Raw genomic sequence first — 56,731 nt, forward strand, 5'->3', positions numbered from 1 at the left:
TGTTTTGTGCTGCCGCCAGCATGGCGCAGCTCATCCACAGAATCCAAAGCTGGCCGACGCAGGGTTGCGCCATCGTCCGACAGGCCCCCGCAGCCCGGCTGGGGATAATCAAGGCTCCCCGAATCTGATTCCATCGATTTCCATCGATGCCCACAGGAGCCGCAATGAAAAAGATGTCCTTCCTCATGCTGGCCGCCGGTTCGCTGGCCATGCTGGCCGCTGCCAAACCGGTACTGCGCCGCTATGACGATCTCAACCGCCGCCGTGCCGGCACCCCGCCCGCCGACACCGCCTCAGGCCAACCCGCCATCATCGGTGAAGAAGACATGCAGCCCGTCGCCCAGGAAAGCAGCATGGTGGCTGACGGCACGCAGCACCATGAGCCCGCCGGCGCGCCGCCCGTCCAGGCCGCTACGGTGGATGCCCCGCCGCGCAAGGATGGCGACTTCGCGCCGCCGGTCGGCGCCTGACTCAGCGCCGCTCGCCCTCGTCCTTGCCGCCCCATGAGGCCGGCAGCATGCGCACCAGCGTGGCATCCTTGCGCACGCGGTGATGGAAGAGAGCCGCCGCGATGTGCAGGAGCACCACCACCCACACCACCCAGTCCCCCAGGAATTTGTGGATGGCGAAAATGGGCGTCTCCACCTGCTCGGCCGTAAGCTGCCAGGTCGTGGCGATCCAGTGGAACAAGGCCGTCTCGCGGAATGCCGGAATGATGAAGAGACCGAAATTGGTCGGATCATAAGTGTTCAGGTAGCCCGTGAGCGGCATCACGATCATGAACAGGTACAGCGCCCAGTGCGCCAGTTTGGCCAGCAGATGCTCCAGCGCACTGCCCGGCACCGGTGACGGCTCGACATTGATCCAGCGCCAGATCAGGCGCGGGATCACCAGCACCCCGATGCTCACGCCCAGCACCCAGTGGATGTTGAGAATGGGGATGACCAGTTCACCATTCGGTTCGATACCGAACAGCGCAGGCTTGATGCTGGTCTCGGGATCGATGAACCAGATCACGTAATACACCACGATATAGGCCAGGATGAAGGCCACCGCCATGGTCCAGTGGAAGCATTTGGCGACCGCGCCGAAGCGCTCCGAAGTATTTTTCAGCATGAATTTCCCTGCCAGAAGAAAAAAGGTGCGTCAGTGTATTACACGCGCAAAAAGGCTATGCGTGCCGAAGCATCCGCCAGCGCCTGCGCTTTTTCGCTCTCACCCAGGGCCACGCCTTCGGCGCGGATCACGGTGACGTCGACGATGCCAAGGAAGCCCAGCAGATCCTGCAGATAGCGCTCCTGGTGATCCAGCGCCGCTTCCGGCGTGCCCTCCGCATACTGGCCGCCGCGTACCGAGGCGATGTAGGCGCGGCGTCCCTTGAGCAGCCCTTCCGGACCGGCCTCGCCATAGGCGAAGGTAGTCCCTGCCACTGCCACCCTGTCGATCCAGGCTTTCAGTGACGACGGCAGCGAGAAGTTGTACATCGGCGCGCCGATCACCAGCAGATCCGCCTGCAGCAGTTCATCCAGGCAGGCCTGTCCCAATGCCAGGTCCGCCTGCAGGGCAGGATCGCTGACCTCCGCGCCATTGAAGGCCGCCAGGTGCTGCGGCGACAGATGCGCAGGCGCGACGGCGGCGAGGTCGCGATAGACCACTTCCAGTGCCGGATGCAGCACGCGCAGGCGCGCCACGATTTGCGCCGAGAGCTGGCGGCTTACGGAATGTTCACCCAGGATACTGGCATCCAGATGCAGGAGTTTCATGGTCATGGATTCCTCATATTCTATAAATCATTTATTCAATTTACGAAAAAAACGGGGCGGTGATGCTCAGGGCTTGGCCGCACCGGGCTCCACCGGTTTGAGGACGCCTTCCTTGGAGAACGGCAGGACCTGCCCCAGCCGGTTCACCAGCAGCGTCGTGATGGCCTGCGGAGCAGTCGCGACGACCTGCCAGCTGAGGCCATCATCACGGCTCTGCAGCAGCTTGCCCTCCAGCGAGGAGGCCGTCAGCACACCCGAAGTGGCCTGCAGCGCCGTGATGGAGCCGCTGGTGGGCAAAGCCACGGCCTGCCACGTCGCCCCCTCATCCATACTGCGCAAGAGCTTGCCGCCCAGTCCTGCCACGATCAGCGTGCCCGAGGGCTGGGCCACCGCCCCGCTCCACAGCGAGGCCTTGCTGCCGGTACTCTGCAATTCCCAGTGCTGGCCACCATCGCGTGACCGGAACAGCGTGCCCTGCTCCGCCGCCAGGTAAAGCGCATCGCCCTGCCCTGCGAAGAGGTGCAGCAAATTCAGGTCGCTGCGCTTGCTGCCCGCAGCCACCGGCAAATGCAGCGGTGTCCAGGTCTTGCCGCCATCCTCGGTCTGCAGCAGCAGCGACCACAATCCGGCGGCCCAGCCATGGAGACGATCACGGAAGTAGACCGTGAACAGCGGCTGGTCGACCTCGGTGGCGCTGCGCTGCACCTGCCAGGTCTCGCCACCGTCGGCGGTGTGGATCACCACGCCGCCATGGCCGGCCGCCCAGCCCTCCTTGTCATCCACGAAGCTGACTGCCGTCAGCGTGAAATCCACCGGCACCTGGCGCGCCTGACGCCAGTGCTGCCCGCCATCATCAGACAGGATCACATTGCCGCGCGCACCCACCGCCACCACGCGCTCACCGGCCAGCGTCGCCGCCAGCATCATGGCGCGTTCGGCATGGGCATCGGCCACGGCGGCACGCAGCGGCACCGGCGCCATGCCCTGCGCGTGACCACTGCCGGCCGCCAGTGCAGACCACGCCAGCAGCGTCACGCACAGCCATCCCTTGACTGACTTGCTCACATCCATTCTCCCTTGCATCGCATTCTCTCCTGCGCTCTCAATGGCTCATCATGCTGTTGACCTTGATCTTGCCCTTGCGCGGGAACAGCCGTTCCAGCACCACCGCAAAGGCCGGCAAGGCGGTCATGGCCATGATCAGGTTGACGATGAACATGAAGGCCAGCAGCTTGCCCATATCCGCCTGGAACTTGAGCTGCGAGAAGGACCAGGTGGCCACGCCGATGGCCAGCGTGATGGCCGTGAAGATGGTGGCCACGCCGATTTCCTGTATCGATTTCTCCAGCGCCACCTCAATCGCCTCGCCCGCCGCCAGGTGCATCTGCAGGCGGCTGTAGATGTAGAAGGCATAGTCCACCCCGATGCCCACGGCCAGCACCATCACCGGCAAGGTCGCCACCGTCAGGCCGATCTGCAGCTGCTTCATGAAGGCATAGCCGATGAAGGTGGCCACCGTCAGCGGCAGGCAGCACGCCACCACGGCACGCAGGTCGCGATACACCGCAAACACCAGCACCACGATGGCGGCATAGACGTAGAGCATCATCGGCAGCTCCGATTTTTCCACCTCCTCATTGACGGCGGCGATCACCCCGGCATTGCCTGCGGCCAGGCGGATGCTCAGCCCCGGCAGCGGATGCGCGCTGCGGTACTGCTTGACGGCCGCGATCACGCCATTGATGGTGGAGGCCTTGTGATCGGTCAGGTAGAGATGCGTGGCCAGCATGCTGCAATCCTTGGAGAGGAAGCCGCGCACCCGCCCGATCTCCACCGCCAGCGCGGCGTAATTGGCCGGATCCAGCGGCACCGAATACATCGCCGGATTGCCCTCGTTGTAACCTTCGTTATAGATCTTCATCTGCTGCGCGAAGGAGCTCACCGACATCACCCCCGGCACCTGCGCCATGGCAGCATCGAACTGGTCCTGGTAACGTCCGAAGGCGACCTGGTCACAGGAATTTTCGGGGGTGGCCAGGATCACCGAGAGCCAGTCCAGTCCCGTGTCGTAGTTCTCCGCAATCGCCTTGGCATCCAGGTTGTAGCGCGAGTCGGCCCGCAGCTCGGGGGCCCCGGCCTGCAGGGTACCGACCAGGCGGTCGCTGCTGTACCACACCGAGGCCGCAAAGAGCAGCAGCGTGACCAGCACGATTCCCCTGGCATTGCGCGGATGGGCCGCACGCGCAAACACCTGCAGCCAGCGCGCACGCTTCTGCTGTGCCCGCATGGCGGCATCGGCATAGGCCTTGTCGACCTTGAGCAGGGAGGCCGCCAGCGGCAGCATGACCAGGTTGGTGATGATCTTGTAGCCCACGCCGATGGAAGCGGTGATGGCCAGCTCCTTGACCATGGGAATCGGAATGAGCGTGAGCGTGATGAAGGAGACGAAGGCCGTCACCAGCGCCAGCACGCCCGGCACCAGGAGGCCACGGAAGCTGGCGCGCGCCGCCTCGTCGCACCCCATGCCGGCCGCGATGCCGCGCACGATGTAGTTGATCTGCTGCACCCCGTGCGAGACGCCGATGGCAAACACCAGGAACGGCACCAGCACCGCCAGCGGGTCCAGTCCGTAGCCCAGCAGGTGCAAGGTCCCGAACTGCCACACCAGCGATACCAGCGAACAGACGATGGGCAGCAGCGTGAACGGCAGCGAGCGGCAATACCAGTACACCGCCAGTGCAGTCAGCAGCAAAGCCATCACGCAGAACTTGAGCACGCCCTGCGCGCCATCGGCAACATCGCCGATCTGCTTGGCGAAGCCGATGATCTGCACCTCGAAGTCGGCATTCTCGTACTTGGCGCGCAAGTCGTTGAGCAGCTTGTTGTAGGCGAGATAGTCGACCTTCTTGCCATTGGCATCGAACTCGTTGATCTCGGCGATGATCATCGCGCTGTCCTGGCTGCGCGAGACCAGCGTACCCACGAAGCCGCCATTGTTGGCGCTGTCGCGGATACCGGCGATCACCTCCGGCGTCAGGTTGTCAGGCGTGACGGTACCGGCGATGACCGGGTCGGCGCGGAACCCTTCCTCGGTGATTTCATTGACGAAGGTGTTGGGCGTCCACAGCGACTGCACCCCCAGCCGGTTGATGTTGGGCAGGAACATGACGGCCTGGGTCATGGCGTTCAGGCGCGTGAGGCCGTCCCTGGTCCAGATGCTGCCGTGCCGGGCGCGCAGCACGATGTTGAGGCGATTGGCACCGAACAGTTCATCGCGGTATTGGTGCAGCGTGGCCACGTATTCGTGGTCCGAAGGGATCTGCTTCTCGAAGCCGGCATCCATGCGCAGCTGCAGCGAGAACACGGCCATCAGCGCCGTGAAGCCCAGCAGTGCCAGCAGGATGGGCAGGCGCGCGCGAAAAGCCAGCGCCTCCAGGCGCGCCAGGCTGAGAAAGCCGTTGAGAAAACGCATAGTGATCTGAATCCAGCAGGCAAGACACGGTACGACCGGAACGGACTACGCCCGCCAGGGCGCAGTCCGACCGGGATCAGAAGTTGTAGGTCGCGGTGGCCCCGACGAAATTGCGGCCGCGCAGCGGCTGGTCGAAGATGGTGTCGCCGCCCCAGAACATGGCGTAGTTGAGCGAGAACTGCCACTTGGCCGGATTCTGGATGAAGCTGACGATGAAGTTGGCCGACTTCGCGCCCTGCATGAAGGTGCCCGCAAAGTTGGGCGTGCGTCCATGCAAGGCCTGGAAGTAGAAGATCTCCGGTACCACCTGCCAGCCCGGTATGAGCGAACCGTCATACACCCAGCTGAAGTCCAGGTTGTAGCCATACGAGAGCGCCGTGCCTACGCTGGGCGGCGACCCGGCGCCGGTGGCAATGGCATTGGCGGTGGTGTCGTAACCCCAGCCCCAGTTGCCGGCCGCGACGGGAATGCCCTGGTAGGACTTCTTCATGTTGGGATAGTAGATGCCCACGGCCTCGGCCATCAGGGTGGCGGTATCGGCCCCGCCCAGCATCTTGAGGATGGTGGGATTGTCGCTCGGGGTCATGCTCAACAGGCCCGTGACCGCCAGCTGGTACTTGGCTGTCTCGACGTAGCAGTTGCCGTTGGCCAGGCAGCCGCTGCCATTGGTGGTCGGGCTGTTGCCGGCGGTGGAGGTATTGAGCGTGATCGGATCCTTGGGACGGTAAGACAATTCGGTGCCCACTGCCCAGTTGCCGACCGGGAAGTTCATGCTGGCACCGATCATCTTGCGGTCCTGCAGATAGGAGTAGCCGAAGCCCGAAACCGAACTGGTGGAGGTCGACATCACCGGCGACTTGTCGTGGTAGTTCATCAGGTACAGCCCGAAATTCATCTCGGTGTCCTTGGGGCTGTAGCGCAGCGCCACGCCGTACTGGCCGCTGGAACGCGGCGTACTGGTGGTGGGCACGCCCAGCTCGGTGGCACCGTTGCCGATGGTGCCGATGGACCAGTAGCTGCCCACCGGCGGGAAGTAGTTGCGCTGCCAGCCTTGCTGCACATAAGTCTCGACGCTCAGGCCATGGCCCAGTCCGGTGGCGAAGTTCACCATCGGGGCCGGCAGCACCGCTTCCTTCATCTGCGTGCCCGGTTGCGACAGGCGCATCAGGTCCAGCGCGTTGGTCTGGTTGATGCCTCCGGGGATGAACAGGCTCTCGCCCCAGTTCACCACCTGGTTACCAACACGCAGGCGGCCGCGCTGCTCGCCGATGGAGAATTCCTTGCTCACCCACAGATCCAGCAGGCGCGTCTTGTTGCGCACCTGGCTGGCCGCATTGCCGGGGAAGGAACTGCCGCCGCCCCCGCTGACGTAGCCGGTGGCGCTGTCGGCTGCAAAGTCGCGCAGCCAGCTGACGCGGCCGAGGAATTTCACGTCCGAAGGCAACTTGAGCATCAGCTCATGGGTGCCTTTGATGTAGGTGGTGAAAGCGCTGCCACGGTCGTAGTTCAGGTTGCCCTGGTCGTTGTATTGCGAGAGCGAATCGGCACAGCCATCCGGTGCGCCCGCACCGGTCGGCCCCGAGGGCTGGCCGCCGTTGACCGAACCGATGATGCCGGCACAGACCGGCTTGCTGGCGCGGATCCCGACGCCCACCGTGACGGTGGAGTCAAAGTTGCCCGAGACCGATTCCCCCTCGAAGGTAAAGGCCTGGGCACTGCCCGTGTAGAGACAGGCGCCCATCAGCGGTACGACGATGGGCAACATCCGTGGCAGCGCCGAACCTGCACGCCGCGTCTTGCGCATTGGCTTCTTCATGGTTTTCCCTTCCCCGTCAAAGTCTTGTCAGAGTGGCGTAGCGCTCAGCGGTCGCTGATGGCACGCAGGTTGTCGGCGCTGTAGAAACTGTCGCGCAGACGCGGGTTGTCCTTGACCTCGGTCTCCCAGCGGATGTCCTTGCCGGTGCCGGCCGAGTGCGAATCCATCAGGTAGCGGCCTTCGGCCAGGTTGTACTGGGCGAAGCCGGCGAGATCGCAGGCACCGGTTTCATAGACCGGAATGATGTAACCCTCGCGGTGCTTCCACAGCTTGTTCTGGGCGTCGTAGTCGTCGGAGAGCACCAGATTCCAGCTGTCTTCATCGACATAGAAGGTCCGCTTGGGGGCCAGGTGGCGCACGCCCGGCTTGACGGTGGCTTCCACCACCCAGACCCGGTGCAGCTCGTAGCGGCGCGCATTCTCGGCCACGAAATCAGGCTTGGCGATGTCGTCGAAATTGGCCTTGAAGTTGTTGGCCCCGAAGCTGTTGTAAGCGACGTAGATTTCCTTCTTGCCGACCAGCTTCCAGTCGAAGCGGTCCATGGTGCCGTTGAAGACGGTCGGCTCATCCATGGTGTACTGGTTTTCCATGCCGATCTGCGGCGCATCGTAGGCATAGGACGGCATGCGGCGCACGCGGCGCTGGCCGGGGAAGTAGTAGAAGGTCTCCGCGCCCGGACGATTGAGATAGGTCGCCACCGTCAGCGCCTGCCCGGCCAGTGCGGTCGGCGAGGCATAAGCAACGTAGGTGTAGAACTCGACCCCGCCCAGCGTGGACAGCTTGGTGCTGCCCTTGACGCTGGAGGGATAGAACAGCGTCAGTTGCTGGCTGGCCTTGATCCACTCATTGCTGCCCTTGCGCGGCGAGACGGCGGTGATGGTGTTGGGGAAGTCCACGCCCACGCCGCGATAGCGCATCTTGCTGTTGTACATCACCTCCAGGCCGGTCTTGGGCAGCGGGAAGGGAATGCCGGGCACGTTGGCTTCGGCCAGGCTCCAGCCGTCGGCACCGATCTTGCCGTCGGCCACATTCTTCCTGGTGTTCTCGACCACGAAGTCGGGCGCGGCACAGTAGCGGTGGGTGGGATAGATATCCATCTTGTAGCCCTTGACCTGCTTGATCAGGGCCACCTGTCCCGGCGTAAGGTGATCGGCGTACTTGTCCACGTTGGAGGCGTCGATGACCTCGGTGGGCTTTTCATCCTTGTACTTGAAATAGTCCTTGCGCAGCTTGCCGTAGGACCAGCCGGGCAATTCCACGTTTTCCGCCTTCCATTCCGGGACGCCCTGGCCGGCGGCCTTGTCGCCGCCCAGCGGGGTCAGGGTGGTGCCCAGATCTTGCACCGAGGCCGCGTGCGCCAGCGTCGCGCCCATTGCCAGCAGGGACAAACCGAGGATCGTTCTCTTCATGACCACTTTCTCCAATTGACTCAAACCTGTTGCGATTGATGAGGAATCAGGCAGGCGGCCGGGATGCGTCCCGGCCACCGGGTTGTCCCGTTCAGAGGGAGGCCAGGCCGGCGCCGAAGATGTCCAGTCCCTTGAACAGCAGCGAACGCGGAATGGTCAACGAAGGCATCACGCGCATGACGTTGGTGTAGCGGCCACACGGAATCATCAGCACGCCATGGCCGACCACGTAGTCCATGAGCTTGCCCAGCTTCTCGCGCGAGAGCGGCTCGCGGGTCTCGCGGTTCTCGACCAGCTCGATGCCGATCATCAGGCCGCGTCCGCGCACCTCGCCGATCCAGGGGCTGTTGAAACTGCGGATACGTTCCTGCGCTTCCAGGCCCAGGGCATGGGCGCGGTTGACCAGGTCCAGGCGCGGGTCTTGCAGGATGCTGATGTTGGTCAGCGCCACCGCTGCCGAGATCGAATTGGCGGCGAAGGTATTGGGCTGCGAACCATCAGGGATCTTGGCCGCGAGATCGGAACGCATCACCAGGCCGGCCATCGGCATGTCGCCGCCGATGCCCTTGCCGAAGGTCAGCATGTCGGGCTTCACGCCCGAATGTTCCACTGCCCACATCTTGCCGGTGCGGCCGGCACCGGCCTGCACTTCATCGACGATCAGCAGCGCGCCGCTGCGGTCGCAGGCCTTGCGCAGGATCTGCAGGAACTCCGGCGACGGCGGCACATAGCCGCCCTCGCCCTGCACCGGTTCGACGATCACGGCCGCCACGTCATCGGCGGCGGTGTAGGGGGTGTTGAGCAGGTAATCGACATATTCACCGGCGATCTGCTCGGCGCTCTTGTTGCTGGTGTCGAAGGGGAAACGGTAGGCGTAGGGATACGGTGCGTGGATCACGCCGCCCATGAAGGGACCGAAGCCCTTGCGGTAGGCGGTGCCGGTGGTGAGCGCATTGGACGCATTCCAGATGCCGTGATAGCCGCCGTGGAAGGCGATGATCTGGTGGCGGCCGGTGACGCGCTTGGCGAACTTCACGGCGGCTTCCAGCGCATCGCTGCCGCCCTGGGTGAAGAAGGTGATGCAGTCGCCGCGCAGGCCCTCGGGCATGATCTCCGAAATCTTGGCGGCCAGCTCGGTACGCTTGGAGCTGTTGACTTCCATCGAGTGCATCAGCGATCCGGATTGCTCACGGATCGCTTCGACCACGCGCGGATTGCAGCGCCCGACGCTGCTCACGCCGACGCCGGCGGAGAGGTCGATGAAGGTATTGCCGTCCGGGTCCTTGAAGGTCACGCCGAAGGCCTGGTCCATGGCGATGGGCATGCGGCCGCCGCCACGTGCCATCGACTCGGTGCGTGCCGACAGTTCCAGCGCCGCTGCCGTCTTGGGGCCGGGATAGGTGGACGACACCATCTTGGGAGCGTCAGCAAAGTTGAGCGACTCCAGTTCTGCTTCAATCATAAACTTACCTTTCAAGACCGTTTTCAAGAGAGTGTTCGCTGCGCAGCGGCAAGCGAAGGACCGGGAACAGCGCCGCCCGCAACGCCTTGCTGGCGAGCTTGCGGCATGACACGATTAAAACCCTTGCACCGGGCAAGCCATTAGCCCAAATGAGCAAGTCATCGCGCAGCGTGATGCGGGGACGGAAATAATTTGCACAGGCGCGCTCCCGCCTTGCGGGAGGCTGACGGACGACTGACGAACGAATGAAAAAAATGGCGGCCGAAGCCGCCATCAAGAGTGCTGCCAGGCACCAGAACACACAACGATGTACAGAAAGACGTACCGGATTACGGGCAGAAAAACGTACGGAAAACACGCCCGAAAAAAGAAGGAGAACCCGTCACCCCAGCGGCAAGGCCAGCGACGGAGGCGACTGCGATGCGTGAAGCAACTGCGCGCCCTCCGCAATCCTGAACACCGACACCGTCCCCAGCAGGTTGCCCGCCTGCTGGCGCAGGCTCTCGCTGGCGGCCGCGCTTTGTTCGACCAGGGCGGCGTTCTGCTGCAGGGCATCGTCCAGTTGCCGGATGGCACCCTCGACTTCGGCGATGTCCGCACTCTGCGTCACGCTGGCCTCGCTGATCTGGGCCACGATGGCCGAGACGCTGCGCACCGCCGCCACGATGTCCTGCATGGTCTGCCCGGCACGGTCCACCAGGCGCGCGCCGGTCCGGATGCGCGCTACCGATTCATGAATCAGGACCTTGGTTTCGCGCGCAGCCAATGAACTGCGCTGGGCCAGTGAGCGCACCTCGGTGGCCACCACCGCAAAGCCGCGCCCCTGCTCCCCGGCGCGCGCCGCTTCCACGGCTGCATTCAAGGCCAGAATATTGGTCTGGAAGGCGATGCCATCGATGGTGCCGACGATCTCCGAGATGCGCTGAGAACTGTCCTCGATGCCGCGCATGGTCTGCACCACTTCCTGCACCACCTCTCCTCCCTGCAGCGCCACGGTACTGGCCTGCCGCGCAGTGCCGCTGGCCTGGCGGGCGTCCTCGGCATTCTTCTGCACCGTGGCACTGAGTTCATTCATGGTGGCTGCCGTCTCTTCCAGCGCGGCGGCCTGGGCTTCGGTGCGGGTGGAGAGATCGGCATTGCCGGCGGCGATCTGCACGCTGGCCGTGGCCACGTGTTCGGCTTCGCGCCGCACCCCGGCCACGATGCCGACCAGCGCCTGCTGCATGCGCTGCATGGCCGTGAGCAACTGGCTGATCTCGTCGCGGCCGCTGACGGTGATCTCCTGGTCCAGCGCGCCTTCGGCAATCCGATGCGCAGCCTGTACCGCACGCCGCAGCGGTCCGGCAATTCCACCAATGAGCAAGCGTGCCAGTACCAGCGTGCCCAGCAGCGCGGCCACACTGACTGCGATGAGCGCGTGCCGGGCTGAGACGAAGGCCTGCTGGCCATCGGCTACCGAGGCCGCCGATTCCTGCGCCACCGAATCGCTGATGAACTTGAGGATGCCGGCCATCTGCTCGTAAGGCGCGGCACTGTCGGCCGCCAGCAGCAGCGCCTCGGCCGACTGCCCGGCGGCAGCCAGCGCCACCGCCTTCTCGGCCAGGGCGCGATAGGCCTGCCAGCTGGCGCTCAGTTGGCGGCTGGTGGCACGTTCGTCATCATTGCTGGCGAAGTCGACCAGGATCTTGAGATACCTCTCTGCATAGGCCAGGCCCTCGCGCCGCGCCTGGGCGGCCGCCGTGCCGCCACTGCCATCATCGGCCAGCAGGGCCAGCGTCACGCCCATGCGGTATTGCGCCATGCCGATGCGTATGCCCGAGACCGATTCCATGGCCGGCACGTTGATGCTGCCGAGCTGCTCGACCTGCCGGTTGATATGGCTCATGCGGCCATAGGAAAACAGCGCCATGCCGACCAGCATCAGCAACAGCAGCACGAAGGCCAGCCGCAGCCGGGCCGCAATGCTCAATGCAGCGAGCGCCTGCCTCATCGTTACTCCCCCTGGGTGGTGGATGGCTCAGCCGGGTACGTGGCTGATCTGGCTGATCATCTTGGTGACCAGGAAGCTGTCGAAGCTCTCGGTGCCGCCTTCGCTGCCGAAGCCGCTTTCACCGATGCCGCCGAAGGGCAGCTCGGGATGCGCCATGCCGGAATGGTTGATGTTGACCATGCCGGCCTGCAAGCCGCTGGCCACCTCGTGCGCCGTGGCCAGCGACTGCGTGAAGACGTAGGAGGCCAGGCCCAGGGGCAGCGCATTGGCCATGGCCAGGGCCTGCGCGGTATGGGCGAAGGGCGTGACGGCAGCCACCGGGCCGAAGGGTTCTTCCTGCATCACGCGGGCCGTCGGTGGCACATCGGCCAGCAGCGTGGGCGCATGGAAGTGGCCGCGCTCGCCGATGCGCCGGCCCCCCGTGACCAGCTGCGCGCCCTGGCTCACGGCGTCTTCGATCAGGCCATGTACCGCGTCGAAGCGGCGGCCATGGATCAGCGGCCCCATCTGCACACCGGCTTCAAGACCGGAACCGACTTTCACCTGCTGCAGGGCATCGGCCAGGGCCACCACGAAGCGGTCGTAAATGCGCTGGTGAACAAAAAAGCGCGACGGCGATACGCAGACCTGGCCGGCGTTACGAATCTTCAGTCGCGCCAGCAGGCGCGCGGCCGCGTCCACCTCGGCATCGTCAAACACCAGGACCGGCGCGTGCCCGCCCAGCTCCATGCTCATGCGCTTCATATGCAGCGCAGCCTGGGCGGCCAGCTGGCTGCCCACGGGAATGGAACCAGTGAAGGAAATGGACCGCACCAGGGGCGAGGCGATCAGCTGCTGCGAGATCTCCGACGACACGCCCCAGACGATATTGAAGACGCCCGCCGGCACGCCCGCATCATGAAACAGCTGTGCCATCAGCACGATGGCGGCGGGCGATTCCGAAGGGCCCTTCAACACCACCGTGCAGCCTGCCGCCATGGCCGCTGCCACCTTCTTCATGGCCTGGCCGAACGGGAAATTCCATGGACTGATGGCCGCGCACACACCGACCGGTTCGCGCACCACCAGCTGCCGCACCTCGGGATGGCGCGCGCCGACCACGCGGCCATACAGGCGGCGGCCTTCCTCGGCGTGCCAGTCGAGGTGCTCGGCGGCATTGAGGATCTCGGCGACGGCGTCGGCCAGCGGCTTGCCGTTGTCCATGGTGATGGCCGGTGCCATCGCCTGCGCGCGTTCACGCGTGAGTGTGGCGGCGCGGCGCAGGATGTCGGACCGCTCCAGCGGCGAGACCTTGCGCCACTGCTGGAACGCGGCATGGGCAGCCTGGATGGCCTCCTCGATATCGCCGGCCTCGGCCCAAGGCAGGCGCCCCAGCACCTCGCCCGTGGCAGGATCGCGCACTTCCTGATAGCGCCGGCCGTCGAGACCATGGAAACGTCCGTTGATGTAGAGCTGCAGGTCGGGATACATGGGTCACCTTGAAGAGAAAAAGACCGGTACGCGCACGGCGTACCGGCTGCAATGCAGAAACAGGATCAACTTGCGTCAGCAGGCTACGCGATCGAGGAAGAGCTGCATCACCGCAGGCGCATCGTCGGCGCGTCCGGCGGCGGCGATGAAACGGTCGGGACGCAGGAGTACCCAGTCCACGCCCTTTTCCTTGAACCAGGCATTGAGCTTGTTCTCATGGTCCTGGATCACCGTGCCGGAGCCGGTCAGCGGCACGCCGCGCGCACCGCTGCGCGAGCGCACGCCCTGCAGGTAATCACAGCCGAAGGCCTGCATGCGGCGGCGCAGATCAGGATCGACGGTCGCTGCAGGCAACACGTCGCAGCGCCAGCTCAGCAGCGTGAAGCGGCTGCCGCACAGGTCATCGAGCCGCATCACCTCGCCCTCGCCGGTTTCCACCAGCGATTGCAGGAACATGCGCCCGACCAGGTCATCGCGATTGCGCGGGTCACCCTGCATCACGGCCTGGCTGTGGAAGCTGGGCATGGGCTTGAATTTCATCTGCAGCACGTAGTCGCGCACGCGCGGGATATCCTTGATGGCCAGGAAGAACTTGTCGCGGCACCAGGCCAGCAGGCGGTTCTTCTGCGACAGCACCGCACCGAACAGGTCGGCCAGGTCGATCATGGCCTTGACGTGGGCATGTCGCTCGTCGTGATAGCTGGCCAGCAGTGCGGGCTTCATCCGGCCCTGCAGCACCCAGGCCAGTTTCCAGGCCAGGTTGAAGGCATCGCGCAAGCCGGCATTCAAGCCCTGCCCGATCCACGGCGGGGTGATGTGGGCGGCGTCGCCGGCCAGGCAGATGCGGCCGCACACCAGCGAGCCGGCCACGCGCGAATTGTGGGTGTAGACCCGGGCGCGGATGATGTTGAGCGCATCGACATCGGCCACGTGTTCGCGCAACAGCTCGCGCACCTTGGCCGGGGCCAGCATCTGCTCGCCATCCTCGCCGGGGAACAGCATGAACTCCCAGCGCCGCACGCCATAGGGCAGCGCCAGGCACACATACGGACGCTGCGGTTCGCAATGCAGGGCGGTGTAGGGCGCATCCAGCGGATCGCCATCGCACTCGATCACCACCCACTTGGCAGGATGGGTCTTGCCCTCGTAGGGCAGTTTGAGGATTTTCTCGCGCACGGTACTGCGGCCGCCATCGCAGCCCACTGCATACTGCGCGGCCAGGTAGCTCTGCATGCCATGCGCATCGCTGATGGTGGCCAGCACGCCCTGCTCGTCCTGCACCAGGTCCAGCAGTTCCACGCCCGAGCGCAGCTCCACATGCGGGAAGCGCTGCAGTCCCTGGCGCAGCGTGGCCTCGCCCAGCGGCTGCGAGAACAGGTTGCGGCGATACCAGCCGAATTCGCGCGTGGTCGGCTGGATCTCGGCGAAACAGCGGCGGTCGGCGGTGTACATGCGCATGGGCACGTTCTGGATCACGTCGCGCACGATGGCGTCGGCCATGCCGGCGGACTGGAAGGTGCGCAGCGCTTCGTCATCGATGCCCACGGCGCGCGGATAATCCAGCACGTCCAGGTTGCGCTCGATGATGAGCGTGGAGATGCCATAGGTACCCAGCAGATTGGCCAGCGTCACCCCGACCGGGCCGGCACCGATGATGAGCACCTGGGCCTGGACCGCTGTACTCATGCGGCACTCCCGGCATGCGCCGCCGCTGCGGCCGGTTCGGGCGCGCTGGTGAGCAGGCGGCTTTCCTGTTGCACCAGCAGGCCGCGCACCTGCTTGCGGAATTCGGCGAAATCGGGATCGGCCAGCAGTGCCGTACGGCGGCGTGCGCGGTCTTCCAGGCTGTCAAAGGCCCAGTGGTAGACCAGCTGGTTGAGGTCGCCGCTCTCCGGAATCATCATCGCCACCAGATGACCCAGCAGGCGGACCTGGTGCGTGCGGCCGCACTCGTTGTAGATGCGGACGTACTCGCGCACGCCGCCGGGCACCATGGTGTAGGTGCGCAGTTCATGGATCATGATGTCTTCTCCCCCTTGTCCTGTTGTTCTTGCTGCAGGAATTCCCGCACCGCGCTGGCGAAGGCTTCCGGCTGGTCGTCGTGGATGTAGTGGCCGGCATCGGCGATGGTGCAGGTGAGTACGCGCGCGTTGAGCTGGCGCATTTCCGCCGCGATTGCGGCCGACAGGTAGTCCGAACGTTCACCGCGCACCACCAGCGTCGGGCACGCCAGCGCCATGAGGTGCGGACGCAGGTCGACCACGCGCGTGATGTCGGGCATGAGGCGCGTGGCGCTGATGCCGACGTGGTCATAGCGCCAGGTATAGCCGCCGTCCGCAGTGGGCTTGAGCATGTTGTCCAGGCGCTGCTGGCGCGCCTCTTCGGTCACGGTGGGACGCAGCGCGCGCATGAAGATGCTGGCGTCTTCCCAACTGCCGAAGTGACTCGGTGTAGTGGCCAGTTCGCGGCGGATGCGGCTGGCACCGGGGCTGTTCTCGAAAGCGCCGGGACCGGCATCCTCGATGACGAGGCGACGCACCTGCGACGGATGCCGCGCGGCATACACGATGGCGTTGATGCCGCCCATGGAATGCCCCAGCAGGTCGAACTGGCGCAGGCCCAGGCGTGCCACCAGTGCCTCCATGTCGGCCACGTAGGTATCGGTGTAGTAGTTGCAGCCCGGATCCCAATCACTCTGGCCGCGCCCGCGCTGGTCCAGCGCGATGCAGCGGTAGCCGGACGGCAGGCGCTGCACCAGGTCGGCAAAGGTCTCGCCATAGCCACGGATGCCGTGCAGGAGCAGCAGGGGAAAGTCCTGCGGATCGCCCCATTCGGTGACGTGGAACTGCAAACCCGTGAGGGTCAGCGAATAATCTCGGCGCTGCATGATGGTCTCCCTGATCCTTGCGTGTGGCGACCTCAGACCAGGCCGTCCTGCCCCTTCACCTCGGAGGCTTTGAGGCCACCCAGGCGGGCGTTGAGACGGCCACGGGTGGCGAAGGCCCAGATCACCACCACTTCATCGCGGTTGGGGCCGTCGTTGAACTGGGCGCTGACGGTGTCGTAGTGGGAGCGCACGTACAAGGCATCCTTGTGCGCCAGCGGGATGTCGATGATGGTGCCGGGACCGCCGCGCTTGCCGGTCGAGGGCACCCAGGACTTGGCACCGCCCACGCCGTCGCGCACCGGATTGGCGGCCGGATTGGTGAGCAGCGCGTTGCCGTGTTCGTACTCGCCATCCACGCCCACCAGGCAAGCCTTGCCATAACTCTCGATGGCCTGGCCCTGCGCGGCCTCGCGGATGCGGCGGGCGAATTCCTGGCCCAGCAGCGGCGAAGGATTGATCCACCCGGACAGGTCCTCGACATACTTGCCGGCGAAGGGATTGTGCAGGCAGGCGGCGATGACGATCTTGCGCAGCGGCGCACCATCGGCGTCCTTGCCGCTCTCGCCGGCCAGGCTGTCTTCGATTTGCAGGTACCACTTGCGGATATGGAAGTTCTCGAAATTGGGGGTCTTCATCGGATGTCCTTGGAAAGAATCGATACGGTGCAATGGGGTGAAGCAGTGCCGGGCCTACAGCGGATCCAGATGGAAGCTGTCGCTGGGGGCGTTGTACTGGCCCAGCAGGCGCTTGCCTTCTTCGTCGTCGTGGGCGGTCTCGAAGAAGAATTCGAAACGGTGGCCGTCGGGGTCGTGGAAGTAGATGCCGTAGCCGACCTTGTGATCGGTGATCTTGAAGATCTCGATGCCCTTGGCCAGCAACATGCCGTAGAGCCGGCGGAATTCCTCCATGTCGCCTTCCACCTCCAGGCCGTAGTGCTGCATGTTGACTTCGCCGCGCACGGCTTGAGCAGGTTCGTCCACGCGGATGAGCGCAATGTCGTGGTGCTTCTTGCCGAAGGACAGGAACACCCAGCGCTCGGCGCGGGCCGTCACCGTCATGCCCAGCACGTCTTCGTACCAGGGAGCCGAACCATGCGGGTCCTTCACGAACAGGGCCAGGTGGGTACGGCGGATGCGTGGCTTGATGGCCATGGCCGGGGTGGCAGTGGCGGACATGAGGCCCTCCTTTGTCTGGTTGGTCTAGTCGATCGATTGCGGATGGGCATGCACCGGAGCCACGAAAGGCGTCCAGGCTACCGAGGTGATTTCGCTGAAGTCGCGCCATTCCTTGTACCAGCTGCGTCCGCCATCGGTGGAGCGCAGCAGGTAGCCGTACTTGGTGCCGGCGAACAGCAGTTGCGGATCGGAGGGATGGCCGCCGAAGGCCCATACCGTGGAATTGGGCGCGGTGTGCAGCACGCTGGATTGCCAGCTCTGGCCGCGGTCTTCGGAACGATAGATGCGGGTGCGCGTGCCGGGCGTGCCGTCGCCGATGGCCAGCAGCAGCTGATTGCCCTGCGGGTCCAGCGCCTGGATGGTGCGGGTGTAGTACATCCCGTCGAAGCGTTCCTTGGAGGCCTTGGCCGTGAAGCTGGCGGCATCGTCGGTGCTCTCGCAGACGGAGTTGACGGTCACCACCACATGCTTGACCGGCGCATCGGCGGTCGCGGGCAGCACGGTGATGGCGTGGATGTCGGAATTGTTGATGCCACGGCCCGGGGTATCGATGCGGGTCCAGGTATCGCCTTCATCATTGCTGCGCCAGGCACCGCCTTCTTCGACGCCGAACCAGACTTCCTGCGGCGCATCGGCGCGCACGAAGATGGTCAGGATGCGCGGCTTGTGCACGCCCGAGCAGAATTCCGGCAACTCCACATCCAGCTGTTGCCACGACAGGCCGCCATCGCGCGAGCAATACATGCGGGCGCGTGAGGGTGCGCCGGTGCCGGCGAAGACCAGTTTCGGATTGCTCGGACTGAAGGCAATCGACCAGACGGTCTGGTCATCGGCGGGCGAAGCGATGCGCTTGAAATGGGCACCGCCGTCAGTGCTCAGGCAAATGCCGGCATCGGCCCCCGCCAGTACGCGCGACGGGTCCGAGGGATCGACGGCCAGGCTGCGTACCACGCCGTCGAATTCGATGGCTTCCTTCAGGCCCAGGCGGTGCCAGGTCGCACCATTGTCGACGCTGCGCACGATGCCTTGGCCGGCCGTACCGACCAGGATGGTTCCTTGCATGATGGTGTCCTTTTCAGTAGTTCAGTCTGCTCAGAGATAGATGCCGCGGGTGATGCCGCCATCCACCGCAATCGATTCGCCGGTGATGGCCGCCGCACGGGGCGAGGCCAGGAACAGCACGACGTCGGCGATCTCTTCCACCTGCAGCACGCGGCGGATTGGCGTGGCCTTGGCATAGTTCTGCTCGACCTGCCCGGGGGTCAGCCCTTGCAGCTTGGCTTCCTTCTCGTAGAGTTCGTGGATGTGCGGGGTCTCGACCACGCCGGGGTGGATCACGTTGACGGTGATGCCGTCCGGACCGAGCTGGTCCGACAGGGTCTTGGTGAGATGGCAGATGGCCACGTTGCGCATGCCGGACAACTGCTTGCTGCCGCGGCCGGTGAGCCCGCCGATATTGATGATGCGGCCATAGCCACCGGTGCGCATGTGCGCAGCGGCCGCCTTGGCAAAGCGCATGTAGCCGACCACCTTGATGTTGATGTCTTCGAGCAGGCCTTCGGGGCTGGCGTGCTGGATTTCCGAGCGCACCAGCCCGCCCGGATGGGCTGCGCCATTGACCAGGATGTCGATGCCGCCGAAGTGCTGCGCAGCCTGTGCCACGGCCGCTTCCACCTGTTCGGTATTGCTGACGTCGGCAGCCACGGCGATGACTTCAGTGCCGGTGGTGTGGGTCAGCTCCTTGGCCACTTCTTCCAGCTTGCCCTTGCTGCGCGCGACGATGGCCACGCGCACGCCTTCGCGCGCTAGTGCCTCGGCCACTGCCCGCCCGATGCCCAGGCTGCCGCCGGTGACGATGGCGGTCTTGCCTTGCAGATTCAATTCCATGCTTGCTCCTTGTTTTATGCCGTGGTGTGCGTCGGATGTGATTGATGCGGAAATGATTTACAGCGCCATCTCGATCAGGGCCGGGCCGCTGCCGGCAAAGGCCGCCTGCAACTGCTGCTGCAATTGCTGCGCAGTCTCGGCACGCGAGGCGGGGACGCCATAGGACTGCGCCAGCGCAACCCAGTCGATGCGCGGATGATCGAGTGCCGTCATCTGCGCGGCACGTTCGCCCAGCGGCGCGCCGTCGCGGCGCAGTTCATTGCGCAGGATGGCGTATTGGTGATTGGCGGCGATCAGCACCACGACCCGGGCGTTTTCATGGGCCAGCGACCACAGGGTCTGGATGGTGTATTGCGTGCTGCCATCGGAGAGCAGGCCGACCACCGTGCGGTCCGGGCAGGCCACCGCCGCGCCCAGCGCGACCGGCAGGCCCTGGCCGATGGCGCCGCCGGTATTGGTGAGCACCGTATGCGGGCGCGCCGCATCCGATACCGCATAGAAGGGATAGCCGCACGTACCGCCCTCGACCGAGACGATGGCGTGCTCGGGCAACTCGCGCGCCAGCACGGCGGCGATCTTCTGCGGGTTCAGTTCGCCCTCGGGCAGCGCTGGCAAGGCGTGCTGCGGCACCGCGTAGGGCGGCGCACCGAGCGCATCGGCCAGCTGTTCCACGCGCGCAGAGGCAGGACGGCCCGGCAGGCTGATGGTGAGCAGGCGCTCGGGAGCGACCAGCGCACTGGGATGGCCGACATAGCCGAAGTAGGTAATCGGCGGCAGCGCGCCCACCAGTACAACCAGGTCCGCCTCAGCGAGGACCTTGCGCGCCGGCTCGGGGAAATACGGCAGGCGATCGAAGGAAGGCAAGCCCTGGCCGCGCTCGGCGCGGGCCGGGAAAGTTTCTGCATAGACGCTGCAGCCGGTATGGGCGGCGATCCGCGCCACGGCGCGCTGGGCGCGGGCACCGAGACCGCTCTCCTCGCCACCGCCGCCCAGCAGGAAGACCACGCGCTTGGCCTCGCCCAGGCGCGCCAGTGCCTGGGCCGGCTGGTAATCATCTTGGGGTTCCGTGGATTCTTTCACGGCAGCCACGGCATGGGCCTCGGCCATGTCAGCGAACTGGAAATCGGCAGGGAAGATCAGCGTACTGCCCTGCCCGCCGGCAGCCGTGCTCTGGCGCACGGATTCAGCAGCGGCAGAGGCGATGTCGTCAGTGCCGGTGATGCGATGGACCCAGCCCGAGACGGGACGGGCCAGCGATTCGATATCGGAAGTCAGCGGTGCGTCGTAAGGCAGGTGCCAGCTGGTGTGGTCGCCGATGATGTTGACGATGGGGGTGCGGGCACGGCGGGCGTTGTGCAGGTTGGCGATGCCATTGGCAAATCCTGGCCCCAGGTGCAGCAGAGTGCTGGCCGGACGGCCCAGCATGCGGCCATAGCCATCGGCCGCGCCGGTGCAGACGTTTTCCTGCAGGGCGACGACGCAGCGCAGCCTGGGAAAACTCTCCAGGCCACGGACCAGGTCCAGTTCGGTGGTGCCGGGATTGGCGAAACAGGTGTCCACACCTTGGTCCAGCAGACCGGCCCATAAGGCGTGTGCTCCGGTGTATCGGGTCATTTCTCTTCCTTTGCCGCCGGCGGCCAGCGCCGCGCACAGGCGCTTCTACAGGATCGGGCAGACCAGCCGGGCCGCGGCGGCAGGCTGGTTTGCGGTATCGCAATCATCCCCGGACAAAATCATGTATTCTCGTATAGACGAAATCTGTACATAATTCTGCTCACTGGCTGAATGTTTTATTGCTTGATTTTGAATATAAGAGATTTGTGCAATAGCCTTGAGCCCAAATCGGCAATTGGTGACGACCCCGCGTCCCCGGCGCGTGGGTGGTCGTACAATGCCTGCCACCGGGCCCCGTGGCCCTTACTGCCCTAGACCATGAATAGCCTGAGCCGCATGCTGGAAGTGTTGACCTTGTTCAAGCCCAGCCAACCCGTCATCGACATCGACATCATCTGTGCCCAGCTGGGCTACACCCCCGCCAGCGCCTATCGCTACGTGCGCGAACTCGGCCATGCCGGTTTGCTGGTGAAGATGCCGCGCGGCTATGCCGTGGGTCCGAAGGTGATCGAGCTGGATCGCCACATGACGCAGTTCGATCCCTTGCTGGCGGCCAGCCGCGACATCGTCGGCGACCTGGTGGCGCAGACCGGGCTGGAGCTGCTCATCAGCGAGCTGTATGGTTCAACGGTGATCAACATCCTGCAGGAGTCCGGGAACAATGACGCGCGCCTGAACTATGGGCGGGGCACGCCGATGGACCTGTTCCACAGCGCCACGGCGCGGGTGATCCTGGCCTATCTGCTGCCACGGCAATTGCGCAAGCATTTCGATGGGGCCACGGCGGAGGAACTGCGGCTGGTGGGGAGCAACTGGAAGGATTTCTCGAAGGTGATGCTGAAGATCCGCAAGGATGGCTATTGCGTCAGCGAGGGTGAGCTGGATCCGGGCAAGACCGGTATCGCCGCGCCCATCTTCGACGAGAAGCAACGCATCCTGGGCAGCATCACGCTGGCCGGCAATACGGAACGGGTCAATGCGTTCAACCGGGAGTTCCTGTCGGGGCTGATTACGGATGCGGCGCGCAAGATTACGGCGCGCATTGCCGGCTGACGCCAGCAAAAAAAACAAAAACGCCGGTCACCTGACCGGCGTTTTCACTGGTACGCGCTTGCTTATTGGAAGAGCTTCTGCGGCACGCGCCGCGCCGTCTGCGACGGCAACTCCCCGAACAGCTCCTGATAATCCTCGGCAAAGTGGCTCAGATGGAAGAAGCCCCAGCGTGAGGCCACGTCGCCGATGGAGGCTTCCTGATGCGTGGTGGAGAGCAATTCGCGCCGCACGCCATTGAGCCGCACGCAGCGCAGGTAATTCAGGGGCGTGGTCTCGGCCACCGTCTGGAAACTGTTCTGCACCGTGCGCCGGCTCACCTGCAGCCGCTGGCATACCTCGAAAATGCTGGGCACATTGGCCGCGTCCACGATGGCCTGGCGATGCAGCTTCTCGACGATGTAGCTGCGGGTGGTGCTCATCTGGCGCACGGGATCGGAATCCGGCGCTGACAACAAGCCCAGCAACTCACCCAGCAAGGACGACTCCATCGCCTGCTCACGCTGCTCCGCCTGCGCATCGGCCTGCCACTGCCCGCCATCGATCTGCAGCATCGATTGCGAGAAGATGTTGAGCAAGCGTTCGCGGCAAGCACGCAAGCCTTTGGGCGGCACCTTGATGACCGGCTGCCGCAGCAACGCACTGATGCGGTCGGGGTCAGGCATCTGGTGCAGGTGCTCCTCGAACAGGTCGCGATCAAACGTCAGCGACAGCAGGTCGGTATCCATCGGCATGTGGAACATGAATTCCTCGCCGCCCTGCAGGAACAGGATGCTCTTCTCATCAGCCTCGCGCCCCTGCACGTGCGCCGCACCCGGTGCGGCAATCGGGAAGGCGAAGCAGATCTGGTCCTTCGGTGCCTCGCCATGCTGGACCACGCGCTTGTTGATGCGCTCGCGAAAGGCGTGGCAGCGCCGGGTCGACAACTGCATCAGCGAGCTCTCCAGCTTGCCGGCGGAAATCTGTGCATAGGTCTGCTTCCACGCGCCAATGGCGGCGGCGTGCACATGCACATCCTGAAAACGGTGAATGCTTTGCAACATGGTCTCTCTCCAAGTGAGCCGCGATTGCCCCCGCGAGCGTGGCTCTGTCTCCATGCATTTAACGTGCCTGCATTTTCATTGTTTTGATGGGATGTCTGCGTCAGTGCAAGGGACCTGGATGAGATCCGGTCCGGGGGCCGCGCAGCGTCTGCCTTTTCGGCTAATTTTATGCAAATTTATCTCAATGCCAAAATTTAGCAAATACTTTTACAATTTTCCAAGCTGTCAGGCTCGATATTTCAAAATAGTGCAACTTTAGTTTTTTATGCACAACATCAATGCAGGCTGGACGAGAACAGGGCAGTCCTTCTTTCCGTGCATCAACAGCTTCACTGCCATCGCCAGCCGAATTGCTCATTTGGGCTAACTGCGCGGCCCTGCCCTCTATACATTCTGGCTCCATGCAGGCCCAGGTGCGCCCGTCCGCAGGACGCTGCGCATGACCCGCATGCAGTCTCCCGACAACCCACCACGAGAATGAGCATGTCTCTCCATCTTCAGCACTTTATTGCAGGCCAGGCCAGCGAGGCCTCCGGTGGCCAGCGCATGAACCTGGTCAATCCCATCAACGAGGAAGTCTACGCCAGCGCCGCGCAGGGCACGGCCGAGGACGTGGCGCGGGCCGTGGCGGCGGCACGCGCGCAGCTGGACGGCGGCGCATGGAGCCGGCTCTCGGGCCTGCAGCGCGGCACCCTGCTGCATGCGCTGGCAGCATTGGTCGAGCGCGATGCCGACCTGCTGGCCGACATGGATGCCAATGCCATCGGCCGCTCGCCCATGGAGCCGCGCATGATGGACGTGCCCAACGCCGTGAGCCACCTGCGCGCCGCCGCCGGCTGGGCCAACCAGATGGAAGGCCGCACCATTCCCACGGCCGGCTACATGGGCAAGCCCACGCTGTCCTACACGATCCGCGAACCGATCGGTGTGGTCGGTGCCATCCTGCCCTGGAATGCGCCGCTCATGATCACCAGCTGGAAGGTCGCCGCGCTGCTGGCTGCCGGCTGCACGGTGGTCATCAAGCCGGCCGAAGAAACCCCGCAATCGGCCCTGCACCTGGCGCGCCTGGCGCAGGAAGCGGGCTTCCCGGATGGCGTGATCAATGTGGTGACCGGCTACGGCAACGAGGTCGGCCGTGCCCTCTGCGAGCATCCGGACGTGGCCAAGATCAGCTTCACCGGCAGCCCCGAAGCGGGCCGCGCGATCCAGCGCATCGCCGGCGAACAGTTCAAGCGCGTGACGCTGGAACTGGGCGGCAAGAGCCCGCAGATCGTGTTCGACGATGCGCCTTTCGAAGACGCCCTGTTCGGCTGCACGCTGGGCCTGTTCGTCAACCAGGGACAGGTATGCGCGGCCGGTTCGCGCATTCTGGTACAGCGCAGCCTGGCGCAACGCTTTGCCAAGGCACTGGCCGAGGCCGCCGCCGGCATCACCGTGGGCGATCCGTGCCAGCCGGGCGTGCGCATGGGGCCGGTGGCCAAGAAGGCGCAGTTCGAGCGCGTCAACCGCTACATCCAGCAAGGCCTGGACGAGGGGGCCACCCTGCTGGCCGGCGGCGTCTCGCGGCCGGACAAGGGCTGGTTCGTGCAGCCGACGATCTTTGCCGATGCCAACAACGGCATGAGCATCGCCCGTGAGGAAATCTTCGGGCCAGTCGGTACCATCATCAGCTTCGATACCGAGGAAGAAGCCATCGCCCTGGCCAACGATTCGCGCTACGGCCTGGCCGCCACGGTCTGGACCGGCAACCTGGCCCGCGCGCATCGGGTGGCCGCTGGCGTGAAGGTCGGTGCCATCGGCGTCAATTGCTGGAGCCCGCTGGATGCCAACCTGCCCTGGGGCGGCATCAAGGACAGCGGCATGGGCCGCGAAGGCGGACTGGCCGGCGCATTGGCCTATACCGAAGAGAAGACCATCACGGTGCTGCTGGCATCCTGAAGTCGGCGCGCCGGATCATCGGCGCACGGAGCAACAACGCGGTGCGGCGCAAGCTGTGCCGCGTTTTTTTGCGCCCGAATACAGGCGTGAATTGACGCGCGAATCCACGCCCGAATTGACGCATGAATTCACGCATGAATTCGCGCATCAAATCACGCCTCTTTGCTGTATCGGAAAACGTGGCCCAAAGAAAACGGGCCTCGCCATGCGAGACCCGTTGAGCAACGGTTCCTGCCCGGCCGGAGCGCGGCTACAGCTTGTGACTCCCCAGCGCAGCGAAACGCATCGGCTCACAGCGGCGCAGGCGGCTGGCAAGCATCACGCCGATGACGATGGCCAGCGGGATCATCGAGCACAGCGCCCAGGACATGGATTTGCTGGCCCCGGTCAAGACATCGAAATGCAGGATGGCCGTACAGAGAATGTAGAGCAAGGCGACCAGCGAGACGGCCGGCAGGATGCGCACCCGCCAGGCGCTGTCACAGGCCTCCGGACGCCGCCGGAAATAGCAGATCACGGCCGCCGAGGTCATGATCATCAGCAGCATCAGACACAGTGCCGCCAGGCTGGAAAACCAGGCGAACAGATGCAGGATGGGATGCGCCCCCGAGACCGCAAAGAGCGTCACCACCACGGCCGCAATGGCGCTCTGCAGAGCCGAACCCATGTGCGGGCTTTGATAGGTCTTGTGGGTGGTGCCCAGCAGGCGGTGCAGCAGGCCGTCCCGCCCGACGGCATAGAAATAGCGCGCGGCCGAACTGTGGAAGGCCAGCAGGCCGGCATAGATGCTGATGACGAAGAGGATGCGGATCACGGCCGTCAGTCCGCCCCCGGCATAGTGGTCCGACATGACGTAGATGAAGGCAGTCGGGTCCTGCATGTGTTCCAGCAGCTTGACCACCTTGTCGCTGCCGGCCCCGATGATGAGCGCCCACAGCGAGATGCCGTAGAAGGCGCCGATCAGCAGCACCGAGGTATAGGTGGCAATCGGTATCGCACGCTTGGGATTCTTGGCCTCTTCGCCATAGATGGTGGTGGCTTCGAAACCGATGAAGGCGGCAAAGGCGAACAGCAGGCCGATGGAGGGCGTACCGCTCATGACATTGGACGGTGCAAAGGAATCGAGGTTGACGCCATGATCGCCGCCGGCGCGCAGGATACAGAAGTCCAGCACCAGCACCGCCAGGTACTCGGCCACCACCACCACCGACAGCAGGCGCGCCGACAGGTCGATGTTGCGGTAACCGAGCACGGCCACGCTCAGCATGGCCAGGGCCGCATAGACCCACCACGCCAGTTGTACTCCGAAGATGTCGAAGATGGTGGCCGACATCACCCCGCCGAACATGCCATAAAGTCCGATCTGCAGGATGTTGTAGGCGAACATGGCCAGCACCCCGGCCACGCCGCCGGCCATGCCGCCCAGGCCGGCGCTGGAGAAGGCATAGAAGCCGCCGGCATTGGTGACGTGGCGCGCCATGGTGGTATAGCCGACCGAGAAGGCCAGCAGCAGCAACAGGATCAGCACCAGCAAGGCCGGTGTGCCGGGACCGTTGCCGAGCATGATGCCGATCGGAAATCCGCCGGCGATCACGCTCAAGGGACTGGCGGCGGAGACCACGAAGAAGATGATGAAACCTACGCCGAGGGCGTTTTTCCTCAGCGCATTTTCTTCCTTGTCATGCTTGCTGCAATCGAGCTGGCTCATCGGACCCTTACCTTTTCTGAAAACACCTGCGTCTCGTCATCGCCGTGGCAGCGGACAGGCTCATGTCCTTGCACACCGGCATCTTCCGCGCCCTGCGGGCAGCGTGAGGGGTGATGGCATTCTAGAGAGCTGCGGCTTTTTTCTTTAACCCAAATTGGCAGTCCGGCAGAGGCCGGACATGGCAGTGCCGCCACGTACTCCTGATGGATTGTAGGTGGCAGCCGTGCGAAAAAGTAAGGAAGGCAAGCCGGAAAGACGGCGGCACGGCCTGCACTGTGGCAAGCCGGCCGCACTGGCTGACGAAGCGCTGACGGCGCGCTCTCGAGGGAAGAGAATCAGGCCGCCACGCGGCGTTCGATGATCTCGTACGCACGCAGCATGCCGGCAATGCGCGCATGCTCGAAATCGAGATACAAAGGGCTGTCCTGCCGGTAACGCAGGATGCGCTTGCCGGCGTGGAAGATGCGCAGGCTCATCTCCCAGCCATGCGGCCCCTGAATCGCGATGACGCGGATATCGTAGTCGCGATACCGGGCGTGGTGGATCTGCTCGCGGTCGTTGAGGAGCCGGCGGCCATACAGCCGCAAATCACTGCGCGGACACATCATGCCTCCTGCAAGCCTTGCGCGCTGCGGCGACGTCCCGCCCCCAGCACCAGCACGAAGAACAAGGGCACGAACAGGACCGCCAGCACCGTGGCACTGACCATGCCGCCGAACACGCCCGTGCCGATGGCGCGCTGGGTCTCGGCACTCGCGCCCGAGGCCAGCATCAGCGGCACCACGCCCAGCGCAAAGGCCAGCGAAGTCATGAGGATGGGCCGCAGGCGCAGCACCGCCGCCTTGATCGCCGCCTCCACCAGGCCCGCACCCTCGGCGCGCAACTGGCGCGCGAACTCGACGATGAGGATGGCATTCTTGGCCGAGAGCCCGATGACGGTAATCATGCCGACCTTGAAGAACACGTCATTGGGCATGTCGCGCAGGATCACCGCTGCGACCGCACCGATCAAGCCCAGCGGCACCACCAGCATGACCGACAGCGGAATGCGCCAGCTCTCGTACAAGGCCGCCAGCACCAGGAACACCACCAGCATCGACAAGGCCATCAGCATCGGTGCCTGGGCCGCCGACAGGCGTTCCTGCAGGGACTGGCCGGTCCATGCCACGGCAAACCCGGGCGGCAGTTGCTGCGCCAGCTTTTCCATCTCCGCCATGGCATCGCCACTGGCCACGCCCGGCGCAGCACTGCCGGAGATGCGCACCGCCGGGAAGCCCTGGTAGCGCTGCAATTGGGTCGGCACGACCTGCCATTGGGCTTGTACCATTTCCGAGAGCGGCACCATCCCGCCGTTCTGGTTGCGCACATACAGCTTCATCAGGTCCTCGATCTGCATGCGCGATTGCGCCTGGGCCTGAATGATGACCTGCTGCATGCGGCCCGCATTGGGGAAATCATTTACATAGAAGGAACCCATGGCCGCCGAGAGCGTATCGCTGATGCTGGCAAAGGAAACGCCCAGCGCGGCCGCCTTGTGGCGATCCACATTGAGCTGCAGGCTCGCACCCGGTGGCAGGCCATCCGCATACACGCCCGCCAGCTTGGGGCTCTGTGCCGCCATTGCCAGCAGTTGCGCTTCGGCCGCCTTGAGCGCGGCGTGGCCCTGGTTGGCACGGTCCTGCAGGCGCATGGCAAAGCCGGAGGAATTGCCCAGCTCCTCGATGGCCGGCGGCAGCAGGCTCATGACCATGCCATCCACTCCGTTCTCCATGGCCGCCTGCGCATGCTGAGCCTCGATGGCGGCGGTGGAACCCTTGCGCTCCTTCCAGTCCTTCAGTTCGGTGAAGGCCATCGCCGCATTGGGGCCGGAACCGGAGAAACCGAATCCCAGCACCGACAGATTGGCACCGATATCCTCGCGCGTTTTCAGATAGCGTTCGAACTGGTCCACGGCGCGCGCCGTGCGCTCGGTGGTGGCATCGGCGGGCAGCTGGAAGCTGGTCATGAAATAACCCTGGTCTTCTTCCGGCAGGAAGGCCGAAGGCAGCGCCCGCAAACCCAGCACCAGCAACAGCGACAGCGCGCCATAGAGCAGCATCATGCGCAGCCCGCGCGCGATCAAGCGGCCCAGCAGCGATTCATAGCGGCGCGTAAGGCGTGCGAAGGCACGGTTGAAGGCACCGAAGAAACCACGCTTCTCGTGATGGCCGGGGGCCACCGGTTTGAGCAAGGTGGCGCACAGGGCCGGCGTCAGGCTCAGCGCCAGGAAGGCCGAGAACAGGATCGATACCGCCATGGCCAGCGAGAACTGGCGATAGATCACGCCCACCGATCCCCCGGCCAGCGCCATGGGAATGAAGACGGCGGTCAGCACCAGGGTGATGCCGATGATGGCACCGGTGATCTCCCCCATCGCCTTGATGGTGGCCTCGCGCGGACCCAGGCCTTCCTCGGCCATGATGCGCTCGACGTTTTCCACCACCACGATGGCGTCATCGACGATGATGCCGATGGCCAGCACCATGCCGAACATGGTCAGCACGTTGACCGAGTAGCCGGCCACCAGCATCACCGCCAGCGTGCCCAGCAGCGCGATGGGCGCGACGATGGCCGGGATGACGGTATAGCGCACGTTTTGCAGGAACAAATACATCACCAGGAACACCAGCACCATGGCCTCGATCAGGGTCTGCACCACTTTCTGGATGGAGATCTTGACGAAGGGCGCGGTGTTGTAGGGCAGCGAGAACTGCATGCCCTGCGGCAGGCTGGGGCGCAGTTCTTCCATGCGCGCCTGGATCGCTGCAGCCGTGCGGACGGCGTTGGCACCGGGTGAGAGCTGTACGGCGGCCACGCCTGCCGGCTTGCCGTCTTCACGGTTGGCGAAGGCATAGGATTGCGCGCCCAGTTCGACCCGGGCCACGTCGCCCAGCAGCACCCGCGAACCATCGGCCTTGGCCTTGAGCACGATGGAAGCGAACTGGTCCGGTGACTGCAACTGTCCTTGTACTGTCAGGGGAACGGCGATCTGCTGGCCCGGTACAGTTGGCGTATCGCCCAGACGTCCGGGAGCAATCTGTGCGTTCTGCTGGCTGATCGCTGTACTGATATCTGTTACGGACAGTCCGAAGGCATTGAGCTTGAAGGGATCGATCCAGATCCGCATCGCCTGCTCGGCACCGAACAGTTGCACGCGGCCTACGCCGTCGACGCGGCGCAGTTCTTCGACGATGTTGCGAGCCAGGTAATCGTTGAGGCGGATTTCATCATGGCGGCCGTCCACCGAGGTCAGGCTGACCATGAGCAGGAAGCCCGAGGCCGCCGACTCCACGGTCACGCCATTCTGGCGCACCGTTTGCGGCAGGCGCGCTTCGATGGCCTTGAGCTTGTTCTGCACATCGACCTGGGCCAGCTCCGGATCAGTGCCGGGCTTGAAGGTCACGGTGATCTGGGCGCTGCCGGAGGTATCGGCCGAGGATTCGAAATAGAGCAGGTTCTTCACGCCCGACAGTTCGCGCTCGATCAGGCTGATGACGCCATCGTTCATGGTCTGCGGCGTGGCCCCCGGATAGGTGGCGTTGATCGTCACGCTGGGCGGGGCCACCGAGGGATAGCGGGCAATGGGCAACTGGCTCATGGCGATCACGCCGAAGAGCACGATGAACAGCGCGACCACCCAGGCAAAGATGGGGCGGTCGATAAAGAAGCGAGGCATGCAGGAACTCCATCGGGGGAAACACGCGAAGGACTGCGCCTGCCGGTCAACCCACGGCATTTTTGCCGCACGGGCTGCCCGACAGTACAATCGCGAGCGAAGGCGGAGTCTGGGGCATGCGCGTGAGGTTTGCGCGATACAACGATGGAGTTTTGATGGAGAACGCAAGAATGGCGGCAACCCAAGTGAAAGCCGGCGAGGCCGCACCGGCCACGGGTGCGCTGATCCTCATCGCCGAGGATGCACCCGAGATCGCCGAGATCCTGGCCGCCTACCTGGCCCGCAGCGGCATGCGCAGCGTGCATGCGGCCGATGGCGCGCGGGCACTGGAGCTGCATCTCTCGCTCAAGCCGGACCTGGTGCTGCTCGATATTCAGATGCCGCAGGTCAATGGCTGGCAGGTGCTGGCGCAGATCCGCCAGCGCGACAACACGCCGGTCATCCTGCTCACCGCGCTGGACCAGGACGTGGACAAGCTCACGGGCCTGCGCATCGGTGCTGATGACTACGTGGTCAAGCCTTTCAACCCGGCCGAAGTGGTGGCGCGCGTGGAAGCGGTACTGCGCCGCAGCCTGCCGCGCGAGGAGCGCGAAGACCGCCGCATCCTGCGCGCCCCGCCCTTCGTGATCGATTTCGAACAGCATGAGGTGGTGGCCGAAATCGAGGGCGTGAGCCACACGCTGATGCTGACACTGACCGAATTCAAGCTGCTGGCACAACTGGCACGCGCCCCGCGCCGCGTATTCAGCCGTGCCGAACTGCTGGCCACCTGCCTGCCCGAGGGCGACACCCTGGAACGCACCGTGGACAGCCACGTCAGCAAGCTGCGCAAGAAGCTGGAAGACCTCGGACTGGCCGGTATCCCGGTGAGCATCCGCGGGGTCGGCTACCGCTTCCAGCAGGGCGGCTGATTGCACGCACCCGATACGCATCCATGAAACCCGGCATCGATCTCCTGACCCTCTGGCGCGGCAAGGGACTGGCGCGCCAGATCATCAGTTCCGTCGCCATCCTGGCACTGACCATCATGCTGATGGTGCTGCTGGGGTCTTACGCGTTTTATTCGACGCTGTTCATCTTCCTGCCCACGGCGCTATCTGCACCAGACAGCTGGCTGCCCTCGCCCGCTGAATGGGGCTGGATCTTCGTGACCACGCTCATCGGCGTGGCCATTGCGGTGTGGGTGGCCATCCGGTTATCGCGCCGCATCCTCACGCCTTTGAATTCGGTGGCCACCAGTTTGCGCCGCGTGGCGCAGGGTGACCTGGCCGCGCGCGCCGCCGCAGACCGGCAGCCGCTGGACGAAGCCTCGCAACTGATCAGCGATTTCAACGCCATGGCCGAACGGCTGGAGCGGGTGCAGCAGGAACGCATCTTCTGGAACGCCGCGATTGCGCACGAGCTGCGCACGCCGGTGACGATCCTGCGCGGGCGTCTGCAGGGCCTGGCCGATGGCGTGTTCCAGCCCGATCCGGCGCTCTTTTCCAGCCTGCTGGTGCAGGTGGAAGGACTGGGCCGGCTGATCGAGGACTTGCGCATCGTGGGGCTGGCCGAGAGCGGCCACTTGCGCATCCAGCTGCAGCAGGCCGATCTGCGGCAGGAGATCATGACGGTGCTGAAAGCCTGTGAATCGGCGCTGCACGACAAGGGTTTCACGCTCACCCTGGCGCTGGGCGCGGAGCGCCCGGCATGCGACCCGGTACGCATCCGCCAGGCACTGCTGGCGCTGCTGGAGAATGCCCTGCAACACGCCACGCCGGGCCCCTTGCGCATCAGTACCCTGGTCGTCGATGGCCAGCATTGCCTGCGCGTGGAGGACAGCGGTCCTGGCCTGTCCGCCAGCGACGCGCAGCGCATCTTCGATGCCTTCCAGCGTGGGCCCCGTACCGGCGACACGGCCGCCAAGGGTAGCGGGCTGGGACTGGCCGTAGTGCGGGCCATTGCCAGCGCGCATGGCGGCACGGTGGATTGCCAACCCTCGACCCTGGGCGGTGCCTGCTTCGAGTTGCGCTGGCCGAAATGAAACCGGAGGCCACCACGTCTCCCTGAAAATCGCCCGCCTCTTCACTCCGCTAGCGGCCTGGCCCCCGCCTGGGCCGCATGGACGGCAGCCTGCTGAAGTTCTTTTCATATCGCCCTCCAGCCCCCGCCAGTGGGCGTTCGTGTTCGCCTGCGCTAGGTCTTGAAGGCCCCGACCAGTCCGCTGAGCTTGTGGGCCTGCTCCTGCATCGACTCGGCGGCGGCCGAGGCCTGCTCCACCAGGGCGGCATTCTGCTGGGTCACGTTATCCATCTGGCTGATCGCCTGCTGGATCTGCTCCACGCCGGCGGACTGCTCTTGGCTGGCCGTACTGATGCCGGCAATGATTTCGGTTACGCGTTGTACGCTGGCGACCACTTCATCCATGGTGGAGCCGGCCTGGTTGACCAGCGTGCTGCCGGCATCGACCTTGGAGACCGAGTTGTCGATGAGTTCCTTGATCTCCTTGGCGGCGGCCGCCGAACGTTGCGCCAGGTTGCGCACCTCGCTGGCGACCACCGCAAAACCGCGGCCCTGCTCGCCGGCCCGGGCCGCTTCCACGGCGGCGTTGAGTGCCAGGATATTGGTCTGGAACGCGATGCCGTCAATCACGCCGATGATGTCGACGATCTTCTTCGACGAGGCATTGATGGCCCCCATCGTCTCCACCACCTGCGAGACCACGGCTCCGCCGCGCTGCGCCACCGCCGACGCCGTACTGGCCAGTTCGCTGGCCAGTACGGCGTTGCTGGCATTCTGCTTGACGGTGGAGGTGATCTCTTCCATCGAGGACGCGGTTTCTTCCAGCGAACTGGCTTGCTGCTCGGTGCGGGTGGACAAATCCAGCGTACCGGCCGCGATCTCGGTGGCGGAATTGTCGATGCGATGGGCACCGTCGCGCACATCGGTAACGATGATTTGCAGGCCGGTCTGCATGGTCCGCAGCGCTTCCAGCAATTCACCGGTTTCGCCCCTGACGTGGTGGCTGATCTCGGCCGTCAGGTCGCCCTGCGCCACCCGGCGTGCCACACTGGCGGCATGCGCGAGCGGATCTCGGATAGCCTTGTAGACCAGCATGAGCGTACAGGCCAGCACCACCACCGCCACCCCCATCAGGGCGTAGAAGATCCGCGCCATGGTGGCCGAATGCGCCCTGGCCGCTTCCACCTGGGCCAGGGTGCGGGCGTCCAGCATGGCGAAGAACTGGTCTACCGGGCGCATGATCCTGGCCTTGTTCACGTGGTAGGCATGGTCGTGCATGAGTTCGCGTGCACGGACCAGGTCGGGTTCGCCGCGCCGGGTGAAGTTGCCTTGCGCATCTTCGTAGAGGCCCTTGACCATGTTCATGGCCACCGTTTCAGTCTTGACCAGGGCATCCGAATTGGCCTTGGCTTCGCTGAGCTTGGCCAGTTCGGCGTCGGTGAAGCCAGCCTCGCGCATCAGCGCGATCAGGGCGACGCTGCGCGAACTGTCGGGACGCGGTGGCTTGCCATCGGCGGCGACGAAATCCCAGTAGATGCGGCCATAGTTTTCCGGGCGGGGCTTCTTGCCATCGCGGATGTCGAGGATCGCCTGGTACTGTTTTTCATAGGCGGGGTCAGCCGTGATGACGTAGGTGCGTGCCAGGCGGGTCAGGTCGTCCGAACTCTGGCGCAATTCGGTGGCCAGCTGGAACGAGGCGTAGCGGCTCTCGTTGGCGGCATTGAGCGTGGCGTCGCTGCGTTCCAGCGCCAGCGCTACCAGCGCGATGGCCAGCATGAGCGCACTGATGACGCCGGTAAGCAGGATGAAGATCTGGCGGATGGTAAAACGGCCTATGAATGAGACGTTCATGAAAACCCCGTTGGAAAGAGTGGATGCAATCGGAACGGTCCAGCCGCCTGCGCTCCGAATTGAGCTACTTCAAATCACTTGACCCATTCAAAAATCATTAAATATGATATTTTATGGAACCAAATTGCGAAATTTAGTTTATTGAGGGAATTCAATATTTCAATGTAATTTGATGAAGAGCTTGGTTTTTTTTCCGGGATCAAATGAGGCGGTGCGATGCGATCCTTGCACGTGGCGCATGGCCCGATGGCGCCAGGGTGTGTATATTGGACCGCGTACCTGTGCAGAAATAACAACCATCACAGATCAAGATCCCGTGCAGGTTCCGCCGGGAATGGGGGAGTGAGATGCGCAAAGTCACCATCATGAGGGCGGTCTGGATCGCCCTGCTTGTCTGTCTGCAGCCGTGGACGATGCGGCCGGCCGAGGCCGAGGAAGTCCGCCAGGTGACGCTGGGCCTGAGTGCCTGGATCACGCAGCCGATCGTGCAGAGTGCCTGGCACGGTGCGGAGCTGGCGGTGGAGGATGCCAACGCCATGGCCGCCAGGAAGAAATCTTCATGGCGTTTTCGCCTGCTGGCCCAGGATGACCAGGGGTCGGCCAATTTCGGCGTGAATGTCGCCCGTTATTTCATCAAGGAAAAAGTCGCGGGGGTCGTCGGGCCCTGGAGCAGCGACGCGGCCATGGCGACGGCCGAACTGTACGAGGCGGCCCGCATCCCGCAGATCGGCTTTACGGCCGGCACCAGCCAGTGGACCAGCCAGGGCAATCGCATGCCGTTCCGGGTCGTGGGCGGAACCGCCGAGGTCGGCCTGACGATGGCCGAGGTGATCACCACCGACCTGAAGGGCAAGCGGGTCTTTGTCGTCCACAATGACTCGGCCTACAGCAATGCCCTCACCGATGAACTGACCGCGCGCCTGGTCAACCGGCCGGGACTGACCGCCACCCGCTATCTGGTCGGCCGGCGCACGACTGACTTCAATGCCACCATCAAGGCGGCCAATCAGTATCAGGCGGATGTGATCGTGTTTCTCGCGCTGTTTCCGCAGGCGGCAGCGTTCATGGAGGAAGTCCGGCGCTCCGGAACGGAGGCCAAGGTGTTGCTGGTGGGCGGGGCCAGCAGCCTGTCCTTCGGCGAGGCGGCGCTGCCGCAGGCCTACGTGCTGGAATATGAACTGGCACGTGAGCAGTGTCCGCGCTGGAAGGCGTTCACCCAGGCCTATATGCGGCGCTACAACGTCGCCCCCAGTCCTTATTCCTACTATGCCTATGACGCGGCCAGCGTGTTGATCGCCGCCATCCTGCAAAGCGACTCGACCGATGGCGAAAAGATCGCGGCCAGCTTGCGCCAGCTACGCCATGCGGGACTGAGCGGACCGATCAGTTTTGCGGCCGGCGGTGCCAATGCGGCACCGCGCTTCCGGCTTTACCAATATCGGAACAGGGGGCAATGGCAGCAGGTGGGCGTGTTTCCGCGCGGGGCGGGGATCAACGAGAAATGCCAGTAAGCGGAACCTGCAAAGCAAAAGGCCCGTTCCCGTGGGGAACGAGCCTTTGGACTGCCTGGCGTAATGAAACGAGGTCCGATCAGAAGGGGATATCGTCGTCCATGTCCGAGAAGTTCGGCGCCGGGCGCTGGGCCGGCTGCTGGCGCGGGGCACCGCCGCCACCTGCTGCGCCACCGCCGGCGCTCTGGCGCGGAGCACCGCCGCCGTAGCTGCCGCCACCGCCGCCGCCACCGTAGCCGCCTTCGTCCATGCCACCGCCACCGCCGCCCGCACCCTGGCGGCCGCCCAGCATCTGCATGGTGTCAGCGATGATTTCGGTGGTGTAGCGTTCGACGCCTTCCTTGTCCTGCCACTTGCGGGTCTGCAGGCGGCCTTCGACGTAGATCTGCGAGCCCTTCTTCAGGTACTGGCCGGCGATTTCAGCGAGCTTGCGGTAGAAGGTGATGCGGTGCCATTCGGTGAGCTCCTTCTTTTCGCCGGTGTTCTTGTCCTTCCAGCTTTCGGTCGTGGCGACGGCGATGTTGGTGACGGCTTCGCCGTTGGGCATGTAGCGGGTTTCCGGATCGCGCCCGAGATTGCCGACGATGATGACTTTGTTGACCGATGCCATTGTTTCTCCTGAATACGTTTAGGCTGTTGCACCCGCCGCCTGCGCAGCGCGGCGCGGCAGGTTTTTCATGTTAGCCGCGATTATAAGCCAGGTCAGCGTGAGGACGGCTGACAAGAGAAACACGGCGGAATTCCCCACATTTTGTTTGAGCCAGCCCCCCAAGGCGCCGCCGCAAGACAGCCCCAGCGCCTGCAAGGTGTTGTAGACGCCCAGCGCCGCGCCCTTGGCGGCCGGCGGCGCGATGCGCGACACCAGCGACGGCTGGGCCGCCTCCAGGATGTTGAAGGCGACGAAGAACAGGAACAGCAGCGCCACCAGCATCCACACCTGCGCCAGCGGATGCGACAGCACCGCCCAGAAACCCAGCTGCACCAGCAGCATCAGCCCGATGGCGCCGAGGAAGACCGGCTTCATGCGACCATATTTCTCGGCCACGAAGATCGGCGGCAGCATCAGCACGAAGGACGCCAGTACCACCGGCAGGTAGATCTTCCAGTGCTCGCCCAGCGGGATGCCGGCCAGTTGCACCAGCGCCGCCGGCACCACCATGAACATGGCGACCTGGGTCAGGTGCAGGGTGAACACGCCAAAGTTGAGTCGCAGCAACTCCGCATGGCGCAACACCTCGGACAGCGAGACGCGACGTGCCGCCACCATCGGTGCGGCCGGGACCACCCACACCACCACCGCGATGGCGATCAGCGACAGGATGCCCGTCAGGCCGAAGATGCCGCCCATGCCGATGGACTTGTAGAGCAGCGGCGAGGCCACCATCGACACCGCAAAGGTCACCCCGATGGAGGCACCGACCATGGCCATGGCCTTGGTGCGGTGTTCTTCCCGGGTGGAATCGGCGATGAAGGCCGTGATGGCCGCCGAAATCGCGCCCGAGCCCTGCAGCGCGCGTCCGATCAGCAGCCACAGCACGCTGTGGGCAGCGGCCGCCACGAAGGAACCCAGCGCAAACAGTAGCAGCCCGATGACGATGATGCGCTTGCGCCCGTAGCGGTCGGAAGCGATGCCGTAAGGAATCTGGCCGAACGCCTGCGCCAGGCCGTAGATGCCCAGGGCGATGCCGACCAGGGTGTCGCTGTCACCGCCGGGCAGGCTGTGGGCGTGCACTGCGAACACCGGCAGCACCAGGAACAGGCCCAGCATGCGCAGGGAAAAAATGGAGGCAAGGGAAACGCTGGCGCGCACCTCGGCGCGCGACATGCCGGATTTTTCAGGCTGTGCGGTGGAACGGGAGTGGTGGGACATACGGTTCGTGACTGGCGTTGGCGACTGCCCGGCCCTGCAAGTAAAACCCGGCCGGGGCAAAAGCCGTATGGTAACAGGATAGTCCGGCTGACCGGCAGCACCGCCCAGCCCCTGCACTCCCGGCCCGCAGGATTGAGGCACTTCCATGTGCTGCGTCAACTTCCGCGGCCCCGCCGGATGGTGACAGCGGGACGGGAGTGTCGCGAATCTTCACAACTTTCCTGACAAACCTGTCATGTTAGGTACACCTTATGCCAAAATAGCGCATTGCTCATTTTTTCTGCAGTGCTCATAACAGCCGCCCCTTCCTGAACGGAAGATTTCAGCCCGGCCATAAACTTCGCCAAGAAAAAGAAGGCAATCACGCGTAATGGGGGGGAGAACCCGGACGCAGAGGATGGCGAACAGGTCAAGCGGTGTCCCGCATGCGGCGGCACGCTGGTGTCGTGCGCATCCTCGATGTCCTCCGGTTTTCAGTTTTTTTCCGTTTTTTGTTTGTTGCGCTGGCGGCGCAGGCCGCTCGCATCCGTATATTCAGCATGTTCCTATTTGATTCGCTCAACGAAGGCAAGACGAGCACTTCCCGCTCTGCGCAACCGGTCTCTGCTGCCGGCGGGCAAGCCCTGCCCGCCCGTCTGGCCTGGCTGCTGCTGATCCTGGCCGGTGCCGCCTGGCTGCTGCCGGGCGTGTTCGGCCATGGTCCCTGGAAACAGGATGAGACCTATACCTTCGGCATGATCCATCACATGCTGGTCTCCGGCGAGTACCTGGTTCCCACCAATGCCGGCCAGCCCTTCATGGAAAAGCCGCCGCTGTACTACTGGACCGCCGCGTTGCTGGCCAAGCTGGCCTATCCGCTGCTGCCGTATCACGAGGGCGCGCGCCTGGCCAGCGTGCTCTACAACCTGGTCACGCTGGTGTTCGTGGCCAGGATTGCCAAGATGATGTGGGGCCAGCGCAGCCTGATGAGCCTGCCGGTACTGGCTACCCTGGCCCTGTTCGCCGGTACGCCGGGCATGGTCAAGCACGCCCACGACATGTTCACCGACGTGGCCCTGGTCACCGGCGGCGTCATGGCCACCTACGGCCTGCTGGCCATCGCCCTCAACGAGGAGCGCCGCACGCCCGCGTGGAGCGCGGCCTTCTGGTTCGGCCTGGGGGTGGGCATCACCGAGATGACCAAGGGCCTGTTCGTGCCGCTCACCTTCGCCGCCACGGCGATGGCCGTCGGCGTGATGGTGCCGGCCTGCCGCTCGCGCTCGTACTGGAAGATGGTCGGCACCGCCGTGCTGGTCTCGCTGCCCTTCTTCGTGATCTGGCCGGCACTGCTGGCCCAGCACTCCATGCCCTTGTTCATGGAATGGTTCTGGGACAACAACGTCGGCCGCTTCTTCGGCTTCTCGGTCAAAAAACTGGGCTCGGACAACGACCACACCGTGATCCTGCGCGCCCTGGGCGGCTTTGCCCTGCCCGGCTCGGTACTGGCGCTGGTGGCGCTGGGCAGCGGCGACTGGCGTCAGGTCGGCACCAGCAAGGTGGCGCTGCCGCTGGCCTTTGGTGCCATCAGCCTGGCCGTGCTGCAGAGCTCCGCCACTGCCCGCCAGCTCTATCTGCTGCCGGTACTGCTGCCGCTGGTGATGCTGGGCGCGCGCGCCCTGCCGCGCCTGCCGGCGCTGGCCAACCTGGCGTGGGACTGGTTCTCGCGCCTGGCCTTCGGGGCGCTGGCCGTGGGGATCTGGGCGACCTACATCGTCTCCACCTGGCCGGCCGACCAGCACCAGCCCATCGCGTTCATGGGCAAGTGGCTGCCGCTGAGCTTCGTGACGCCGATCCAGCCGCTGGCCGTGCTGGCCGCGGGCGCCATGAGCATCCTGTGGATCGCCTCGCTGGGCCTGCTGAGCCGTGCCGGCCAGTGGCGTGGCGCGTTCTCGTGGTTTGGCGGGATCACCCTGATGTGGGGCCTGGCTTTCACATTGCTGCTGCCCTGGGCCGATTACGGCAAGAGTTATGAATATGTCTACGCCGATCTCCAGGCCAAGATCGGTCCGGCCTGGCAAGAGGGCGATTGCATGGCCAGCCAGGCACTGGGCGAATCGGAGGCGCCGATGCTGTACTACTACACCGGCATCCTGCACCAGCCCATCGACGGCGGCCGCCACACCGCATGCCGCTGGCTGATCCAGGAGATGCCCGACGCCGGCAAGCGTCCGCATGGTCACTGGACCCTGTTCTGGGAAGGCCGCCGCGACGGCGATGAAGGACAGTTGTTCAAGATCTACGAACGCGCCCACTGAGGGCAAGCGATTGCATGACAAGAAACTGCCGGCCACGCGCCGGCTTTTTCTTGTCTGCTTCATCATTCATCAGCAATCCCTGCACCGGATCCGCCACGCAGACGATTTCCTGCGGCATTTGCGCTGCAAGGCCATGGCTTTTTCCACGGCCGCGCTTTCAATTCGACGATGCGTGCCCACATGGGTCATCTGCCGCTGCAGCCCCGCCTGCCGGCCATTCGCAGTCCTGTTATAGTTACATGTTGTCCCCATCGCTGCTCCGCACAATGCGTGATCGCTCATCGGCTGATCGCACGCGGGGGCAGGCAACCCCTAGCTGAAGGCATCCATGGAAGAAATTCGCATTCGCGGCGCACGTACGCACAATCTCAAGAATATCAACCTAGACCTCCCCCGCAACAAGCTCATCGTCATTACTGGCCTGTCCGGTTCGGGCAAGTCGTCGCTGGCCTTCGATACCTTGTATGCCGAGGGCCAGCGCCGCTACGTGGAGTCGCTGTCAGCCTACGCGCGCCAGTTCCTGCAGCTGATGGAAAAGCCCGATGTCGACATGATCGAAGGCCTGTCCCCGGCCATCTCGATCGAACAGAAGGCGACGTCGCACAACCCGCGCTCCACCGTCGGTACCGTCACCGAGATCCACGACTACCTGCGCCTGCTGTACGCCCGCGTCGGCACGCCCTATTGCCCGGACCACCCCGAACATCCGCTGGAGGCGCAATCGGTCTCGCAGATGGTCGACGCCGTCCTGGCGCTGCCGGAAGACACCAAGCTGATGATCATGGCCCCCGTGGTGGCCAACCGCAAGGGCGAGCACGCCGACCTGTTCGAGGAGATGCAGGCCCAGGGCTTCGTGCGCTTCCGCATCCAGAGCGGCACCGGGTCGGCCAAGGTCTACGAGGTCGATGACCTGCCCAAGCTGAAGAAGACCGAGAAGCACACCATCGACGTCGTCATCGACCGCGTCAAGGTCAAGGCGGAGATCAAGCAGCGCCTGGCCGAAAGCTTCGAGACCGCGCTGCGCCTGGCCGATGGCCGCGCCATTGCGCTGGAAATGGACAGCGGCAAGGAACACCTGTATTCCAACAAGTTCGCCTGCCCCATCTGCGGCTATTCGCTGCAGGAGCTGGAGCCGCGCCTGTTCTCCTTCAACAACCCGATGGGTGCCTGCCCGGAATGCGATGGCCTGGGCCACATCGAGTTCTTCGATCCCAAGCGCATCGTGGCTTTCCCCAATTTGTCGCTGGCCTCGGGCGCGATCAAGGGCTGGGATCGCCGCAACCAGTTCTACTTCCAGATGTTGACCAGCATCGCTGCCTACTACGGCTTCGACCTCGATGTGCCTTTCGAGCAGCTCGATGACAAGGCCCAGCAGGCAGTGCTGTACGGTTCGGGCCGCCAGACCATTCCGTTCGCCTACGTCAACGAGCGTGGCCGCACGGTGGTCAAGGAGCATACCTTCGAAGGCGTGGTCAACAACCTGCAGCGCCGCTATCGCGAAACCGATTCGATGGCGGTCAAGGAAGAACTGGCCAAGTTCATCAACGAGAAGCAATGCCCGTCCTGCCACGGTGCCCGCCTGCGGGTGGAAGCGCGCTATGTGAAGGTCGGTGCAGGCAAGCAGCAGCGTGCCATCTACGAAGTCGCTGCCACGCCGCTGCGCGAGACCCTGTCCTTCTTCGAGACCCTGAAACTGACCGGTGCCAAGAAGGAAATCGCCGACCGCATCATCAAGGAAATCGTCTCGCGCCTGACCTTCCTCAACAACGTCGGCCTGGACTATCTCTCGCTGGAACGCAGCGCCGATACGCTCTCCGGCGGCGAAGCCCAGCGCATCCGCCTGGCTTCGCAGATCGGCTCGGGACTGACCGGCGTGATGTACGTGCTGGATGAACCTTCCATCGGCCTGCACCAGCGCGACAACGACCGCCTGATCGATACCCTCAAGCATTTGCGCGACATCGGCAACACCGTGCTGGTGGTGGAGCACGATGAAGACGCCATCCGCACTGCCGACTACGTGGTCGACATGGGCATCGGCGCGGGCGTGCATGGCGGTGACGTGATCGCCCATGGTTCGCTGCCGGACATCCTCAAGAACAAGAAGTCGCTGACCGCCAAGTACCTGAACGGCTCGCTGGAAATCGCCGTGCCCAAGAAGCGCACGCCCTGCGATGAATCGCGCATGCTGACCATCACGGGTGCCACCGGCAACAACCTCAAGAATGTGGACCTGGAACTGCCGGTGGGCCTGCTGACCTGCGTGACCGGGGTCTCCGGTTCGGGCAAGTCGACCCTGGTCAACGACACGCTGTACCTGTCGGCGGCACGCCACCTGTACGGTTCGCAAACCGAACCGGCCGAGCACGAAGCCATCGGCGGACTGGAACACTTCGACAAGGTGATCGCGGTGGACCAGGCGCCAATCGGCCGCACGCCGCGCTCCAACCCGGCCACCTACACGGGCCTGTTCACGCCGATCCGCGATCTGTTCGCCACCGTGCCCATGGCCAAGGAACGCGGCTACAGCGCCGGACGTTTCTCATTCAACGTCAAGGGCGGCCGCTGCGAAGCCTGCCAGGGCGATGGCGTCATCAAGGTGGAAATGCACTTCCTGCCGGACGTGTATGTGCCCTGCGATGTCTGCCACGGCAAGCGCTACAACCGCGAAACGCTGGAAGTGCAGTACAAGGGCAAGAACATCACCGAGATCCTGGACATGACGGTGGAAGACGCGCACGAATTCTTCAAGCCCGTGCCGCTGATCGCGCGCAAGCTGCAGACGCTGCTCGATGTGGGCCTGGGCTATATCAAGCTGGGCCAGAGCGCCACGACCCTCTCGGGCGGCGAGGCGCAGCGCGTGAAGCTGTCGCTGGAACTGTCCAAGCGCGATACCGGCCGCACGCTCTACATCCTGGATGAGCCGACCACCGGCCTGCACTTCCACGATATCGACCTGCTGCTCAAGGTGATCCATCGCCTGCGCGACCAGGGCAATACGGTGACCATCATCGAACACAACCTGGACGTCATCAAGACCGCCGACTGGATCATCGATCTCGGTCCCGAAGGCGGTGCCGGCGGTGGCCGCATCGTGGCGGCCGGTACGCCGGAGGACGTGGCGAAGAATCCGGCCAGCGTCACCGGCAAGTACCTGGGTCCGCTGCTGAAGAAGAAGTCGAAGCAAGAAAAATAAGTCCGGACTTGCGCGCGCGCAAACGATACAGAATTGCTGCCCATCTGTATCTTGCGCTGCGCCGGCCATGGCATACAGTCATGCACCTGGCCGCCATCCGGCGCACAATGAAGGCTCGCCCGTCCGCCATGGACGGGCTGCCGTGCAACCCCGAAAGTCCATCATGTCGAACCCGCTGTCACCCGCCCAGGTCGCCTTCTTCCGCGAACAGGGCTATCTCCTGCTCAAGGGCATGGTCCCTGACGCCCTGCGCGAACGCCTGCTCGCCGTCACCCAAGATCACCTGCAACGTGCGGTCGCACCGCTGGAATACGAAGCCGAAGTCGGCTACGAAGGCGCTCCCGCCTCGCTGGAGGCCGAAGGAGGCCGCACCGCGCGGCGTCTGCGGGCAGCCTGGCAGCGCGATCCGGTGTATCGCGAATGGGCCGCCGATCAACAACTGGTGGCCATGCTGCACCAGTTGTTCGAGGAACCGGTCTGCCTCACGCTGGCGCATCACAACTGCATCATGACCAAGCACCCTGCCTTCGGCACCGCCACCGGCTGGCACCGCGACATCCGCTACTGGTCCTTCCCGCGCAATGAACTGATTTCGGTATGGCTGGCGCTGGGTGCGGAAACGCCGGAGAACGGTGCGCTCAAATTCATCCCCGGCTCGCACAAGCTCAAGCTGCAGCCGGAACAGATGGATGAACTGGATTTCCTGCGCCCCGACGTGGCCGCCAACCAGGCCCTGTTTGCGCAGGGCATTGCGCTGTCACTGGCGCCGGGCGACGTGGTGCTGTTCCACAGCGGCCTGTTCCATGCCGCCGGCCGCAACGACAGTGAACAGGTCAAGTGTTCGGCCGTGTTCGCCTATCACGGCAAAAGCAATCCGCCCCTGCCCGGTACCCGTTCGGCTGCGTCCGAGGATGTGGCCCTGGACACTTGAACGACTGTACTGGCTGGGGGCGGATCACTGTACCGGCAAGGTCGAAGTGACCGTACCGGTACGGAAAGACGCAGTGACTTGCGGTGTCAGTGAAGCAGCAAGCCACCCTTGCCCGGCAAGGCCGCCGATGCCGGTACGGCCACCGTAACAGTTGCGCGCGCGGCCACCGCCTGGGCTGCCGGTACGCCGGCGACGGCGGTACCGCCGAGCCGGAACACGCTGACCGCTTCCGACAGGCGTGCCGCCTGTTCTTGCATGGACTGTGCGGCGGCTGCGGCCTGTTCCACCAACGCGGCGTTCTGCTGCGTGGTTTCATCCATCTGCGTGATGGCGTTGTTGACTTCCTCGATGCCCTGGCTCTGCTCCTGCCCGGCTGCACTGATGTCGGTCACCACTTCGCTCACGCGCTGCACGCTCCTGACCACTTCGTCGATGGTCTGTCCGGCTTGTGCGACCAGGGCACTGCCGGTCCCCACCCGCGTGACCGAATCATCGATCAGGACCTTGATCTCCTTGGCTGCGGCCGCAGAACGCTGTGCCAGTGAACGCACTTCCGACGCCACCACGGCGAAGCCGCGTCCCTGCTCACCCGCGCGCGCCGCTTCCACTGCGGCGTTCAGGGCAAGGATATTGGTCTGGAAGGCGATGCCATCGATCACGCTGATGATGTCGACGATCTTGCTGGAAGACTGATTGATGGAACTCATGGTATCGACCACCTGGCGCACCACCTCGCCCCCGCGCACCGCCACTTCGGAAGCGGAGTGCGCCAGTTCCTTGGCTTGCTGCGCACTGTCGGCATTGTGGCGCACGGTGGAGGTCAGCTGTTCCATGGCGGACGCCGTTTCTTCGAGCGCCCCGGCTTGCTGCTCGGTGCGCGAGGAGAGATCGAGGTTGCCATGCGCGATTTCGCTGGAAGCGGTGGCAATGGTATCCGTGCTCAGGCGCACCTGGCCGACGATGCCCTGAAGGTTGTCATTCATCTGCCGCAGCGCCTGCATCAGCTGGCCGGTTTCATCCTGGCTGTGCACGTCGATCTGCTGGGTGAGGTCTCCGGCAGCCACGGCCTGCGCGACCGTGACCGCACGCTGCAGCGGACGCGAAATCGCCCGCACCAGCAGCACGCCCATCAGCAGCGCCACGAACAAACCCGCCGCCATGGCCACGCCCATCACCACCAGCAGGGTCTGGTAACGCTGCTGTGCCTGTTCGTGCAGCTCGCGCCCGACCGTGCGCTGAAGGTCCATCAGTTGCGCCAGCGTGGTATGGGCATCGGCGTAGAGCTTGAGCATGACGCCGCCATACAGTTCGATCGCACCTTGGAAGTCGCGATTGCGCAAGGCTTCGGCCGCCGGCTTGATGCCATCGGTGACGAACTTCTGGCGCTGGGGAATGAGCTTGTCCAGCAGCACGCGTTCATCGCTGGTGAGCTGGGTGTCCTGGTATTGCTTGACGATGGCGTCGTTGGCCTTGATGGCCTTCTCGATCCGGTCCATGTTGGCATCGATGTCGCCGGAGTCGCCGACGATGGAGGTGGAGATGCCATTGCGCGCCGCATCCAGCGCCGCCGACATGCGCTCCAGCTGGGAGAAGGCGACCAGGCGGTCTTCATAGAGCGAGCGCATCTGCGCATTGGTCGAACGCAATCCGACCAGGCCCAATACGCCTGAGCCGACCAGCATCAGCGCCAGAAAGCCGATGACGAAAATCAGGCGTGCCCTGATGGTTAATTTGCTGAACATGTTCCTCCCGGACTTCACTTTTGTTTTCTCTACAACGGATTCATTGTGTGGACCCGTAGTCCTGATGCGTCCAGCGCGCGCCGATAAGGCCGCGTCGCTGCCACCCGGAAACACTAGCATTTCCCGTACCAGGGGAACAGGTCCGGGATGTGGGAAGTGAACATTTATTTTTGGCAGGCTGGAATGATGAGCAGATGTGCTGAAGTGTGCGGCGCGAGCCGCTGCGCATCGGCTGCCAGCGGCGCTCTCCGGCTATTTGCTGAGCAGGCGTTTTTCGGCGCGCAGGATGGCTTCGGAACTGCCGCGCAGCACCACGATGTCGCCGGCCATCAGTTCGGTGTCTTGCGGCGCTTCCAGCCGTTGCTTGCCGCGTCGCAGCATGGCGACTTCGGCACCACATTGGGCCGGCAGGTCGATGTCGGCCAAGGTGTGGCCGATGGCGCTGGCACCGCCGATGAGGGTGACCGATTGCAGACGCACGTTCATGCCCACGCCATCGGCTTCGGCATCGGACATGCCGTGGAAATAACCGCGCAGAGAAGCGTAACGTTCATCGCGCGCATCCTGCACGCGGTGCACCACGCGGCGCAGCGGCACGCCCAGCATCACCAGCGCATGCGAGGCCAGCATGAGGCTGCCTTCCAGCGCTTCCGGCACGACTTCGGTGGCACCGGCGGCCAGCAGCTTTTCCAGGTCGGCATCATCGTGGCTGCGCACGATCACCGGCAGCTCCGGTTCCAGCTCGTGGGCGTGATGCAAGACTTTCAATGCCGAGGGTGTGCTGGCATAGGTCACCACCAGCGCCGCCGCGCGGTGGATGCCGGCGGCCACCAGGCTCTCGCGCCGGGCGGCATCGCCGTAGGAAACATTGGCGCCCCCATTGCGGGCGTCCTGCACCAGTTCCGGATCCATCTCCAGGGCGTGGTAGGCGATCCCCTCCTCTTCCAGCAGGCGCGCCAGGCTCTGGCCGCTGCGGCCGAAGCCGGCGATGATCACGTGCTTCTGCACACCCATGGTGCGGGTCGCCAGTTGCGTCAGGGCCAGCGATTGCAGCATCCATTCATTGGCCGACAGCTTCATGACGATGGCGTCGGACTGGGCCAGGATGAAGGGCGTGGCCAGCATCGACAGCACCATCGCGGCCAGGATCACCTGGATCAGCATGGGATCGACCAGCTTGAGGCCGCCGGCCTGGCTCAGCAGCACGAAGCCGAACTCGCCGGCCTGCGCCAAGCCCAGGCCCACGCGCAGCGCCACACCGGTGGTGGAGCCGAACAGGCGCGCCAGTCCGGCGATGAGGGCAAACTTGAGCAGGACCGGCCCGGTCAGCAGCAGCAACACCAGGAACCAGTGATCCACCAGCGTGCGCACATTGAGCAGCATGCCGATGGTGATGAAGAACAGGCCCAGCAGCACATCGCGGAAGGATTTGATGTCTTCTTCCACCTGATGCTTGAACTCGGTCTCGGAAATCAGCATGCCGGCGATGAAGGCCCCCAGCGCCAGCGACAGGCCGGCCTTCTCGGTGATCCAGGCCGCGCCCAGGGTGATCAGCAGCAGGTTCAGCATGAACAGTTCCTGCGAGCGCCGCTTGACCACGATGCGGAACCAGCCGCGCATGAGCTTGCTGCCGAAGAACAGCAGCAGCGCCAGCACCACCAGCGCCTTGCCCACCGCCCAGCCCAGCGTGACCATGATGTTGCCGGAATTGTTGGCCAGCGCCGGCACGACGATCAGCAGCGGCACCAGCGCCAGATCCTGGAACAGCAGCACGCCGAGGATGCGGCGGCCGTGTTCGGTCTCCAGCTCCAGCCGCTCGGTAAGCAGCTTGGAAACGATCGCCGTGGACGACATGGTCAGCGCCCCGCCCAGCGCAAAGGCCGCCTGCCAGCTGACGTTGGCGAACTGCGGCAGCACCATGGCCGCGCCCCAGGCCACCAGCATGGTGGTGGCAATGGTCGCCGCCACCTGTGCCACGCCCAGGCCGAAGACAATATGGCGCATGGCCGAGAGCTTGGAGAGCGAAAACTCCAGACCGATGGAAAACATCAGGAACACCACGCCGAACTCGGCCAGCGCATGGGTGGTTTCATTGTCCTCGGCAAAAGCCAGGCCGTGCGGGCCGATGATGATGCCCACCACCAGGTAGCCCAGCATCGGTGGCAACTGCATCATGCGGAAGGCGACCACGCCGAGGACTGCGGCAGCCAGAAGGAAAAGGGTCAGTTCCAGTCCGGAAAACATTGCTGTTGGGGTTTCTTGTCAAAAGCCGCCGGGCTGCGGCGAGGTTCGATATGAATGAATTTGTAAAATTGGCAACGCACCAGCAAAAGGCAGTTCACCTGACCAGTGTGCAATATGAAGGAAAGCCTTGGGCGGCGAGGCGCGAAATCGCCTTGAAATTCATACGTGTGGCTCCACAACAGCAGCGTAATTCACCGCGACCGGAAGCCCTCCGCGCCTGCTGCGATGCCATGCCCCATCCCGGCGATGGCCGGAAATCCCCCGTGGCAGCGGTGCTGCGGCGCGATGCAACGCTGCATATCACGTCAAATCCGGCAGCATTCCCTTACATCTGGCAAGTTTTTTGCTTTGCTAATTCGTTTATACTTCGGTTATGAGTGTAACCGATGACAAAACCACGCCTGCATCTTTTTCGGCCGGGGCTGCCCGCCGTGCCATCGCACTGGCACGCCAGACCCTGCAGATCGAAGCCGATGCCATCCTGGCCCTGAAAGACCGCCTGCGCGACGACAGCGCCGAACCCCTGGCACTTGCCGTGCAGACCTTGCTGCAATGCGAGGGACGTGCGGTGGTCTCGGGGATCGGCAAGTCCGGCCATGTCGGCCGCAAGATCGCCGCCACCCTGGCCTCTACCGGCACCCCCTCGCTGTTCATGCATCCGGCCGAAGCCGCGCACGGCGACTTGGGCATGGTGACGGCGCGCGATGTCTTCATTGCCATTTCCAATTCCGGTGAAACGGCCGAGCTGCTGGCCATCGTGCCCATCGTCAAGCGCATGGGTGCGGTGATCATCGCCATGACCGGCAATGACCAGTCCACTCTGGCCAAGCTGTCCGCCGTCCACCTCAACGTGGGCGTGGCGCAGGAAGCCTGTACCCTCAACCTGGCCCCGACCGCCAGCACCACGGCCACGCTGGCCATGGGCGACGCGCTGGCGGTGTCGCTGCTGGATGCGCGCGGCTTCGTCGAGGAAGATTTTGCGCGCTCCCATCCCGGTGGTGCACTGGGCCGCCGCCTGCTGACCCACGTGCGCGACGTGATGCGCAGCGGCGAGGCGATTCCCGCCGTGCGCCCGGACGTGTCGCTGTCGGCAGCGCTGATGGAAATCACCCGCAAGGGCATGGCCATGACCGCCGTGGTGGATGAGCAGTTCCGCCCGGTCGGCGTCTTCACCGACGGCGACCTGCGCCGCCTGCTGGAGCGCGGCCAGGACTTTTCCAAGTTTTACATCGCCGACGTCATGCATGCCAATCCGCAGACCGTCAACCAGGACCAGCTGGCCGTGGATGCCGTGCAATTGATGGAACAATTCCGCATCAACCAGCTGCTGGTTACCGATGCGGCCGGCGTGCTCACGGGCGCGCTGCACATCCACGATCTCACTCGCGCCAAGGTGATCTGATGAACGCGCCAGCCTTCGCCAGCACCCTGCCCGCTGCCGCGCTCGCCAAGGCGGCAACGATCCGCCTGATGATCTTCGACGTGGATGGTGTGCTCACCGATGGCGGCCTGTTCTACGGCGAGGACGGCGAGGCCTTCAAGCGCTTCAACGCGCTCGATGGCCACGGCATCAAGATGATGCAGCAATACGGCACCGCTGCCGCCATCATCACCGCGCGCCAGTCGCCCTATGTGCTGCGCCGTGCGCGTGATCTCGGCATCGCCCATGTATTCCAGGGCATCCACGACAAGCGCCAGGCCTTCGAACAGCTGCTGCAGCAGGTGCAGTTGACGCCGCAGGATTGCGGCTACCTGGGCGACGACATCATCGACCTGCCGGTACTGACCCGCGTCGGATTCAAGGCCTGCGTGGCCAACGGCCATCGCGAGGTGAAGTCGCGCAGCGACTACGTGACACAGGCCAGCGGCGGCCATGGTGCCGTGCGCGAGATCTGCGACCTGGTGCTGGCTGCACAAGGCAACTACGAGGCGGCCCTCGCGCCGTACCTGGCATGAGCGGGCGCAGCGGAGAACGCAACGCCGAGCGCATCCGCCTGGCGGTGATCCTGGTGATCCTGATCGCCGGTGCCCTGGGCAGCTTCTGGGTGATGCAGGCCATGCGGGCCGCGGGTGACCAGCAACCGGCGCAGCGTCCGCGTGGCAAACCCGACTACTACCTGGAAAACTTCAACTACGTGCGCATGGGCCCGACCGGTCTGCCGCGCTATGACGTTGCGGGAACGAAGATGGTGCACTACCCCACGGATGACTCCTTCGAGATCACCAAGCCGGTGGTGCACAACCTGGACCAGAACCAGGCACCGATGGAGCTTTACTCGGATACCGCGCGCGTCACCGACGACCAGACGCAGATCCACATGTACGGCAACGCCAACGCCATCCGCGCGCCCTACAAGGGCCGCGAGCAGATGCACCTGGTGTCGGAATACCTGCTGCTGTTGCCTGACGATGAAATCGTCAAGACCGACAAGCCGGTGGCCATGACCATGGGCACCACGCGCCTGAACGGCGTGGGCATGGTGGCCAACAATGCGACCCAGGTGGTGCAGCTGTTCGGCAATGTCCGCGGCTATTACGAGCCCACTCCGAAGAAACGCTAAGCCGGATGACTCCGGGATAAAAACGCCAAGAACCGATCAGACAGGAACCCAATGAAACGCTCATTCTTACTGCCGATGCTGATGCTGGCTGCCGTGTGCGGCGTGGCCAACGCCGAGAAGGCGGACTCCACCAAGCCGACCAACATCGAGGCAGACCAGATGGTCTACGATGACGTGCGCCAGGTGAAGACCTTTACCGGCAACGTGGTCATGACCCGCGGCACGCTGATCATCAAGGCCGGCCGCGTGGTATTGACGACCGACCAGTACGGTTATGAAAATGCGGTGCTGTATGCGGCCCCTGGCGCGCTGGCCAACTTCCGCCAGAAGCGTGACGGCGGTCCCAACCTGTGGATCGAAGGCCAGGCCGAGCGCATCGAGTATTCGGAGCAGACCGAAATCTCCAAGCTGTTCCAGCGCGCGCACATCCAGCGCATGGACGGCGATCGCATCACCGATGAAGTCAACGGCGAATTCATCTCCTATGACAGCCGCGCCGAATTCTATTCCGTGAACAACACCGCCACCGGCGAGAGCAAGCCGGGCGCAGGCCGCATCACTGCGGTGATCCAGCCCAAGAATCCGCCGCCGGCAGGCAGCACCGCGCCGGCCCAGCCTGCGGGCAAGAACAACGCTGCGCAGCCTGCAACGCGTCGCGACAGCGGAAAGGACCAGTGACAATGGTAGCCAGCTCGCTGGTCGTTCGCGGCCTGAAGAAAAGTTATGGCGCGCGCCAGGTGGTGCGCGATGTCTCGATGGAATTGCGCAGCGGCGAGGTGGTCGGCCTGCTCGGCCCGAATGGTGCCGGCAAGACCACTTCGTTCTACATGATCGTGGGGCTGGTGCCCTCCGATGGTGGCGAGATCGACCTCGATGGCGCGTCCATTTCGCGCATGCCGATCCACAAGCGTGCCACCATGGGCTTGTCCTACCTGCCGCAGGAAGCCTCGGTATTCCGCAAGCTGACGGTGGAAGACAATATCCGCGCCGTGCTGGAACTGCGCCAGGAAGAGGGCAAGCCGCTCTCGCGCGATGAAATCGAAGGCCGCCTCAACAACCTGCTGCACGAACTGCAGATCGAGAAGCTGCGCGAAAGCCAGGCGCTGTCGCTCTCGGGCGGTGAACGCCGGCGCGTCGAGATCGCCCGCGCACTGGCCACCGATCCGCGCTTCGTGCTGCTGGATGAACCGTTCGCCGGTATCGACCCGATTGCCGTGATCGAGATCCAGCGCATCGTGCGCTTCCTGAAGGAACGCGGCATCGGCGTGCTGATCACCGACCACAACGTGCGCGAAACGCTGGGCATCTGTGATCGCGCCTACATCATCAACCAGGGCACGGTGCTGGCCAGCGGCAATCCGGAAGAGATCATCGCCAACGAGTCGGTGCGCCGCGTGTATCTGGGCGAGCATTTCCGCATGTAAGCGGTGCAGTCGGCTTGCCCGATACGCTTGAAGAAATACAGAGTGCACATCACGTAATACGCAACAAGCAATACGCAATACGCAACGACCGGCAGAGCAACCAGCGGGCCACGCCGCTTTCAGAAAGACAGATGAAACAGTCGCTCCAGTTACGTACCTCGCAGCACCTCGCATTGACGCCGCAACTGCAGCAGTCGATCAGACTGTTGCAACTGTCGACGCTGGAACTGCACCAGGAACTGGAACAGATCCTCTCCGATAATCCCCTGCTGGAACGCCTCGACGACGCGCTCGACAATTCGGTACGTCTGCTGGCCGATGGCGCGGTCTCCAGTTCGCCCTCCAGCGGCGTTGCCGAAACCAGTCACGAAGGCAGCGGCGAAGCGGCCCCGGCCGCCAGCGATGGCGATTCCAGCTTCGACTACCAGGACAACGCGCCGGAAGCCGGTGTCACGGGGGATGCCGACTGGAGCTTCGACGACGTCGCGCGCAGCGGCAAGTCGCCAGACGATGATGATGCCCGCCCGCAACTCGAAGCGCACGAACTGACCCTGCGCGAACACCTGCTGGAACAGATCCGCGTGACCGCACGCACCCTGCGTGATCGTGCGCTGCTGGAACTGCTCACCGATGCGCTGGACGAGAGCGGCTATCTGGAAGAGCCGCTCGAAGACATCCTCGCACGCCTGCCCGAAGAGCTGGGCATCGACATGGAAGAGCTGTCGATTTCGCTCAAGCTGCTGCAGAGCCTGGACCCGGCGGGTGTCGGTGCGCGCAGTGCCGGCGAATGCCTGGCCCTGCAGATCCGCCGCCTGCCCAAGATTCCCTTCGTGACGCGCAAGCTGGCCTTGAGGATCGTGGAGGATTACCTGCCGCTGTTTGCACAACGCGATTTCAACAAGATCAAGAAGGCACTGGATTGCGATGACGAAGACCTGCGCGAAGCGCAGGCGGTGATCCGCCAGTGCCGTCCGCATCCGGGTGCGGAATTCGCGCGTGATGCCTCGGACTATGTGGTGCCGGACGTGATTGTCAAGCAGACAAAGAACGGCTGGCAGGTCATGCTCAACCATGAGGTCATGCCCAAGCTGCGCGTCAATGCGATGTATGCCAGTGCATTGAAGCAAGCCAAGGGAGAAGGTTCGCTGTCGTCGCAGTTGCAGGAAGCCAAGTGGCTCATCAAGAACATGCGGCAACGTTTCGATACAATTTTGCGCGTCGCGCAGGCTATTGTGGAACGTCAAAGAAACTTCTTTTCACATGGGGCAGTGGCCATGCGCCCCCTTGTGCTGCGTGAAATTGCTGATACACTGGGTCTACACGAGAGCACCATCTCTCGCGTGACGACTCAGAAATACATGCTCACTCCGCATGGAATGTTTGAGTTGAAATACTTCTTCGGTAGCCATGTCGCGACTGAAACCGGAGGTGAAGCATCCTCCACCGCGATACGGGCGCTGATCAAACAGTTGATAGGAGCCGAGAACCCGCAGACCCCATTATCCGATAGCAAGATTGCGGATATGCTGGCAGAACAAGGCATGGTGGTCGCGCGACGCACAGTCGCCAAATACCGCGAAGTGTTGAAGATTCCGCCGGTCAATCTCCGCAAGTCCCTCTGAGTTTTTCCTCAGTTTTTCTGCAGTACCGTTGCTGTGTTCAGGCAAGCATCCGACTGATGCCCGCGCCATCCGACACGAAGACCGTGCCCGTGGTACAGCTGCAGCAGGATCGATTGCACGAACCTCCAGTGACTTCACGATAGGAGTCTTGTATGAATCTGACCATCAGTGGACACCACCTCGAACTGACCCCCGCCATCCGGGAATACGTGCAAAGCAAGCTCTCGCGTATCAAGCGCCATTTCGACAACGTGATCGACGTCAGCGTGATCCTGAGCGTAGATAAACTCACAGAAAAGGAAAAGCGCCAAAAAGCGGAAATCAACGTCCACATCAAGGGGAAGGATCTACATGCGGAAAGCATCGCACACGACCTCTACGCTGCCATTGACACGCTGATCGACAAGCTCGATCGCCAGGTCATCAAGCACAAGGACAAGTTGCAGGAGCATCACTCCATGGCCAAGCGCCTGCCGGACGAAACGCCGGAGGATGCGGTGGCCGGAGCGGCATAAGCCAGGACACCCTCGGCAAGCCACCTCGCAGCCGCAAGGCTGCTGAGAAAGCCAGCCGAATTTCATGAGGAAGGGGCGCGCAAGCGCCCTTTTTCATTTGCGGCCGCCGAACTGGCCAAGCCTGTGGAAAAGATATAAATCATTGCGTAAAGCAACTTTTCCACCGCCGCTGCTGACGATGATGCAAGGGACGGCTTGAATGTCTTCACGGCACCCTCATCTTCAACACAAGAATTTGCATACGATATAAATTATTTCCTCGATGCAATTTTTTGCCCGTTCAGACAGGCCACCAGCATGCAGGCGATTTCAACGCGCCCGCCGGCTTTTCCCTATAATGTCGGGCAATCCCATTTTTAAAGGCACAGCCATGAGCGACGTCCAATCCTGGATCAAAGAAACCGTGACCCAAAACCCCGTGGTGCTGTTCATGAAGGGCACTGCACAGTTCCCCCAATGCGGCTTTTCCGGCAAGGCCATCCAGCTGCTGAAGGCCAGCGGTGCCGAGAACATCGTCACCGTCAACGTGCTGGAAAGCCCGGACGTGCGCCAGGGCATCAAGGAATACTCGAACTGGCCGACCATTCCCCAGCTGTACGTGAAGGGCGAATTCGTCGGCGGCTCCGACATCATGACCGAGATGTACGAGTCCGGCGAACTGCAGACCCTGATCAAGGGCTGAGTTTTACTTGCCTGACTGACTCATGAGCAGTTCTTCCAGCCAGCCGCGCCAGCGCCTGATCGTTGCGATCACCGGTGCCACCGGTGCCATCTATGGCGTGCGGCTGCTGGAGCATCTGCGCAAGCATGGCCAGGTGGAAACGCACCTGATGGTGTCCGAAGCTGGCGTGCTCAATCTGCATCAGGAACTGGACATGCGGCGCAAGGATGTGGAAGCGCTGGCCGATGTGGTGCACAACGTGCGCGATGTCGGCGCCTGCATCGCCAGCGGCTCGTTCGCCTCCACCGGCATGGTGGTGGCGCCCTGTTCGATGAAGACCCTGGCCGCCGTAGCGCATGGACTGTCCGACAACCTCATCACCCGCGCTGCGGATGTGGTCCTGAAAGAACGCCGCCGGCTGGTGCTGATGGTGCGCGAGACTCCGTTCAATCTGGCCCATCTGCGCAACATGACATCCGTCACCGAAATGGGCGGCGTGATCTTCCCGCCCCTGCCCGGCTTCTACCAGCGCCCTGCTTCCATGGAAGAGATGGTGGACCACACGCTGGGACGCGTGCTGGACATGTTCGGGATTTCCATGCAGTTGACGCCGGAGTGGAAGGGCATGAAGGGCGGGACTGAGTGATGCGTTAACCCTTATCACGTTCGGGCAAAGAAAATTGGCCGCAGCTCATCACTGCGGCCATTTCTTCATCTGGCGAATATAAACCGGCTCACCCCCGCCCGATATACGGCATCTTGGTCGCCATCACCGTCATGAACTGCACATTGGCCTCCAGCGGCAGGCTGTCCATGTAGAGGATGGCACGGGCCACGTGTTCGGCATCCATGGTCGGCTCGACCTTGGTCGAGCCATCAGCCTGGAGCGTGCCCTTCTTCATGAGTGTAGTCATGTCGGTGGAGGCATTGCCGATATCGATCTGCCCGCAGGCGATGTCATAGGCGCGGCCATCGAGCGAGGTGGCCTTGGTCAGCCCGGTGATGGCGTGCTTGGTGGCGGTATAGGAGGCCGAGAACGGGCGCGGTGCATGCGCCGAGATCGAGCCGTTGTTGATGATGCGCCCGCCGCGCGGCGACTGATCCTTCATGATGCGGAAGGCTTCTTGCGTGCAGAGGAAAACGCCGGTCAGGTTGATGTCCACCGCCGCCTTCCACTGCTCCACGCTCAGTTCTTCCAGCGACACCGGCGGCGCAAAGATGCCGGCATTGTTGAAGAGCAGGTCCAGCCGTCCGAAACGCTCGCGGGTCCTGGCGAAGAGCTGCTTCACCGAGGCCGGATCGGTCACGTCGGCCGCCACCACCAGCGCGTTGGCACCATGTTCGCCGGCCAGCTTGACGGTCTCTTCCAGCGCATCCTGGCGGCGTCCGGCCAGGGCGACGCCATAGCCTTCGCGCAGCAGCGCGAGCGTGATCTGCCGGCCGATGCCGGAACCTGCGCCGGTCACCAGCGCGATACGTTTGGGTGCAGCCATCGTGTGTACTCCTCACTCACTGTAGGTCATGGACGATGCGCATCACGGGGCCATAAAAAAACCGCCCGTGATGCACGGGCGGTTTCACTATAGCAAACACGGCGGCGGGCCAGATGAGAGATTTTCAATCCGGCTGGCCACCGTTCATCTATCGCTCCACTTCATACCGAGGACGACAAGGGCTTGTTCATATCGATACCCAATGTACGCGCTGCTTCTTCAAGCCGCGCACGTTCATCGACCCATACTTCACACAAGGCCGTATAGGCAATCCAGCGCGCATCGATCTCGAAGAAGTCCCGCAAATTCACCCGCGTATCACTGCGGCCAAACCCGTCCGTCCCCAGCGTCACATAGGGTGCCGGCACGAAGGCGCGAATGCTCTCGGGCAAGGTACGGATGTAATCGCTGACCGC

At 63.8% G+C, this 56,731-nt stretch carries 50 protein-coding genes (1 of these 50 running past the window's edge); 19 read left to right on the forward strand and 31 right to left on the reverse strand.

Annotation, left to right across the window (positions count from 1 at the left end):
• The first annotated feature begins 164 nt into the window (after window positions 1-164).
• Window positions 165-470, forward strand: coding sequence for a hypothetical protein (locus J2X56_RS23395; RefSeq protein WP_310163116.1), 306 nt, complete (start codon window positions 165-167; stop codon window positions 468-470).
• A 1-nt stretch (window position 471) separates the two neighbouring features.
• Here J2X56_RS23395 and J2X56_RS23400 read toward each other — a convergent pair whose 3' ends face one another.
• The 18 genes from J2X56_RS23400 to J2X56_RS23485 all read right to left on the reverse strand — a co-directional run bounded on the left by J2X56_RS23400 (window position 472) and on the right by J2X56_RS23485 (window position 20,945).
• Window positions 472-1,116, reverse strand: a complete 645-nt coding sequence (locus J2X56_RS23400; protein ID WP_310163119.1) for a cytochrome b — start codon at window positions 1,114-1,116, stop codon at window positions 472-474.
• Between the two features lie 38 nt (window positions 1,117-1,154).
• Window positions 1,155-1,763 carry an NAD(P)H-dependent oxidoreductase gene (locus J2X56_RS23405; protein ID WP_310163308.1) on the reverse strand — a complete coding sequence of 203 codons (609 nt, stop codon included), beginning with the start codon at window positions 1,761-1,763 and terminating at the stop codon, window positions 1,155-1,157.
• Window positions 1,764-1,829: 66 nt separating this feature from the next.
• Window positions 1,830-2,834 carry a YCF48-related protein gene (locus J2X56_RS23410; RefSeq protein WP_310163310.1) on the reverse strand — a complete coding sequence of 335 codons (1,005 nt, stop codon included), beginning with the start codon at window positions 2,832-2,834 and terminating at the stop codon, window positions 1,830-1,832.
• A gap of 31 nt (window positions 2,835-2,865) precedes the next feature.
• Entirely contained in the window at window positions 2,866-5,235 is a 2,370-nt protein-coding gene (locus J2X56_RS23415; protein WP_121045812.1) for an RND family transporter, read from the reverse strand.
• Between the two features lie 76 nt (window positions 5,236-5,311).
• Window positions 5,312-7,051: a DUF1302 domain-containing protein gene (locus J2X56_RS23420; protein ID WP_121045811.1), complete on the reverse strand. Its 1,740-nt coding sequence runs from the start codon at window positions 7,049-7,051 to the stop codon at window positions 5,312-5,314.
• Window positions 7,052-7,095: 44 nt separating this feature from the next.
• Complete coding sequence (locus J2X56_RS23425; RefSeq protein WP_121045810.1) at window positions 7,096-8,460, reverse strand: DUF1329 domain-containing protein; 1,365 nt, start codon at window positions 8,458-8,460, stop codon at window positions 7,096-7,098.
• 91 nt (window positions 8,461-8,551) lie between these two features.
• Window positions 8,552-9,922, reverse strand: coding sequence for an aspartate aminotransferase family protein (locus tag J2X56_RS23430; protein WP_121045809.1), 1,371 nt, complete (start codon window positions 9,920-9,922; stop codon window positions 8,552-8,554).
• Between the two features lie 4 nt (window positions 9,923-9,926).
• Complete coding sequence (locus tag J2X56_RS23435) at window positions 9,927-10,196, reverse strand: hypothetical protein (RefSeq protein ID WP_134040421.1); 270 nt, start codon at window positions 10,194-10,196, stop codon at window positions 9,927-9,929.
• Window positions 10,197-10,304: 108 nt separating this feature from the next.
• Window positions 10,305-11,912, reverse strand: a complete 1,608-nt coding sequence (locus J2X56_RS23440) for a methyl-accepting chemotaxis protein (RefSeq protein WP_310163127.1) — start codon at window positions 11,910-11,912, stop codon at window positions 10,305-10,307.
• A gap of 27 nt (window positions 11,913-11,939) precedes the next feature.
• Entirely contained in the window at window positions 11,940-13,382 is a 1,443-nt protein-coding gene (locus J2X56_RS23445) for an NAD-dependent succinate-semialdehyde dehydrogenase (RefSeq protein ID WP_121045807.1), read from the reverse strand.
• Window positions 13,383-13,457: 75 nt separating this feature from the next.
• Window positions 13,458-15,068 (reverse strand): bifunctional 3-(3-hydroxy-phenyl)propionate/3-hydroxycinnamic acid hydroxylase, encoded by a 1,611-nt coding sequence (locus J2X56_RS23450; protein WP_204727094.1) that lies wholly within the window; start codon window positions 15,066-15,068, stop codon window positions 13,458-13,460.
• On the reverse strand, window positions 15,065-15,403 hold the full coding sequence (locus tag J2X56_RS23455) for an NIPSNAP family protein (protein WP_121045805.1): 339 nt from the start codon (window positions 15,401-15,403) through the stop codon (window positions 15,065-15,067). The genes J2X56_RS23450 and J2X56_RS23455 overlap by 4 nt, the downstream gene beginning before the upstream one ends.
• The gene (locus J2X56_RS23460; protein WP_134134417.1) at window positions 15,400-16,269 is read right to left on the reverse strand and encodes an alpha/beta fold hydrolase; all 870 of its coding nucleotides are present in this window, start codon (window positions 16,267-16,269) and stop codon (window positions 15,400-15,402) included. The genes J2X56_RS23455 and J2X56_RS23460 overlap by 4 nt, the downstream gene beginning before the upstream one ends.
• Before the next feature lie 32 nt (window positions 16,270-16,301).
• On the reverse strand, window positions 16,302-16,904 hold the full coding sequence (locus J2X56_RS23465) for an amino acid synthesis family protein (RefSeq protein WP_209584708.1): 603 nt from the start codon (window positions 16,902-16,904) through the stop codon (window positions 16,302-16,304).
• Between the two features lie 54 nt (window positions 16,905-16,958).
• A complete protein-coding gene (locus J2X56_RS23470) occupies window positions 16,959-17,444 on the reverse strand; it encodes a VOC family protein (protein ID WP_121045802.1) in 486 nt (161 codons plus the stop codon).
• A 24-nt stretch (window positions 17,445-17,468) separates the two neighbouring features.
• A complete protein-coding gene (locus J2X56_RS23475) occupies window positions 17,469-18,506 on the reverse strand; it encodes a VPS10 domain-containing protein (RefSeq protein WP_310163136.1) in 1,038 nt (345 codons plus the stop codon).
• Between the two features lie 30 nt (window positions 18,507-18,536).
• On the reverse strand, window positions 18,537-19,331 hold the full coding sequence (locus J2X56_RS23480; protein WP_121045800.1) for an SDR family NAD(P)-dependent oxidoreductase: 795 nt from the start codon (window positions 19,329-19,331) through the stop codon (window positions 18,537-18,539).
• 57 nt (window positions 19,332-19,388) lie between these two features.
• Window positions 19,389-20,945 (reverse strand): acetolactate synthase large subunit, encoded by a 1,557-nt coding sequence (locus tag J2X56_RS23485; RefSeq protein WP_310163140.1) that lies wholly within the window; start codon window positions 20,943-20,945, stop codon window positions 19,389-19,391.
• 318 nt (window positions 20,946-21,263) lie between these two features.
• Here J2X56_RS23485 and J2X56_RS23490 point away from each other — a divergent pair, with 318 nt between their 5' ends.
• Window positions 21,264-21,998 (forward strand): IclR family transcriptional regulator, encoded by a 735-nt coding sequence (locus tag J2X56_RS23490; RefSeq protein WP_039784072.1) that lies wholly within the window; start codon window positions 21,264-21,266, stop codon window positions 21,996-21,998.
• Between the two features lie 62 nt (window positions 21,999-22,060).
• Here the strand turns inward: J2X56_RS23490 and J2X56_RS23495 are convergent, their stop codons facing one another.
• Together J2X56_RS23495 and J2X56_RS23500 are read right to left on the reverse strand one after the other, a co-directional pair.
• Complete coding sequence (locus J2X56_RS23495; protein ID WP_209569239.1) at window positions 22,061-23,038, reverse strand: helix-turn-helix domain-containing protein; 978 nt, start codon at window positions 23,036-23,038, stop codon at window positions 22,061-22,063.
• A 181-nt stretch (window positions 23,039-23,219) separates the two neighbouring features.
• The gene (locus tag J2X56_RS23500; RefSeq protein ID WP_166675522.1) at window positions 23,220-23,396 is read right to left on the reverse strand and encodes a hypothetical protein; all 177 of its coding nucleotides are present in this window, start codon (window positions 23,394-23,396) and stop codon (window positions 23,220-23,222) included.
• A gap of 125 nt (window positions 23,397-23,521) precedes the next feature.
• Between J2X56_RS23500 and J2X56_RS23505 the strand changes: the two genes are divergently transcribed.
• Complete coding sequence (locus J2X56_RS23505) at window positions 23,522-24,976, forward strand: aldehyde dehydrogenase (protein WP_209569241.1); 1,455 nt, start codon at window positions 23,522-23,524, stop codon at window positions 24,974-24,976.
• A 250-nt stretch (window positions 24,977-25,226) separates the two neighbouring features.
• Here the strand turns inward: J2X56_RS23505 and J2X56_RS23510 are convergent, their stop codons facing one another.
• The 3 genes from J2X56_RS23510 to J2X56_RS23520 all read right to left on the reverse strand — a co-directional run bounded on the left by J2X56_RS23510 (window position 25,227) and on the right by J2X56_RS23520 (window position 30,399).
• The gene (locus J2X56_RS23510) at window positions 25,227-26,684 is read right to left on the reverse strand and encodes an APC family permease (RefSeq protein WP_209569243.1); all 1,458 of its coding nucleotides are present in this window, start codon (window positions 26,682-26,684) and stop codon (window positions 25,227-25,229) included.
• Between the two features lie 335 nt (window positions 26,685-27,019).
• Window positions 27,020-27,289: a hypothetical protein gene (locus J2X56_RS23515; RefSeq protein ID WP_121045796.1), complete on the reverse strand. Its 270-nt coding sequence runs from the start codon at window positions 27,287-27,289 to the stop codon at window positions 27,020-27,022.
• The gene (locus J2X56_RS23520) at window positions 27,289-30,399 is read right to left on the reverse strand and encodes an efflux RND transporter permease subunit (protein ID WP_310163147.1); all 3,111 of its coding nucleotides are present in this window, start codon (window positions 30,397-30,399) and stop codon (window positions 27,289-27,291) included. The genes J2X56_RS23515 and J2X56_RS23520 overlap by 1 nt, the downstream gene beginning before the upstream one ends.
• A gap of 170 nt (window positions 30,400-30,569) precedes the next feature.
• Between J2X56_RS23520 and J2X56_RS23525 the strand changes: the two genes are divergently transcribed.
• Both J2X56_RS23525 and J2X56_RS23530 read left to right on the forward strand, forming a co-directional pair.
• Window positions 30,570-31,310: a response regulator gene (locus J2X56_RS23525; RefSeq protein WP_166675089.1), complete on the forward strand. Its 741-nt coding sequence runs from the start codon at window positions 30,570-30,572 to the stop codon at window positions 31,308-31,310.
• 23 nt (window positions 31,311-31,333) lie between these two features.
• A complete protein-coding gene (locus J2X56_RS23530; RefSeq protein ID WP_204727102.1) occupies window positions 31,334-32,422 on the forward strand; it encodes an ATP-binding protein in 1,089 nt (362 codons plus the stop codon).
• Window positions 32,423-32,574: 152 nt separating this feature from the next.
• Here J2X56_RS23530 and J2X56_RS23535 read toward each other — a convergent pair whose 3' ends face one another.
• Window positions 32,575-34,251: a methyl-accepting chemotaxis protein gene (locus tag J2X56_RS23535; RefSeq protein WP_134134424.1), complete on the reverse strand. Its 1,677-nt coding sequence runs from the start codon at window positions 34,249-34,251 to the stop codon at window positions 32,575-32,577.
• 347 nt (window positions 34,252-34,598) lie between these two features.
• Here J2X56_RS23535 and J2X56_RS23540 point away from each other — a divergent pair, with 347 nt between their 5' ends.
• Window positions 34,599-35,762 (forward strand): branched-chain amino acid ABC transporter substrate-binding protein, encoded by a 1,164-nt coding sequence (locus tag J2X56_RS23540; RefSeq protein WP_310163154.1) that lies wholly within the window; start codon window positions 34,599-34,601, stop codon window positions 35,760-35,762.
• 79 nt (window positions 35,763-35,841) lie between these two features.
• Here J2X56_RS23540 and ssb read toward each other — a convergent pair whose 3' ends face one another.
• Both ssb and J2X56_RS23550 read right to left on the reverse strand, forming a co-directional pair.
• Window positions 35,842-36,372, reverse strand: a complete 531-nt coding sequence (ssb, locus tag J2X56_RS23545; RefSeq protein WP_121045793.1) for a single-stranded DNA-binding protein — start codon at window positions 36,370-36,372, stop codon at window positions 35,842-35,844.
• An 18-nt stretch (window positions 36,373-36,390) separates the two neighbouring features.
• Window positions 36,391-37,632: an MFS transporter gene (locus J2X56_RS23550; RefSeq protein ID WP_084319844.1), complete on the reverse strand. Its 1,242-nt coding sequence runs from the start codon at window positions 37,630-37,632 to the stop codon at window positions 36,391-36,393.
• Window positions 37,633-38,171: 539 nt separating this feature from the next.
• On the opposite strand from J2X56_RS23550, the gene J2X56_RS23555 reads away from it, so the two are divergent.
• The 3 genes from J2X56_RS23555 (at window position 38,172) to J2X56_RS23565 (ending at window position 44,053) form a co-directional block, all read left to right on the forward strand.
• Window positions 38,172-39,926, forward strand: coding sequence for a glycosyltransferase family 39 protein (locus J2X56_RS23555; protein ID WP_121045792.1), 1,755 nt, complete (start codon window positions 38,172-38,174; stop codon window positions 39,924-39,926).
• Between the two features lie 328 nt (window positions 39,927-40,254).
• On the forward strand, window positions 40,255-43,122 hold the full coding sequence (gene uvrA / locus J2X56_RS23560; RefSeq protein ID WP_121045791.1) for an excinuclease ABC subunit UvrA: 2,868 nt from the start codon (window positions 40,255-40,257) through the stop codon (window positions 43,120-43,122).
• Between the two features lie 163 nt (window positions 43,123-43,285).
• Window positions 43,286-44,053, forward strand: a complete 768-nt coding sequence (locus J2X56_RS23565; RefSeq protein ID WP_121045790.1) for a phytanoyl-CoA dioxygenase family protein — start codon at window positions 43,286-43,288, stop codon at window positions 44,051-44,053.
• 86 nt (window positions 44,054-44,139) lie between these two features.
• Here J2X56_RS23565 and J2X56_RS23570 read toward each other — a convergent pair whose 3' ends face one another.
• A complete protein-coding gene (locus J2X56_RS23570) occupies window positions 44,140-45,795 on the reverse strand; it encodes a methyl-accepting chemotaxis protein (RefSeq protein WP_121045789.1) in 1,656 nt (551 codons plus the stop codon).
• Window positions 45,796-46,047: 252 nt separating this feature from the next.
• The gene (locus J2X56_RS23575) at window positions 46,048-48,039 is read right to left on the reverse strand and encodes a cation:proton antiporter (RefSeq protein WP_039784052.1); all 1,992 of its coding nucleotides are present in this window, start codon (window positions 48,037-48,039) and stop codon (window positions 46,048-46,050) included.
• A 50-nt stretch (window positions 48,040-48,089) separates the two neighbouring features.
• On the opposite strand from J2X56_RS23575, the gene J2X56_RS23580 reads away from it, so the two are divergent.
• From J2X56_RS23580 to hpf, 8 genes are all read left to right on the forward strand, one after another.
• On the forward strand, window positions 48,090-48,416 hold the full coding sequence (locus J2X56_RS23580) for a hypothetical protein (protein WP_209584731.1): 327 nt from the start codon (window positions 48,090-48,092) through the stop codon (window positions 48,414-48,416).
• Window positions 48,413-49,441: a KpsF/GutQ family sugar-phosphate isomerase gene (locus J2X56_RS23585; RefSeq protein ID WP_310163169.1), complete on the forward strand. Its 1,029-nt coding sequence runs from the start codon at window positions 48,413-48,415 to the stop codon at window positions 49,439-49,441. Before J2X56_RS23580 ends, J2X56_RS23585 begins: the two co-directional genes overlap by 4 nt.
• Window positions 49,441-49,995, forward strand: coding sequence for an HAD family hydrolase (locus tag J2X56_RS23590; RefSeq protein WP_034331440.1), 555 nt, complete (start codon window positions 49,441-49,443; stop codon window positions 49,993-49,995). The genes J2X56_RS23585 and J2X56_RS23590 overlap by 1 nt, the downstream gene beginning before the upstream one ends.
• Window positions 49,992-50,600: an LPS export ABC transporter periplasmic protein LptC gene (lptC, locus tag J2X56_RS23595; protein ID WP_034331443.1), complete on the forward strand. Its 609-nt coding sequence runs from the start codon at window positions 49,992-49,994 to the stop codon at window positions 50,598-50,600. Before J2X56_RS23590 ends, lptC begins: the two co-directional genes overlap by 4 nt.
• Window positions 50,601-50,651: 51 nt before the next feature.
• The gene (gene lptA / locus J2X56_RS23600; RefSeq protein WP_121045786.1) at window positions 50,652-51,278 is read left to right on the forward strand and encodes a lipopolysaccharide transport periplasmic protein LptA; all 627 of its coding nucleotides are present in this window, start codon (window positions 50,652-50,654) and stop codon (window positions 51,276-51,278) included.
• A gap of 2 nt (window positions 51,279-51,280) precedes the next feature.
• Window positions 51,281-52,024 carry an LPS export ABC transporter ATP-binding protein gene (gene lptB, locus J2X56_RS23605; RefSeq protein ID WP_121045785.1) on the forward strand — a complete coding sequence of 248 codons (744 nt, stop codon included), beginning with the start codon at window positions 51,281-51,283 and terminating at the stop codon, window positions 52,022-52,024.
• 131 nt (window positions 52,025-52,155) lie between these two features.
• Window positions 52,156-53,646: an RNA polymerase factor sigma-54 gene (locus J2X56_RS23610; protein WP_209535174.1), complete on the forward strand. Its 1,491-nt coding sequence runs from the start codon at window positions 52,156-52,158 to the stop codon at window positions 53,644-53,646.
• Between the two features lie 152 nt (window positions 53,647-53,798).
• A complete protein-coding gene (hpf, locus tag J2X56_RS23615; protein WP_034331451.1) occupies window positions 53,799-54,161 on the forward strand; it encodes a ribosome hibernation-promoting factor, HPF/YfiA family in 363 nt (120 codons plus the stop codon).
• 62 nt (window positions 54,162-54,223) lie between these two features.
• Here hpf and J2X56_RS23620 read toward each other — a convergent pair whose 3' ends face one another.
• Window positions 54,224-54,370 (reverse strand): hypothetical protein, encoded by a 147-nt coding sequence (locus J2X56_RS23620; RefSeq protein WP_157845661.1) that lies wholly within the window; start codon window positions 54,368-54,370, stop codon window positions 54,224-54,226.
• A gap of 161 nt (window positions 54,371-54,531) precedes the next feature.
• Here J2X56_RS23620 and grxD point away from each other — a divergent pair, with 161 nt between their 5' ends.
• Both grxD and J2X56_RS23630 read left to right on the forward strand, forming a co-directional pair.
• Window positions 54,532-54,843, forward strand: a complete 312-nt coding sequence (gene grxD, locus J2X56_RS23625) for a Grx4 family monothiol glutaredoxin (protein WP_039784040.1) — start codon at window positions 54,532-54,534, stop codon at window positions 54,841-54,843.
• A 22-nt stretch (window positions 54,844-54,865) separates the two neighbouring features.
• On the forward strand, window positions 54,866-55,468 hold the full coding sequence (locus tag J2X56_RS23630; RefSeq protein ID WP_034331455.1) for a UbiX family flavin prenyltransferase: 603 nt from the start codon (window positions 54,866-54,868) through the stop codon (window positions 55,466-55,468).
• An 88-nt stretch (window positions 55,469-55,556) separates the two neighbouring features.
• On the opposite strand, the gene J2X56_RS23635 is transcribed toward J2X56_RS23630, so the two are convergent.
• The gene (locus J2X56_RS23635; RefSeq protein WP_121045782.1) at window positions 55,557-56,315 is read right to left on the reverse strand and encodes an SDR family oxidoreductase; all 759 of its coding nucleotides are present in this window, start codon (window positions 56,313-56,315) and stop codon (window positions 55,557-55,559) included.
• 161 nt (window positions 56,316-56,476) lie between these two features.
• Window positions 56,477-56,731, reverse strand: the end of a protein-coding gene (gene mdeB, locus J2X56_RS23640; protein WP_310163185.1) for an alpha-ketoglutarate dehydrogenase. 2,427 nt of this gene lie beyond the right edge of the window; 255 of the gene's 2,682 nt are visible here — the last part of the coding sequence; the start codon falls outside the window, past its right edge; it ends in the stop codon at window positions 56,477-56,479.

This window comes from Herbaspirillum sp. 1173, assembly GCF_031455335.1.
In the GTDB taxonomy this organism is placed as follows: Bacteria; Pseudomonadota; Gammaproteobacteria; order Burkholderiales; family Burkholderiaceae_D; genus Herbaspirillum; species Herbaspirillum huttiense.

What these genes read in the sequence shown, in the direction of transcription:
- J2X56_RS23455 (WP_121045805.1), bottom strand. Translation starts at nt 15,403, where the DNA reads ATGATCCATGAACTGCGCACCTACACCATGGTGCCCGGCGGCGTGCGC.
- J2X56_RS23520 (WP_310163147.1), bottom strand. Translation starts at nt 30,399, where the DNA reads ATGCCTCGCTTCTTTATCGACCGCCCCATCTTTGCCTGGGTGGTCGCG.
- J2X56_RS23575 (WP_039784052.1), bottom strand. Translation starts at nt 48,039, where the DNA reads ATGTTTTCCGGACTGGAACTGACCCTTTTCCTTCTGGCTGCCGCAGTC.
- J2X56_RS23465 (WP_209584708.1), bottom strand. Translation starts at nt 16,904, where the DNA reads ATGAAGACCCCCAATTTCGAGAACTTCCATATCCGCAAGTGGTACCTG.
- J2X56_RS23530 (WP_204727102.1), top strand. Translation starts at nt 31,334, where the DNA reads ATGAAACCCGGCATCGATCTCCTGACCCTCTGGCGCGGCAAGGGACTG.
- J2X56_RS23590 (WP_034331440.1), top strand. Translation starts at nt 49,441, where the DNA reads ATGAACGCGCCAGCCTTCGCCAGCACCCTGCCCGCTGCCGCGCTCGCC.
- J2X56_RS23570 (WP_121045789.1), bottom strand. Translation starts at nt 45,795, where the DNA reads ATGTTCAGCAAATTAACCATCAGGGCACGCCTGATTTTCGTCATCGGC.
- J2X56_RS23420 (WP_121045811.1), bottom strand. Translation starts at nt 7,051, where the DNA reads ATGAAGAAGCCAATGCGCAAGACGCGGCGTGCAGGTTCGGCGCTGCCA.
- J2X56_RS23500 (WP_166675522.1), bottom strand. Translation starts at nt 23,396, where the DNA reads ATGAGCAATTCGGCTGGCGATGGCAGTGAAGCTGTTGATGCACGGAAA.
- J2X56_RS23460 (WP_134134417.1), bottom strand. Translation starts at nt 16,269, where the DNA reads ATGCAGCGCCGAGATTATTCGCTGACCCTCACGGGTTTGCAGTTCCAC.
- J2X56_RS23410 (WP_310163310.1), bottom strand. Translation starts at nt 2,834, where the DNA reads ATGGATGTGAGCAAGTCAGTCAAGGGATGGCTGTGCGTGACGCTGCTG.
- lptA (WP_121045786.1), top strand. Translation starts at nt 50,652, where the DNA reads ATGAAACGCTCATTCTTACTGCCGATGCTGATGCTGGCTGCCGTGTGC.
- J2X56_RS23630 (WP_034331455.1), top strand. Translation starts at nt 54,866, where the DNA reads ATGAGCAGTTCTTCCAGCCAGCCGCGCCAGCGCCTGATCGTTGCGATC.
- J2X56_RS23565 (WP_121045790.1), top strand. Translation starts at nt 43,286, where the DNA reads ATGTCGAACCCGCTGTCACCCGCCCAGGTCGCCTTCTTCCGCGAACAG.
- J2X56_RS23555 (WP_121045792.1), top strand. Translation starts at nt 38,172, where the DNA reads ATGTTCCTATTTGATTCGCTCAACGAAGGCAAGACGAGCACTTCCCGC.
- J2X56_RS23415 (WP_121045812.1), bottom strand. Translation starts at nt 5,235, where the DNA reads ATGCGTTTTCTCAACGGCTTTCTCAGCCTGGCGCGCCTGGAGGCGCTG.
- J2X56_RS23610 (WP_209535174.1), top strand. Translation starts at nt 52,156, where the DNA reads ATGAAACAGTCGCTCCAGTTACGTACCTCGCAGCACCTCGCATTGACG.
- J2X56_RS23440 (WP_310163127.1), bottom strand. Translation starts at nt 11,912, where the DNA reads ATGAGGCAGGCGCTCGCTGCATTGAGCATTGCGGCCCGGCTGCGGCTG.
- J2X56_RS23505 (WP_209569241.1), top strand. Translation starts at nt 23,522, where the DNA reads ATGTCTCTCCATCTTCAGCACTTTATTGCAGGCCAGGCCAGCGAGGCC.
- J2X56_RS23635 (WP_121045782.1), bottom strand. Translation starts at nt 56,315, where the DNA reads ATGGCTGCACCCAAACGTATCGCGCTGGTGACCGGCGCAGGTTCCGGC.
- J2X56_RS23540 (WP_310163154.1), top strand. Translation starts at nt 34,599, where the DNA reads ATGCGCAAAGTCACCATCATGAGGGCGGTCTGGATCGCCCTGCTTGTC.
- J2X56_RS23490 (WP_039784072.1), top strand. Translation starts at nt 21,264, where the DNA reads ATGAATAGCCTGAGCCGCATGCTGGAAGTGTTGACCTTGTTCAAGCCC.
- J2X56_RS23585 (WP_310163169.1), top strand. Translation starts at nt 48,413, where the DNA reads ATGAGTGTAACCGATGACAAAACCACGCCTGCATCTTTTTCGGCCGGG.
- J2X56_RS23405 (WP_310163308.1), bottom strand. Translation starts at nt 1,763, where the DNA reads ATGAAACTCCTGCATCTGGATGCCAGTATCCTGGGTGAACATTCCGTA.
- J2X56_RS23400 (WP_310163119.1), bottom strand. Translation starts at nt 1,116, where the DNA reads ATGCTGAAAAATACTTCGGAGCGCTTCGGCGCGGTCGCCAAATGCTTC.
- J2X56_RS23485 (WP_310163140.1), bottom strand. Translation starts at nt 20,945, where the DNA reads ATGACCCGATACACCGGAGCACACGCCTTATGGGCCGGTCTGCTGGAC.
- J2X56_RS23445 (WP_121045807.1), bottom strand. Translation starts at nt 13,382, where the DNA reads ATGTATCCCGACCTGCAGCTCTACATCAACGGACGTTTCCATGGTCTC.
- lptC (WP_034331443.1), top strand. Translation starts at nt 49,992, where the DNA reads ATGAGCGGGCGCAGCGGAGAACGCAACGCCGAGCGCATCCGCCTGGCG.
- J2X56_RS23525 (WP_166675089.1), top strand. Translation starts at nt 30,570, where the DNA reads ATGGCGGCAACCCAAGTGAAAGCCGGCGAGGCCGCACCGGCCACGGGT.
- grxD (WP_039784040.1), top strand. Translation starts at nt 54,532, where the DNA reads ATGAGCGACGTCCAATCCTGGATCAAAGAAACCGTGACCCAAAACCCC.
- J2X56_RS23480 (WP_121045800.1), bottom strand. Translation starts at nt 19,331, where the DNA reads ATGGAATTGAATCTGCAAGGCAAGACCGCCATCGTCACCGGCGGCAGC.
- J2X56_RS23395 (WP_310163116.1), top strand. Translation starts at nt 165, where the DNA reads ATGAAAAAGATGTCCTTCCTCATGCTGGCCGCCGGTTCGCTGGCCATG.
- J2X56_RS23495 (WP_209569239.1), bottom strand. Translation starts at nt 23,038, where the DNA reads ATGTTGCAAAGCATTCACCGTTTTCAGGATGTGCATGTGCACGCCGCC.
- lptB (WP_121045785.1), top strand. Translation starts at nt 51,281, where the DNA reads ATGGTAGCCAGCTCGCTGGTCGTTCGCGGCCTGAAGAAAAGTTATGGC.
- uvrA (WP_121045791.1), top strand. Translation starts at nt 40,255, where the DNA reads ATGGAAGAAATTCGCATTCGCGGCGCACGTACGCACAATCTCAAGAAT.
- hpf (WP_034331451.1), top strand. Translation starts at nt 53,799, where the DNA reads ATGAATCTGACCATCAGTGGACACCACCTCGAACTGACCCCCGCCATC.
- J2X56_RS23430 (WP_121045809.1), bottom strand. Translation starts at nt 9,922, where the DNA reads ATGATTGAAGCAGAACTGGAGTCGCTCAACTTTGCTGACGCTCCCAAG.
- J2X56_RS23450 (WP_204727094.1), bottom strand. Translation starts at nt 15,068, where the DNA reads ATGAGTACAGCGGTCCAGGCCCAGGTGCTCATCATCGGTGCCGGCCCG.
- J2X56_RS23470 (WP_121045802.1), bottom strand. Translation starts at nt 17,444, where the DNA reads ATGTCCGCCACTGCCACCCCGGCCATGGCCATCAAGCCACGCATCCGC.
- J2X56_RS23425 (WP_121045810.1), bottom strand. Translation starts at nt 8,460, where the DNA reads ATGAAGAGAACGATCCTCGGTTTGTCCCTGCTGGCAATGGGCGCGACG.
- J2X56_RS23515 (WP_121045796.1), bottom strand. Translation starts at nt 27,289, where the DNA reads ATGTGTCCGCGCAGTGATTTGCGGCTGTATGGCCGCCGGCTCCTCAAC.
- J2X56_RS23510 (WP_209569243.1), bottom strand. Translation starts at nt 26,684, where the DNA reads ATGAGCCAGCTCGATTGCAGCAAGCATGACAAGGAAGAAAATGCGCTG.
- J2X56_RS23580 (WP_209584731.1), top strand. Translation starts at nt 48,090, where the DNA reads ATGAATGAATTTGTAAAATTGGCAACGCACCAGCAAAAGGCAGTTCAC.
- J2X56_RS23475 (WP_310163136.1), bottom strand. Translation starts at nt 18,506, where the DNA reads ATGCAAGGAACCATCCTGGTCGGTACGGCCGGCCAAGGCATCGTGCGC.
- J2X56_RS23535 (WP_134134424.1), bottom strand. Translation starts at nt 34,251, where the DNA reads ATGAACGTCTCATTCATAGGCCGTTTTACCATCCGCCAGATCTTCATC.
- J2X56_RS23435 (WP_134040421.1), bottom strand. Translation starts at nt 10,196, where the DNA reads ATGGCGGCTTCGGCCGCCATTTTTTTCATTCGTTCGTCAGTCGTCCGT.
- ssb (WP_121045793.1), bottom strand. Translation starts at nt 36,372, where the DNA reads ATGGCATCGGTCAACAAAGTCATCATCGTCGGCAATCTCGGGCGCGAT.
- J2X56_RS23550 (WP_084319844.1), bottom strand. Translation starts at nt 37,632, where the DNA reads ATGTCCCACCACTCCCGTTCCACCGCACAGCCTGAAAAATCCGGCATG.